50 protein-coding genes and 1 other RNA gene (2 of these 51 running past the window's edge) are annotated in these 57,671 nt (G+C 43.9%); 27 read left to right on the top strand and 24 right to left on the bottom strand.

All coding sequences use genetic code 11. The features are described 5' to 3' along the window. From V7O63_RS06545 to V7O63_RS06565, 5 genes are all read left to right on the top strand, one after another. Nucleotides 1-4,278, top strand: the 3' portion of a protein-coding gene (locus V7O63_RS06545; RefSeq protein ID WP_340820700.1) for an S-layer protein domain-containing protein. 1,884 nt of this gene lie to the left of the window's left edge; the window shows 4,278 of its 6,162 coding nt (coding positions 1,885-6,162); its start codon lies off the left edge, out of view; the stop codon is at nucleotides 4,276-4,278. A gap of 157 nt (nucleotides 4,279-4,435) precedes the next feature. Next, on the top strand, nucleotides 4,436-5,494 hold the full coding sequence (gene endA, locus V7O63_RS06550; RefSeq protein ID WP_340820701.1) for a tRNA-intron lyase: 1,059 nt from the start codon (nucleotides 4,436-4,438) through the stop codon (nucleotides 5,492-5,494). Between the two features lie 64 nt (nucleotides 5,495-5,558). Next, nucleotides 5,559-5,951, top strand: coding sequence for a DUF2209 domain-containing protein (locus V7O63_RS06555; protein ID WP_340820702.1), 393 nt, complete (start codon nucleotides 5,559-5,561; stop codon nucleotides 5,949-5,951). Between the two features lie 44 nt (nucleotides 5,952-5,995). Beyond that, nucleotides 5,996-7,246 carry a GTPase HflX gene (hflX, locus tag V7O63_RS06560; RefSeq protein WP_340820813.1) on the top strand — a complete coding sequence of 417 codons (1,251 nt, stop codon included), beginning with the start codon at nucleotides 5,996-5,998 and terminating at the stop codon, nucleotides 7,244-7,246. 215 nt (nucleotides 7,247-7,461) lie between these two features. Next, nucleotides 7,462-8,133: a PHP domain-containing protein gene (locus V7O63_RS06565; RefSeq protein ID WP_340820703.1), complete on the top strand. Its 672-nt coding sequence runs from the start codon at nucleotides 7,462-7,464 to the stop codon at nucleotides 8,131-8,133. 31 nt (nucleotides 8,134-8,164) lie between these two features. Here V7O63_RS06565 and V7O63_RS06570 read toward each other — a convergent pair whose 3' ends face one another. From V7O63_RS06570 to V7O63_RS06585, 4 genes are read right to left on the bottom strand one after another with little or no spacing between them, the layout of a single operon-like run. Next, nucleotides 8,165-8,872, bottom strand: coding sequence for a dihydromethanopterin reductase (acceptor) (locus V7O63_RS06570; RefSeq protein ID WP_340820704.1), 708 nt, complete (start codon nucleotides 8,870-8,872; stop codon nucleotides 8,165-8,167). A 47-nt stretch (nucleotides 8,873-8,919) separates the two neighbouring features. Then, the gene (locus tag V7O63_RS06575; protein WP_340820705.1) at nucleotides 8,920-9,507 is read right to left on the bottom strand and encodes a DUF447 domain-containing protein; all 588 of its coding nucleotides are present in this window, start codon (nucleotides 9,505-9,507) and stop codon (nucleotides 8,920-8,922) included. Further along, nucleotides 9,507-10,463, bottom strand: coding sequence for a triphosphoribosyl-dephospho-CoA synthase (locus tag V7O63_RS06580; protein WP_340820706.1), 957 nt, complete (start codon nucleotides 10,461-10,463; stop codon nucleotides 9,507-9,509). The genes V7O63_RS06575 and V7O63_RS06580 overlap by 1 nt, the downstream gene beginning before the upstream one ends. A 32-nt stretch (nucleotides 10,464-10,495) precedes the next feature. Next, nucleotides 10,496-11,638, bottom strand: a complete 1,143-nt coding sequence (locus tag V7O63_RS06585) for a methanogenesis marker 9 domain-containing protein (RefSeq protein ID WP_340820707.1) — start codon at nucleotides 11,636-11,638, stop codon at nucleotides 10,496-10,498. 193 nt (nucleotides 11,639-11,831) lie between these two features. Between V7O63_RS06585 and V7O63_RS06590 the strand changes: the two genes are divergently transcribed. Then, complete coding sequence (locus tag V7O63_RS06590; RefSeq protein WP_340820708.1) at nucleotides 11,832-12,512, top strand: MBL fold metallo-hydrolase; 681 nt, start codon at nucleotides 11,832-11,834, stop codon at nucleotides 12,510-12,512. A gap of 22 nt (nucleotides 12,513-12,534) precedes the next feature. Here V7O63_RS06590 and V7O63_RS06595 read toward each other — a convergent pair whose 3' ends face one another. Continuing rightward, nucleotides 12,535-13,812 carry a Glu/Leu/Phe/Val dehydrogenase gene (locus tag V7O63_RS06595; RefSeq protein WP_340820709.1) on the bottom strand — a complete coding sequence of 426 codons (1,278 nt, stop codon included), beginning with the start codon at nucleotides 13,810-13,812 and terminating at the stop codon, nucleotides 12,535-12,537. A 195-nt stretch (nucleotides 13,813-14,007) separates the two neighbouring features. Here V7O63_RS06595 and V7O63_RS06600 point away from each other — a divergent pair, with 195 nt between their 5' ends. Then, complete coding sequence (locus V7O63_RS06600; protein ID WP_340820710.1) at nucleotides 14,008-14,214, top strand: hypothetical protein; 207 nt, start codon at nucleotides 14,008-14,010, stop codon at nucleotides 14,212-14,214. Nucleotides 14,215-14,282: 68 nt separating this feature from the next. Here the strand turns inward: V7O63_RS06600 and V7O63_RS06605 are convergent, their stop codons facing one another. Together V7O63_RS06605 and V7O63_RS06610 are read right to left on the bottom strand one after the other, a co-directional pair. Further along, on the bottom strand, nucleotides 14,283-14,624 hold the full coding sequence (locus V7O63_RS06605) for a branched-chain amino acid transporter permease (RefSeq protein ID WP_340820711.1): 342 nt from the start codon (nucleotides 14,622-14,624) through the stop codon (nucleotides 14,283-14,285). Further along, the gene (locus V7O63_RS06610) at nucleotides 14,614-15,309 is read right to left on the bottom strand and encodes an AzlC family ABC transporter permease (RefSeq protein ID WP_340820712.1); all 696 of its coding nucleotides are present in this window, start codon (nucleotides 15,307-15,309) and stop codon (nucleotides 14,614-14,616) included. The genes V7O63_RS06605 and V7O63_RS06610 overlap by 11 nt, the downstream gene beginning before the upstream one ends. A 93-nt stretch (nucleotides 15,310-15,402) precedes the next feature. On the opposite strand from V7O63_RS06610, the gene V7O63_RS06615 reads away from it, so the two are divergent. Together V7O63_RS06615 and V7O63_RS06620 are read left to right on the top strand one after the other, a co-directional pair. Beyond that, the gene (locus V7O63_RS06615; RefSeq protein WP_340820713.1) at nucleotides 15,403-15,954 is read left to right on the top strand and encodes a TMEM165/GDT1 family protein; all 552 of its coding nucleotides are present in this window, start codon (nucleotides 15,403-15,405) and stop codon (nucleotides 15,952-15,954) included. A gap of 173 nt (nucleotides 15,955-16,127) precedes the next feature. Beyond that, the gene (locus V7O63_RS06620; protein WP_340820714.1) at nucleotides 16,128-16,259 is read left to right on the top strand and encodes a hypothetical protein; all 132 of its coding nucleotides are present in this window, start codon (nucleotides 16,128-16,130) and stop codon (nucleotides 16,257-16,259) included. Nucleotides 16,260-16,269: 10 nt separating this feature from the next. Here V7O63_RS06620 and V7O63_RS06625 read toward each other — a convergent pair whose 3' ends face one another. After that, entirely contained in the window at nucleotides 16,270-16,515 is a 246-nt protein-coding gene (locus V7O63_RS06625; protein WP_340820715.1) for a hypothetical protein, read from the bottom strand. A 151-nt stretch (nucleotides 16,516-16,666) separates the two neighbouring features. Here V7O63_RS06625 and rnpB point away from each other — a divergent pair. Then, nucleotides 16,667-17,048, top strand: an RNA gene (rnpB, locus tag V7O63_RS06630) — RNase P RNA component. 16 nt (nucleotides 17,049-17,064) lie between these two features. Here the strand turns inward: rnpB and V7O63_RS06635 are convergent. From V7O63_RS06635 to V7O63_RS06650, 4 genes are all read right to left on the bottom strand, one after another. Further along, nucleotides 17,065-17,688 carry a DUF116 domain-containing protein gene (locus tag V7O63_RS06635; protein WP_340820716.1) on the bottom strand — a complete coding sequence of 208 codons (624 nt, stop codon included), beginning with the start codon at nucleotides 17,686-17,688 and terminating at the stop codon, nucleotides 17,065-17,067. After that, nucleotides 17,681-18,319, bottom strand: coding sequence for a DUF116 domain-containing protein (locus V7O63_RS06640; protein WP_340820717.1), 639 nt, complete (start codon nucleotides 18,317-18,319; stop codon nucleotides 17,681-17,683). Before V7O63_RS06640 ends, V7O63_RS06635 begins: the two co-directional genes overlap by 8 nt. Nucleotides 18,320-18,389: 70 nt before the next feature. Then, the gene (locus V7O63_RS06645) at nucleotides 18,390-19,634 is read right to left on the bottom strand and encodes a (Fe-S)-binding protein (protein WP_340820718.1); all 1,245 of its coding nucleotides are present in this window, start codon (nucleotides 19,632-19,634) and stop codon (nucleotides 18,390-18,392) included. A gap of 1 nt (nucleotide 19,635) precedes the next feature. Next, on the bottom strand, nucleotides 19,636-20,430 hold the full coding sequence (locus V7O63_RS06650; protein WP_340820719.1) for a disulfide reductase: 795 nt from the start codon (nucleotides 20,428-20,430) through the stop codon (nucleotides 19,636-19,638). A 256-nt stretch (nucleotides 20,431-20,686) separates the two neighbouring features. Here V7O63_RS06650 and V7O63_RS06655 point away from each other — a divergent pair, with 256 nt between their 5' ends. The 5 genes from V7O63_RS06655 (at nucleotide 20,687) to V7O63_RS06675 (ending at nucleotide 25,515) form a co-directional block, all read left to right on the top strand. Continuing rightward, nucleotides 20,687-21,403: an RNA methyltransferase gene (locus V7O63_RS06655; protein ID WP_340820720.1), complete on the top strand. Its 717-nt coding sequence runs from the start codon at nucleotides 20,687-20,689 to the stop codon at nucleotides 21,401-21,403. A 103-nt stretch (nucleotides 21,404-21,506) separates the two neighbouring features. Further along, the gene (locus tag V7O63_RS06660) at nucleotides 21,507-23,597 is read left to right on the top strand and encodes a minichromosome maintenance protein MCM (RefSeq protein ID WP_340820721.1); all 2,091 of its coding nucleotides are present in this window, start codon (nucleotides 21,507-21,509) and stop codon (nucleotides 23,595-23,597) included. Between the two features lie 12 nt (nucleotides 23,598-23,609). After that, nucleotides 23,610-23,900, top strand: coding sequence for a DUF424 family protein (locus V7O63_RS06665; RefSeq protein WP_340820722.1), 291 nt, complete (start codon nucleotides 23,610-23,612; stop codon nucleotides 23,898-23,900). 17 nt (nucleotides 23,901-23,917) lie between these two features. Beyond that, a complete protein-coding gene (locus tag V7O63_RS06670) occupies nucleotides 23,918-24,595 on the top strand; it encodes a hypothetical protein (RefSeq protein WP_340820723.1) in 678 nt (225 codons plus the stop codon). Next, on the top strand, nucleotides 24,592-25,515 hold the full coding sequence (locus V7O63_RS06675) for a phosphoserine phosphatase (RefSeq protein ID WP_340820724.1): 924 nt from the start codon (nucleotides 24,592-24,594) through the stop codon (nucleotides 25,513-25,515). The genes V7O63_RS06670 and V7O63_RS06675 overlap by 4 nt, the downstream gene beginning before the upstream one ends. A 24-nt stretch (nucleotides 25,516-25,539) precedes the next feature. Here the strand turns inward: V7O63_RS06675 and V7O63_RS06680 are convergent, their stop codons facing one another. The 5 genes from V7O63_RS06680 to V7O63_RS06700 form a co-directional block, all read right to left on the bottom strand. Then, nucleotides 25,540-26,127 (bottom strand): S-layer protein domain-containing protein, encoded by a 588-nt coding sequence (locus V7O63_RS06680; protein ID WP_340820725.1) that lies wholly within the window; start codon nucleotides 26,125-26,127, stop codon nucleotides 25,540-25,542. Between the two features lie 19 nt (nucleotides 26,128-26,146). Beyond that, nucleotides 26,147-27,124 (bottom strand): biotin--[acetyl-CoA-carboxylase] ligase, encoded by a 978-nt coding sequence (locus tag V7O63_RS06685; RefSeq protein WP_340820726.1) that lies wholly within the window; start codon nucleotides 27,122-27,124, stop codon nucleotides 26,147-26,149. 55 nt (nucleotides 27,125-27,179) lie between these two features. Continuing rightward, entirely contained in the window at nucleotides 27,180-28,661 is a 1,482-nt protein-coding gene (locus V7O63_RS06690; protein ID WP_340820727.1) for an acetyl-CoA carboxylase biotin carboxylase subunit, read from the bottom strand. Nucleotides 28,662-28,671: 10 nt separating this feature from the next. Further along, nucleotides 28,672-30,399: a sodium-extruding oxaloacetate decarboxylase subunit alpha gene (oadA, locus tag V7O63_RS06695; RefSeq protein ID WP_340820728.1), complete on the bottom strand. Its 1,728-nt coding sequence runs from the start codon at nucleotides 30,397-30,399 to the stop codon at nucleotides 28,672-28,674. 236 nt (nucleotides 30,400-30,635) lie between these two features. Continuing rightward, nucleotides 30,636-32,072 carry a PAS domain S-box protein gene (locus V7O63_RS06700; RefSeq protein WP_340820729.1) on the bottom strand — a complete coding sequence of 479 codons (1,437 nt, stop codon included), beginning with the start codon at nucleotides 32,070-32,072 and terminating at the stop codon, nucleotides 30,636-30,638. Between the two features lie 278 nt (nucleotides 32,073-32,350). Here V7O63_RS06700 and V7O63_RS06705 point away from each other — a divergent pair, with 278 nt between their 5' ends. From V7O63_RS06705 to V7O63_RS06730, 6 genes are all read left to right on the top strand, one after another. Continuing rightward, the gene (locus V7O63_RS06705) at nucleotides 32,351-36,199 is read left to right on the top strand and encodes a methyl-accepting chemotaxis protein (RefSeq protein ID WP_340820730.1); all 3,849 of its coding nucleotides are present in this window, start codon (nucleotides 32,351-32,353) and stop codon (nucleotides 36,197-36,199) included. Nucleotides 36,200-36,490: 291 nt separating this feature from the next. Next, nucleotides 36,491-40,045, top strand: coding sequence for a methyl-accepting chemotaxis protein (locus tag V7O63_RS06710; protein ID WP_340820731.1), 3,555 nt, complete (start codon nucleotides 36,491-36,493; stop codon nucleotides 40,043-40,045). A gap of 14 nt (nucleotides 40,046-40,059) precedes the next feature. Beyond that, entirely contained in the window at nucleotides 40,060-40,551 is a 492-nt protein-coding gene (locus V7O63_RS06715; RefSeq protein WP_340820732.1) for a chemotaxis protein CheW, read from the top strand. Nucleotides 40,552-40,725: 174 nt separating this feature from the next. Further along, nucleotides 40,726-41,325: a CheR family methyltransferase gene (locus V7O63_RS06720; RefSeq protein WP_340820814.1), complete on the top strand. Its 600-nt coding sequence runs from the start codon at nucleotides 40,726-40,728 to the stop codon at nucleotides 41,323-41,325. Nucleotides 41,326-41,583: 258 nt separating this feature from the next. Further along, nucleotides 41,584-41,907 (top strand): hypothetical protein, encoded by a 324-nt coding sequence (locus V7O63_RS06725; RefSeq protein WP_340820733.1) that lies wholly within the window; start codon nucleotides 41,584-41,586, stop codon nucleotides 41,905-41,907. A 38-nt stretch (nucleotides 41,908-41,945) separates the two neighbouring features. After that, the gene (locus V7O63_RS06730; protein ID WP_340820734.1) at nucleotides 41,946-43,199 is read left to right on the top strand and encodes a CYTH domain-containing protein; all 1,254 of its coding nucleotides are present in this window, start codon (nucleotides 41,946-41,948) and stop codon (nucleotides 43,197-43,199) included. On the opposite strand, the gene pap is transcribed toward V7O63_RS06730, so the two are convergent. Both pap and V7O63_RS06740 read right to left on the bottom strand, forming a co-directional pair. Next, complete coding sequence (pap, locus tag V7O63_RS06735; protein WP_340820735.1) at nucleotides 43,193-44,695, bottom strand: polyphosphate:AMP phosphotransferase; 1,503 nt, start codon at nucleotides 44,693-44,695, stop codon at nucleotides 43,193-43,195. The two genes, V7O63_RS06730 and pap, sit on opposite strands and share 7 nt — an antisense overlap. Nucleotides 44,696-44,749: 54 nt before the next feature. Continuing rightward, nucleotides 44,750-46,015: an MgtC/SapB family protein gene (locus tag V7O63_RS06740; protein ID WP_340820736.1), complete on the bottom strand. Its 1,266-nt coding sequence runs from the start codon at nucleotides 46,013-46,015 to the stop codon at nucleotides 44,750-44,752. Nucleotides 46,016-46,175: 160 nt separating this feature from the next. On the opposite strand from V7O63_RS06740, the gene V7O63_RS06745 reads away from it, so the two are divergent. The 6 genes from V7O63_RS06745 to V7O63_RS06770 all read left to right on the top strand — a co-directional run bounded on the left by V7O63_RS06745 (nucleotide 46,176) and on the right by V7O63_RS06770 (nucleotide 53,702). After that, the gene (locus V7O63_RS06745) at nucleotides 46,176-46,520 is read left to right on the top strand and encodes a 4Fe-4S binding protein (RefSeq protein ID WP_340820737.1); all 345 of its coding nucleotides are present in this window, start codon (nucleotides 46,176-46,178) and stop codon (nucleotides 46,518-46,520) included. 36 nt (nucleotides 46,521-46,556) lie between these two features. After that, on the top strand, nucleotides 46,557-47,660 hold the full coding sequence (locus V7O63_RS06750; protein ID WP_340820738.1) for a CHAD domain-containing protein: 1,104 nt from the start codon (nucleotides 46,557-46,559) through the stop codon (nucleotides 47,658-47,660). Nucleotides 47,661-47,811: 151 nt separating this feature from the next. Then, on the top strand, nucleotides 47,812-49,896 hold the full coding sequence (ppk1, locus tag V7O63_RS06755) for a polyphosphate kinase 1 (protein ID WP_340820740.1): 2,085 nt from the start codon (nucleotides 47,812-47,814) through the stop codon (nucleotides 49,894-49,896). After that, complete coding sequence (locus V7O63_RS06760; RefSeq protein WP_340820741.1) at nucleotides 49,893-50,783, top strand: exopolyphosphatase; 891 nt, start codon at nucleotides 49,893-49,895, stop codon at nucleotides 50,781-50,783. Before ppk1 ends, V7O63_RS06760 begins: the two co-directional genes overlap by 4 nt. Nucleotides 50,784-50,988: 205 nt before the next feature. Beyond that, complete coding sequence (locus tag V7O63_RS06765) at nucleotides 50,989-52,059, top strand: rod shape-determining protein (RefSeq protein ID WP_340820742.1); 1,071 nt, start codon at nucleotides 50,989-50,991, stop codon at nucleotides 52,057-52,059. After that, nucleotides 52,056-53,702 carry a hypothetical protein gene (locus tag V7O63_RS06770; protein ID WP_340820743.1) on the top strand — a complete coding sequence of 549 codons (1,647 nt, stop codon included), beginning with the start codon at nucleotides 52,056-52,058 and terminating at the stop codon, nucleotides 53,700-53,702. The genes V7O63_RS06765 and V7O63_RS06770 overlap by 4 nt, the downstream gene beginning before the upstream one ends. A gap of 150 nt (nucleotides 53,703-53,852) precedes the next feature. On the opposite strand, the gene pyrF is transcribed toward V7O63_RS06770, so the two are convergent. The 5 genes from pyrF to V7O63_RS06795 all read right to left on the bottom strand — a co-directional run. Continuing rightward, nucleotides 53,853-54,506 (bottom strand): orotidine-5'-phosphate decarboxylase, encoded by a 654-nt coding sequence (pyrF, locus tag V7O63_RS06775; protein WP_340820744.1) that lies wholly within the window; start codon nucleotides 54,504-54,506, stop codon nucleotides 53,853-53,855. 40 nt (nucleotides 54,507-54,546) lie between these two features. Continuing rightward, nucleotides 54,547-55,500, bottom strand: coding sequence for a deoxyhypusine synthase (locus V7O63_RS06780; protein WP_340820745.1), 954 nt, complete (start codon nucleotides 55,498-55,500; stop codon nucleotides 54,547-54,549). Between the two features lie 181 nt (nucleotides 55,501-55,681). Then, complete coding sequence (locus V7O63_RS06785) at nucleotides 55,682-56,467, bottom strand: winged helix-turn-helix domain-containing protein (protein WP_340820746.1); 786 nt, start codon at nucleotides 56,465-56,467, stop codon at nucleotides 55,682-55,684. Nucleotides 56,468-56,731: 264 nt separating this feature from the next. After that, on the bottom strand, nucleotides 56,732-57,181 hold the full coding sequence (locus tag V7O63_RS06790) for a DUF6326 family protein (RefSeq protein WP_340820747.1): 450 nt from the start codon (nucleotides 57,179-57,181) through the stop codon (nucleotides 56,732-56,734). A gap of 23 nt (nucleotides 57,182-57,204) precedes the next feature. After that, on the bottom strand, nucleotides 57,205-57,671 hold the 3' portion of the coding sequence (locus V7O63_RS06795) for a DUF4386 domain-containing protein (protein ID WP_340820748.1). It continues 91 nt past the right edge of the window; the window shows 467 of its 558 coding nt (coding positions 92-558); the start codon falls outside the window, past its right edge; the stop codon is at nucleotides 57,205-57,207.

A 57,671-nucleotide genomic window follows, 5' to 3' on the forward strand; every position in this document is an offset into this window, starting at 1 on the left:
GGCTACGAGCTTACAGCAAAACAAATTGATGTTGAAGGAGATAAAGTATGGATGGAACTATCCCAAAATGGAGAGTTCATAGAAGATGAAGTTATTGATCTTTCCGGCGATCCTGTAACATGGGAGTATGATCTGGACATTGGGGATGAAGGGGATGTCATTGTTTTTAGATTACTTGTTACGGATCTATTCGTGGAACAGGTCGACGAATTTGTTGTTGTAGAAGGAATATGGTTAATTGATTTTGAAAATCCCATAGATGTAGAAGCTGGATCTACTTTCAATGAAATGGAAGTTCAACTGGTTGATAATAATTCAATCAGAATGAACAATTTGAATAACATAATTCTTGAAAAAGATAGTACTATAAATGTTGCCAATGACCTTAACTTTAAAGTTGCTGATTCAGATGCACTGCGTTTCTGTCTGATTAAAACATACGACCAATCAACTCAACATGACATCCCAGGTGCCGTTGCAACAGGCCCAGAATCATGGGATTATTTGGATTTTGCTGGTCTATTCTATGATATTGACAATGCCATATCTTCTGAAACACTTGAAGTAACACAACCTTTGACGAGTACTGAGCGAATAATCCACCCAGGAAACCTCACATATACAACAACTATTCAGAAAAGTAATTTCTCATGTGATGAATTAAATTCTGACGGAGAGCAATATGAAGTTGTAGGTATACTAGGAGAAAAATACATACCTTTAGAACAGGGAAATCCGGCAAAACTTGGAAAACTGCTTCTTGACACAAATAAAGAATATGTTGTGACTGGAAGTGGTGATATTGATTTTAAGGATGGTTATGGTGTTCATTATTCCTACGATGAAGAAAAAGATGATTTTTATGTTTATTTTATAAAAGGCAACTGCATATATGGCAGAACCTCCATTAATAACACTGTTACTTTTGACCCGGTATCCCAGGATGCTATATGGAAATGGGAAGATGACATTGCTGGTGTAGACGATGTCAGAGTTATGGAATTGCATATTAAAAAGAGAGAGGGGCCGTTTTCGAAACAATTTATAATTGATGGGATCTGGATTTTAGACTTTGATGATATATTGGATTTTGAGATTTCAGATGAAGATGATATGATGGAAGTAACTGATATTTCTGACAATTCTATCACTTTCTCAAATTGGAATTCTATCAATCTATTATCAGGAAAGAGATTTGATATTTACAATAGTTTGAAATTGGAAGTTGCAGATAATAGTACACTTCATTACTATCCAATAGTTGAAAAGACAATACTCGAAAATACAGCAGCAAATATTGATTCTTATGAAACCAGAATAAGAAGTTACCAAAATGAGAATCCTACAATTAATATAAGCCTGGATTATCCTTCTGATGTGGTATGGTATTTAGATGGGGATTATCAACAGATCAATTACTCAGTAACAGATGCATCCTATTATCCGAATGCTTATGCATCAGGTGATTATGACATTACTGCTTTTGTATCAAATGAAAATGGAACAGATGTTATAAACTGGGACTGGGGAATTATAAAACCAACAACTTCAGTTGATATTACCCATACAGGAAATATCGAAATTAGAAGCCCTGTATATGACAAAAATGATATAGTAGCACTTAATGACAACAATACTTTCATAGAAATCAATGCTTCCAACTTTGCAGGTTTTTATTGTGATATGGACAGAAACCTGTCAACTGAAATGATTTTTATAGAGAATATGACATCTGCAGAAAACGGAGACTTAAAGATTGGAAAATATGGACTAAAGTATTCCACTTCTGTCCAACAGGTCATGTACAAAGCAGATTATGGAAATAGCAAATATGGATTAAATGACACATATCAAGTAATAGGAATCCTGGGTGATCCTTATGTCCCAATTACTGAAATAGAAAATAGTAAAACATGCAAGTTTGCAAAATTACTGGTTGACACTGATAATAAATATACATTAAGAACAAATTCATCTCTTGAACTTGCAAATGGCTATGCGCTTACAGCAAAGCAAATTAAAGTTGAAGAAGATAAGGTCTGGTTGGAACTATCCCGAAACGGAGAGTTCGTTGAAGATGAAGTAATAGATGTAAGTGATGGATTAGCAATATGGGAATATTATTCTGACCTTGGAAACGAGTCTCATGTACTTATCTACAGACTACTTGTAAGTGACGTATTCCAGGGACAAGTCGATGCTCTTGCAGTTACACAAGGAATGTGGTTGATTGACAGTAATGAAGATAACCTGCTTGAAATTGATCAGGGAGACCGGTTCAGCGAACTGGATGTCGATCTCTTGGACAATAATATAATAACTATGTCCAATAACCATGATGACATCATTCTGAAAAAAGGAGAAGACACAACCATAGCACTGGATTTATCAATAAAACTTTCAAATTCAAGTGATTACAATTTCTATCTTAAAAAGGATATTTACCCTACTGAGGAATATGAACTTAGGGGTACGGTGGCTACCGGACCAATTATATGGAATGATGAATTGTCTTGGAATTTCAAGGACTTTGCCGGCTTTGTATATGACTTTGAAGAAAACGTCGGAACAGAGCAACTCAATATAAACTATATTTCAAATAGCTCTATCGAAGAAGAAGGAATCACTTATTACTCCACACTTGTTCAAAAAGGATATACTGCAAATTTCACTCCTGAAAACAACATCCATTATAATGAAACATATCCTATGATAGGCATTTTCGGGGAAGAATATGTGTCCCTTACAGACAGTAGACCGGATGAATTAGCAAAACTGATAATCGATTCTGATTCACAATATACTTTGAAAATAGGCTCACCGCTTGAACTTCCAGAAGGCTTTGAATTAATCGTAAATGATATTGAAGGCAATGATACTGCGGTTATTAGCATATTCAAGAACGGAGAACTACAGTATAGTGAAAAGATAGATGCTTTTGCTGGAGAGTTTACTCTTGAATATCAGGAAGATATAGTTTCTCAGAAAAATATCATTGTTTTCCGCACAAATATTAAAGAAATAATTTCCGAAAAAACGGACAGCTATATAATCCTGAATGGACTCTGGATGGTAGATTCTGAAAGTTATCTTGCAATAAATACAGGAGACCGATTTGGAGAATTTGTAGTCGATTTTATCGCAGAAGATAATATCCATATGTTTAATTTTAGAAGTATTTCTATAGGAAAAGGGTACGAGATAGAACTTGCTGAAGGTATCAAACTAAGAATTGCTGACAGTGATTCATTGCGCTTCTACCCTTATAGAGAATACCAGCCAACTGGAACCCTAAGCAATTATGTACCATCTGTCTCTTCATTGCTTCTTTCAACAAACAAAACAATGTTTGGCTCAGAAGTAAGCTTCTATGGAAACGGAACCGATCAAGATGGCTCCATAGTTGCCTACAACTGGCGCTCGAATATCGATGGCCAGTTAAGCACAGAGTTAAGTTTCACATCTTCTGATCTTTCAGTAGGCAATCACACAATTTACTTCAAGGTCAAGGATGACAATGGTGACTGGTCCGATGAGAACTCAGAAAATATCCTGGTAAATCCCGTTTCACCTACTACTTCAACATCCACAAGCTCTGGTGGTGGCGGAGGAGGCGGTGGTGGAGGTGCCACAGGCGAACTCTACGAGAACATCGCATTCAAGGACGTAAGGTCCGAGTTCGTTACAAAAGACTCTGTCACATCCTATGACTTTACGGATGAGGACAACGAATTGGAATACATCCGGTTCACAGCTTCCCGAAACTGGGGTAAGATCTCTACAACTGTGGAGTGTCTGCATGATACCTCTGCTCTTGTGGATAAGGAACCAGAGGGAACCGTATATCGCAATCTCAACATATGGGTCGGAAAATCAGGTTTCTCTGAGAACATAGAGGATTGTGTCATAGGTTTCAAGGTCAGTAAGGAATGGCTTGCAGAGAATGAGATTGATGAAGGTAGCGTAAGGCTTCTGCATTATTCTGATGGAGAATGGGAAGAGCTTGACACGGAACTGGTAGATGAGGATGATGGATATCTTCACTTTGAAGCAAGGACGCCGGGATTCTCTCCGTTTGCAATAGTGGGGGATTCTAAGAGGAAAGCTCTGGATTCGGGCGATGACTCGGTATCAACAGGTTCTGTCAATGAAGAGGCAGTGTCAGATGATTATCAAGAGGAGACAGCTTCAAAGAGCACTCCTGCATTCGAAGGTGTTGTCTCGATGCTTGCATTCCTGCTTGCAGGCTACTGTATGGTCCACAGGAAGAAGAGTTGATACTCATCTTCCTTTTATTTTCTAACTGGAACATTTATTCTGTTGTCTTTTTCCTTTACTGTTCCCTATCTTTCACTCCATCATGGTTAAATAGGTAGTCCCATATTTGAATCCATACACATTTGTATTACATTCTTATTCAATTCAGGTGAATTTTTTGATCGGAAAACTTGTCAAAGATAGGGTTAAGTCGGGTAAACAGGCTATCAATGAGCTGTACAATACCGGCTACTATGGTCGTCCAAAAGGCGATGTTCTTGAACTCACGCTTGTTGAGGCTGCATATCTGCTTTACAAGAACAGGCTTGAGATCACGCTGGATGACAGGACCCTGGGTTTTGAGGAGTTCTTCACAGAAGCATCCAGAAGACAGCAGTTCTTCGAGCTGAAATATATCGTTTACAAGGACCTTCGTGAAAGAGGTTACTACGTCCAGCCTAGTGTGACGGATTTCCGGGTGTATCCGAGGGGAGGTCATCCTGGTAAGAGTCAGGCAAAGATGTTCGTTTACGTGAGGTCCGAGCGTGTACCCATGCTCCTTAAGGACCTTATATCACAGTACAATGCTGCGCTGAACGTTCGCAAGCAGATGGTGCTGGCAATCGTTGACGAGGAAAGCGACCTCACATATTATGAGGTCAAAAAGGCTGATATAAAGGGTAAGATGGATACATCTCTTCCCGATGGTGGTACAATTCCTGCCACCATGCTTGAGGACCGTGTGCTTATCTGGGACGAGAAAACATCACATCTGCTCCATGAGAATGGTTTCTACGGTAAACCTCTTGATAATGAAAGACTGCAGTTGTCCCTTGTGGAATCAGCCTACCTGCTGGAGCAGGGGGTTATAGAGATAAAGGAAGGTTCAGAGAACGCAATTGTCGACCTGGCACAGTTCTCTGAGATGGCTTCATCCATCGAACCGGATTTCATGCTCAAGTACAGTGCATATGTGGACCTTCGCAGCAGGGGCTTCGTTCCAAAGACCGGTTTCAAGTTCGGTACTCATTTCAGGGTATACGATGAGGTCCGCTCCATCAAAAAACTTCCCCACTCTGCATATCTTATCCATGCAATACCACAGGATCATGAGTTCTTCCTTCCTGTGATGTCAAGGGCCGTGAGGCTTGCCAACAGCGTCAGGAAACAGATGCTCTATGCAGTGGGATATTCCAGCGGCGTCGAGTATGTCGATATTGGCAGGATAAAGATGTAGTTGCTATGTCATCAGGGAACGAACTGCTCAAACTTATATAATATCCATGTCTTTGCTTTAGCAGATGTTCGATATCATAGCAGTTGATATTTCTGGCCGGCACAGGGTAAATGATGAATACCTGATGGTATGCGCTGCTGTGGCTGCTTCTGTCACTGCGGACCATGTGGAGAAGGTCAACCAGATAGCTATAAGGTCATTCAAAAGCAGATCGGCTCCGGATGTCCAGGATGTTGTCAGGATGGTGGAGGATACTGTTTCCGAGCTGAAGTTCGATGGTACCATTGTCACGGAGGCAGGTGATTTCTACAATAAGCCCCAATGGTTAATTGATAGTATGTTCTCCCATGAACTCAAATATCAGGAATCACTGAGTGAGAGAAGATGTATCGAGATAGCTCATCATGTGTCGCTTAGCTCAAGGAAGCTACTTCTCAAAGAGCTGGGTATCCAGTGAGATCAGGGATAAAAGTAAAACCACATAATGATCAGGGGATATCTATAATGCGTGCGATTCTGGTAAAGAGGAATGACCCGAGGTCTGAGGACGCTAAGAACGAACTTCAGATGAAAGAGCTCAGAGAACTTGCCGGAGCTGCAGGTTATGGGATCATCGCCGAGCTGACACAGACCAGACATCCTGACAGGAAATACCATCTTGGCAGGGGTAAGGTTGAGGAACTGGCACAGATGGTGGCAGAACTCAGACCGGATAAGGTCATATTCCATAATCCTCTCACAACCATGCAGATCTATAACATCTCGGAGATCTGCCGTTGCGAGACCATAGACAAGTTCCAGTTGATCCTTGAGATATTCGCCACAAGGGCAACCACACACCGTTCAAAACTGCAGGTGGAACTTGCAAGGCTCGAGTATGAGCTTCCACGTGCAAGGGCTGTCATATCCCTGCTAAAGAAGGACGAAAGACCGGGTTTTATGGGACTTGGTGGATATGAGGACTCCTATGCGCAGGATGTCAAGAACCGGATGATCCGTATCAGGAAAGAACTTGAGACTATACAGAAGGACAATGAGTCCCTAAGGGCTCACAGGCATTCCCGGGGTTTCTCCCTTGTTGCACTTGCAGGATATACAAATGCGGGAAAAAGTACCCTTTTCAATTCACTTGTGGAAGAGACCGTGGAATCAAAGGATATGCTTTTCACGACATTGCTCCCGACCACCCGTTCACTGAATGTACAGGGACGTGATGTCCTCCTCACGGATACCGTAGGTTTCATAGAGGACCTTCCTCACTGGATGGTGGATGCTTTCAGGTCTACCCTTGATGAGATCTTCCTCGCAGATGTAGTCCTCCTTGTTGTGGATTCATCAGAGCCACTTGATCTGATACGCAAGAAACTTCTCGTATGTCATGAGACAATGTGGGACCAGTTGCAGGATGTCGGTATTGTGACCGTTTTCAATAAAAAGGATATGATATCCGAAGAGGAACTTCAGGAACGTATGTCAGGTCTTGGTTATCTGGCACCGAACCCTGTAGCCGTATCAGCGAGGTCACATCTGGGTTTCGATGAACTAAAGGCCGGTATTCATGACCTGCTTCCTGAGTGGGAACGCATCACCCTCTCATTCCCTATGTCAGAAGAGGGTATGTCCCTCGTGGCGTGGATATTTGATGAAGGTATCGTCCACAGTGTCAATTATGAAGAAGGCATATCAATAGACTTTGAAGCCAGGGATGAGATTATAAACAAAGCCCGGTCAGCTGTGAAAACATTATTCTGAGCCTACTTTTCCGGAGTGGCTAAATAATTTTATATCGCCCGATATATATATATGCTATAAAGTCGTTAGTATGTTTGCGAACGGGACTAACTTCTCTAATGTACCACCAATCCTATCCAACCACCCAACCACCAAAATTCTATTGCCCGTTCGCATACCACCTATTAAAGCTGTTCTAAAATATCTTTATTAACTCTCAGGACTATGGTATTTGCATGAAGTTCGATCTTCACGTCCACTCCTGTTATTCAAAGGATAGCAATGCCAGTCTTGATGACATCCTCGAACATGCTGCAAGGAACGGCCTGGACGGCTTTGCCATATGCGATCACGACAGGATAGAAGGCGGTTTCGCCTGCTCTGAAAGGGCTAAGGAGTTGAATTCAGATCTTATCGTCATTCCCGGTGTAGAGGTAAGTTCGTCAAAAGGTCATATCCTGGTCCTTGGTGTACGTGACGCAATAGAACCGGGCCTGAGCCCAGAGGAGACTATCAAAAGAGCACGCCAGCAGGGTGCTTTGGTGATCATCCCCCATCCTTTCAAGATCACATCACATGGGATAGGCTACATAGAAGGTCTGGATGCCGATGCAATAGAGGTTCTCAACTCCCGCTGCGTGACCAATGGTCCTAACAACAGGGCCAGAGAGGCAGCCGGAGAACTTGGTTTTCCCATGGTCGGTGGCAGCGATTCCCATGAGGCAGAAATGGTGGGCCGTTCATATACGGAGATAGATGCCGATGAAAGGACGGTTGAAGCAGTCCTTGATGCTATCAGAAAAGGAAAGACAGCTCCAGGGGGAGGAAAGACCCCTGTCTCATTTGTTGTCAAACAGATGTTCATAGGACACCTGAACAAACTTGGCAGACGTCTTGGAATGAGATAAAAAGATAAGATAAAAGAATAGGATTGTGAAGTTACAGGATGTCCTTCAGGATATCCGATATATCCTCAGGCTTTTCAAGTACTGTTATTCCTTCAAGCTCCTTGATGATATCAACATTCCTTGCATCGATATCCCTTACTTTCAGTTCCACAGGTCCGCCCTTGATGGCATTGAAATCGCAAAGTTCCTTGCATATCCCGCATCCGTTACATTTGAGCAGATCGATCTGGTCTGTGATCGCATCGTTGGGGCAATTGTCCCTCGGAGGACACGGGTCACATTTCTGACAGAGTTCCCTTGCGATACCAAATGGAAGTTCAGATATAACGACACCTGCTATGTCAACAGGTACGACATAGACCGGTACTCCTCCTTTCACTGCCTGTGCAACTGCATTGCTGACAAGTGAATCCGCAGTACCATGTGCGATCTTCGATACGGTGTTGGAAGTGGCAGGGGTCACGATAAGTGCGTCATATTTGTCAAGCAGGAAACGCCCTGTCTTTGGCCAGCTCTTTCCCTGTTGTGTCTCAAGGAAGACCTCTTCCAGATATTCACCACATGATATCTTTTCCAGTTCATCCTCCAGACCGTACATCCTGACAACCTCTTCGGCTGCACTGGAGAGGAAAGTGTTCACTCTGACATCATATTCATCTTTTATCTGTTTGAATATTCCAAAACTGGAAGTAAGGAAATGTCCTGCTCCGGTAATTCCCCATGCTATCGTTTTTGTCATAGGGAGAGAATAGTTCTTTTCTTATTAATATCCTTTTCATCAGGGTATCAGAGATAGTTGTAAAGCAGTTCCATAGCTTCTTTCTCTTCATCTCCGCCACACTTCTCCACGATATCCCCATATGCCTTTATCAGCCTGAGGTACTTCTCATCGCCTGTGAGTTTGTATCTGGTGGCATGTATGCATGCTTCGATGACCCCGAAAAGACCACGGTTGGGAGCCCTGAGTATGCATCCGTTCACACGGCTCATTACAGGTACCAGTTCTGCTATCAGTGCCTCTGAGGTGAGTTTCGTGTTGGTGCATTCAAAAGCCACCCAGCATTGTGCTTCTTTGAGTGCGGCAAAACTCATTCCGTTACAATGGACAGTCTCGAAGTCGGAGTCATCAAGGTCCCCAAAAGTAGAATCGACAAATATAATGGGGTCCCATGTGATATTTGCAACCACTCTCTTCTCGGATAGTACGTTGTTATAAGTGGTGGAATCCTTGAACAGGCGCAGGAAGAGCTTGTCCTTTTTCCTGATGATTCCCATGGGAGCGGCATTAGCTGTCCATCCATGGGTGGTTGTCACGATGGTCTCAGAGATGCCTTCATAGATACCAAGATCATCAAGGTCGATTTTATTGAGCATTAGAATCGTACTCCTGCAAGCAATGAGATGAACAGGCCGGCGATGACTATATCAGCCGTGGATCCCGGATTGATCCTCTTCTCAAGAAGCTCTTTGTCCAGTTCATCTATCATAGGTAATATAGTATTAAAGTTATCATTGCTACTATATATCTTTTCTACTATTGCCTTTGCCTTCCCGGATACATACAATGCGGTATCGTTATCGGTCTTTGTGCTGATGAACGTATCCTCATTCTCTGAAAGTATCTTGAGGAAAGCATAGACCGTGACTTTATTGATATCTGCTTCTACCTTCGGGGCAAGCACCCCGTTCATACCATCGATTATGATCTCCGCGCATTCTGCACATCTCTTGAAACCGGTGACCCACTCGTTGGCTATGATGTCGTATCCTCTGGCGATATCCATGAGTCTGTAAAGGGTCATATTCTTCTCGTTGAGCTCATTGATCGCTTCATTGTCCTGAAGGTCGAACTCGTCAACGGGATTGACCTTCACACCCGCTGCATCGAAGCAACTGTAAAAGTTCACTGAATCCTTTGTGTCAGTATCCCTGACCATCCTGTGTGCAGCCTCTATCAACTGCTGGATGGTGAAGCTCTCATCTTCCTCGAATATCTCTCCGCAGGCCATTGCAAGCGGGACTAGCAGGATGAATGCACCGAAATGTGTATTCCCACCCCTTTGCCAGCTCACACTTTCAGTGACAGCATTCCTGATGAGCCTGCCAACACCTTTTGTGCTGGATGATGCTTCCTCTATAACCGGATAGACTGCGGTGGCCGAGCTGAGAAAATGCTCGTAACGTGTGTCCTCGTAGTCATCATGCCTGTCGATATTCCCCGGTTTGGGATAGGCCGATACTTCCAGGCACATGGCAAGCTGGGCACAGCGTGCTACATAGGATGAAAGAGGATAGTGCCCTCTTTCTATTGTATAAAGTGCATCCTTCATCTTTGTCAGTCTTATTTGTGGTCAGTTACCGGCTATTTTTTAGCGTTGACCGGCTTTTTAGCATGGTCCAGAATGTAGTCTGCAAGTTCCTTCTTGAGGTTCATATACTCGGCATCTGATACTCCGAGTGTCTCCAGTACCCCGTCCCTGAGATAACATGGCTTTGATATCTTGCAGCACCATGCAAGGCTTCCGAAACATGTGCTATCGCCGTATTCAAGCATGGTTCCCTTTACAAATTCCATCTTGATGTCAGCAAATTCCTGAGCGCTGTATCCAAGCTTATCGATCACATTATGTACAGGACATGGTTTTACAGGCAGGCAGCAGAAAGCAAGTCCCCTGAGGTCACCTTCTCCTCTGCACACATGCTTTGGAGCATTATACCATCCAACATCCCTTTGCTGTGTTGATATCATATTCACAAGACTGGTGATAAGTCCTTCATTTTCAAGAACTCCTCTTGCAACGGAGACCATTTCAGCACCCCTTGAGAACATGTCCTTTGCAGTCTCAAAGTCAGTCACGGAGTTGTTGCAGATGAGGAACATCCTTGTGGAGTCACGAACATCCTTTATGAGCTTAAGGTCTGCACCTGCACCTTCCTTCATGGCGTCAAGGTGAAGTATGTCCGCACCAGCACTTTCAATTTGCTGCACCATCTCGATATCATCGACGACATTGGCACGTACTTTCACAGAGAGCGTGACTCCTGTTTCCTTTATCTGTTTTATCCAGTCACAGAGCTTTGTAAGGTCGGTTAGCAATGCCTGTCCTGTACCGATATCTGTCATTTCCTTCTGTCTGCAATGTGCATCTATCTCAAGGATAGCACCTGCTTCCCTGACGACCTTTGCAGCTTCGATGAGCGGTTCCACCGTTGTGCTCCTGACATTGACAGCTACGACAGGTCCGTCGTTGACAGCCTTTATCTCGCTTTCGATAAGTTTCAATGGTTCATCGGACTCGAACTCTTCCCTGCCCCTTGCAACTATCTCAGATGCGGCTTTCTGTGTTGCTTCGTCGAGGTTATATCCTCCGAGTATCACAAGTCCTGCATCCTTTGCTTTCTCGTTAGCAAAGCTACTATCGGTCACTCCGCCCATTGGAGCAAGTGCAATGGGATTCCTGAAAGAGACATCTCCTACCTTGATATTAAAAAGATCATCTGACACGTTTTTACCTCTGGTAAATGTGAATTGTGTTAACTATCATGTATGCCGCGAATAATGGTTGATTGTATTATTAACATTTCGTCTTGAACGTTGTTCAGGTACTATGTTATCTAATTAGCTCCATATCAATAAATATAGGACTCCACCAAAAATATAATAGATCCTATGCTATATTGTAATTGGGAGGTTTTTCATGGTCGGATCAACATCTGTCATTCCAGTACCGCTGAAAATGACTACTGCTTTCCTCGTGAAAGGGGAAGGGATCATTTTGGTAGATTCAGGTTTTCCGGAAAGCGAGGATACAATTATTGGAAAACTTGATGAGTTGGACATTGCGCCTGAAGAAGTTAGTCTCATTGTTCTGACACATGCTCATCCCGACCATGCAGGAAGTGCTTCTGCCTTGCGTGAAAGAACAGGTGCAAAGGTTCTGATACACCGTCTTGATGCAGATAAACTACGTAATGGAACACAGGGAGAATTGAATTCGATAAGGTTTGTTGGAAGAATAATGAAACCGTTCTTTGAACGAGAGAAAATGAATAAATTCCCCCCAGTTGAACCCGATATCATCATTGGCAGTACTTTTGATCTTAGTGATTATGGAATAAAAGGGGAAGTTATCCACACACCTGGCCATACACCCGGTTCGGTTTCCGTCATTCTCGAGAATGGTGATGCTATCGTAGGTGATCTGATAGTTCCGTCGTTACTTTCGAATAAACCGAATTTCCCATTCTGGGCCGATGACCGAAGTGCGCTAAAGAAGAGCATCCAGAAAGTTGTGAGCTATAGACCTGAAAGGGTCTATATTGCACATTTCGGGGGACCTTATAGTTCATCAGAACTAAAAGCAAAGTTCCGTGTATAGATCTTAATCGACATTCTATAACTTACAGATTCCCTCTCAACCTCTCAGCATGTAGTATGCTCCTGATGGCGAATTGCAGAGCAGCCTTTCTCATGCTGCATTTCTCATCCGTACAGATCCTATGGGTATTTGCAAAGGCAGTGGTCATTGTATATTTGAGCCTTTCCAGCACCTTTTCCTCTTTCCAGTAATCCTGGTTAAGGTTCTGGATCCATTCGAAATAACTCACCACAACTCCACCTGCATTTGCCAGGATGTCAGGTATGACCAGGACATCCATATCTGTCAGGAATCTGCTTGCCTCAAGGGTGGTAGGTGCGTTTGCAAGTTCCAATACTATCTTTGCCTTAATATCTGCTGAATTATCTTTATCTATCTGTTTTGAGAGTGCGGCAGGTATAAGGATGTCACAATCAGAGACCAGGAGTTCCTCGTTGGTTATTTGCGTCGTATCGGGGAAGTCAAGTACAGAACCGGTACGTCTTTTGTGCTCGATGAGCTTTGGAATGTCAATGCCGTTCACATTACTGATACCGCCACTGGAATCACTGATGGCGCATATGCGGTATCCTTTTTCATGAAGGATCTTTGCAGCATTCTTTCCAACATTTCCGAATCCCTGAATGGCCACACAGGGTGAATCTATATCATGTTCAATGGTCTGCAGGGCTTCTTCAAGCACATAGACCCCCCCAAGTGCCGTGGAGATGTTCCTTACCTGACTGCCACCCAGTTCGATCGGTTTACCGGTGACTATTGCGGGAACATGCCTGCCTTTTATCCTTTCGAACTCATCCAGTATCCAGACCATGACATTCTCATCGGTGTAGGCATCCGGCGCAGGTATATCCTTAAAAGGTCCCATGATGTCCGATATCTCACGGATATAGGCTCTTGTTATGCGTTCAAGTTCTCCCCTGCTTATCTTTTTCGTATCAACGATGATACCGCCCTTTGCTCCTCCAAAGGGTATGTTCACAAGGGCACATTTGATAGCCATCAGAAAAGCCAGGTTCTTAAGACCTTCCAGTTCAATTCTGGGATGATATCTGATCCCTCCTTTTGTAGGTCCACGGGCATCATTGTACTGGACCCGGTGACCAATGAACATCTTTGTTTCTCCCGAATCCATACGAACCGGGAAATGAACTGTGAATGAACGCTTCGGCATGTCGAGCAGATCGATCTCTTCCTGTGAAAGGACAAGTGTCTCGTAGACATTCTCCAATTCCATCATGCACAGGTTGCATGTATTCATGCTGTCAAAATGAATTCTCTCGATATTGTTCGTTATCACCATCATTACCCCTTTGGATTACCTATTTGATGTTCTCATGCTAATGTACTAAAAGATATCGTAAAGATGTCTTCTATTGGCAGGCTTTTGTGATACATGCCTGTGTCTTTCAAAACTCAAAGACTATATACTATCAACACAAACAGTTTAAATAACCATAGATTCAACCCTGTGGAAAACAAATGTGGAGGTAAATTCATGAACTGTCTTGTTTGTGGTATTGAAAGTGAAACGAAGTATTGTAATGAGTGCGGAAAAGTAATGGATGAGGTCATCAGGACCGTCGGGGAGAAACGCTGGAATTCAATGGATGATTGTTCTTTCATTTATCCTATGGTACTCAGGGTTGCCAGAGGTGAGCTTACCGTTCATGACATAATCCAGGCACTGGATGTTGAGGACTGACCAAAGTCCTCTTAAATTTGTTTTTTGTATTATCCCAATACTGTTCTCTATTAATGTTCTACATGATACTATGGGAAAATACCTGCAAGGATACCAGATTGTATAAGATACATGTAGGTGATCGTCCCGGTGAAAATGCTTAGCAGGGCGTTCCCTTTCCAGATATGTAGTATTGCGACTATCAGGATACAAAGGATCTCAGGCAGCCCGTAAGGTGCTATCTCCCATGTAATATCTTTCAGGCAATATATCACAAGCAACACCATTATCATAGGTGGGAAATCCCTTTCTATCACTTTCAGGAATTGAGGTTGCTTTCTTTCCCTGAAGAACAGAAAAGGCAATGCTCTTGTAAAGGCAGTGATGGTTGCAGCGATCAGGATAACCGGAAGTAGATTCTCAGATGTCATTCTTCTGCACCTCATCATATATCAATAAAAGGAAGGTTCCTGTAATTATCGAGATCAGCAGCATGTTCTGGCTTCCTGCAAATACCATGGAGAGCAGGCCGGCGGTCAGGGCCGCAATAAATGGGAACCTGGTCCCTGAATTGCGATACTGCTCAATGCTCAGTACGACAAAAAGGGCAGTAAGTGCAAACTCCAGCCCGGTCAGGTTCATCTCAATGAACTGGCCAAGCAAAGCGCCGATCACTGAACCTATGAGCCAGTATGCATGGTTAAGACCTGCTATGCAGGCATAGAATCTCGATGCAGATGTACCAGTGGGGACCTTTGCCCCGGTTATAAGTGCGTATGTTTCATCCGTAAGGGCAAATATCAGGTATGATCTTATCTTTCCTGCATTTGCAAACCTGTTGAGAAGCGACAGTCCGAAAAATGAGTGTCTCAGGTTCAGGAATAACAGTGTAAGCACGATCTCGGTCACACCTGATCCTGCAACTACCAGCGCGATCGTAATGAACTGCGTAGCAGCGGAGTATATGAGCAGTCCCATCATAAAGGAATAGGCCCAGTGAAAACCATACTGACCGGCAAACAGTCCAAAGGCTATACCTATCGGTATGTATCCGAACATAACCGGGATGGTCATCCTGAATCCTTCCATAGGTATGCTTTTCTGCAGGCCTTTCATCACAATACGAAGATCATTTCTCTACTTTAGTTCTATTATACAGGCAAGATCGGCGCAATATAGTTTAAATAGAAAGCAGGTGATCTATGTCCAATGATATCTGACATCCTTATTCCTTTCCTGCTTGTAGGACTGGCCGAGCTGGGTGATAAGACCCAGCTTGCGGTACTCGTCCTTTCCACGAAGACAAGAAAATATTCAGCACTTCTTGCCGGTGTGATGCTGGCATTCATAATTACCGATGGTCTTGCGATACTTCTGGGCAATCTTATAGCCAACAGGATCCCTATGGACTATGTCCGCATTGGAGCAGGCATATTGTTCATTATTTTCGGTCTGACAACTCTGCTGAACAGGGAAGAGGATGACGATGACGGTTCATATGAACTTAAAAGTCCGTTCATTTCAGGTTTTGGCCTTATTCTTGTGTCTGAGATGGGTGACAAGACCCAGCTTGCATCAGCGCTCTTTGCCACGCAGTATGAACCGATATTCGTATTCATAGGTGTGATATTGGCATTGTTCCTTCTCTCCTCCATGGCTGTATATGTTGGAAAGGCTCTCATGGAAAGGATGAACAAAAGGACCATCTCAACTGCTGCAGGTATACTGTTCATCGTTATCGGTGCTTCGTTCTTCATTTGAGGTACCGCTATAATACCCTTATTTTCAGCAGTTAAAACAAATATTAATAAATCAGTAGTTTCTACTTTAATCAGGGAGGTTTTATCATAGTACATATACTAAGATGCAGGGATCTTGGATTTAACGATGACTTCATTGTCATTGATGCTGATCCTAAAAAAGCAAAAGAAAGAATGATAGAACATGTGAAGACCGAACACAAGGATGAGTTCGATGAACTATCCGAGTTCCATCAGGATGAGATCATCTCAAAAGTAGACTACCTTCTCAACCGTGGCTGCGGCTGTGGAGTACTTAAACTTTAGGCCAACGATCTTATTTTTCATTCTTCATTGGTTCGCCTTTCCTGTTCCTGGCAAAGATGTATATCATTGTCAGTATGAGGGGCAAACCAATACCCAACAATATCGCGCCGTATCCACGTTCTGATGCATCTATGCCGTTAGCCCTGAGCATCTCACTTTCGGTTTCAGATACTACTCCGGCGAACAGGAACAAAAGCAATATTGTAAGTAAAGAGATACCAGTGATAAGGTATCGATTATATTTCATACCTGCCATTATAATGCTTTTATTCTATCATTGATAAATGTTATTATGTGCATCCAAGTATTTCTAACTGATATCTTCTCTTTAAGGGTTATGTAAATTCAACTGTCTTGCTGTTCGATCATCACAAGATATATATCAGTTGAATATCCTGTCAGTGGTTGAGAGAGGAAGGACGGCCGCCGGGTCTTTGACCTGAGGAAAGTCTCCCCACCTTCTAAACACACGAATACCTGTGAAGGGTATCGGGCGAGAGCCCGGGCAGTTGCTTTGCAACTCATGCAGTTCGCTGCATGCTGGCACAGAAACGATACCGTACCATGTTAATGCAATGATGCTGAAAGGCTGAGGTCGCATGGATCGCGGATGGAACGGCGAATCCTCGTGGGTGCAAGTCAGTAGTAGGGGTCGATGGTTGTTTAGACCATTCCTGAAGTTTATGTACGCGTAGCCGAATGCCGTCAATGCAGCTCTTCGGAGCGCATCATCCTGCCAGGCGGGATGAATGTATTGCATCAACAGAAGGGAGCTTACTCTCCTCACTCAACACACTCTTATTTTTTACTTACTGGAAAGCATGTCCAGTGTTTCAATTACCTTCTCATACTCGACTTCTGTATTGAAACATCCGTCATTGAGCATTGGAATCCCATATGTGATCAGGTTCTTACCCTTTAGTCCCATCATGACCTTGTTCAGTTCATAGTCACAGGCGATCAAAAGAGCTGCATCATAGTCCTTTTCCTTTATGACATGTTTTACGAATGAGGATCCTGTCACAATGTAAAGGTCGTATCCGTATTTTGGTGCATCCCTTTTAAGTTCGGTGAAGATGCATTTTCCACAGGCTACACACTGTATCCCTGTCTTTTTGGAAGATGCCGGACAATCCATGGAACGCATACAATGAGGAGCTATTATCATGCGTTTTGTGGTCTTTCTGAAGTCGTTCCTATTGGAGATGTTCTTCAGGGACACCATCCATTTATCGAGAATGCGTGGGTCTGAGAACTTATAGAAGAAGTACTTCAGGGGCATGTAGAAAAAGTCAAGAATGGCTGCAAAGAACCCTGCAAGCCATACATGCCTGCTAAGGCTGATGCGACTGACAGTGAGTGCAATGAGTGCCAGAAGTATGGAGAAAAGGATCACTAAAGTAACGATAATTCCAATGGTCCTATACATCACATTCCTCCATCTTCCTTATGACCTCGTCGACATCTACCCTTGTATTGTAACATCCATCCTGCAAAAGGGATACTCCCTGTACTATCATGAAAGGTGATGCGCCCTGCATGGATTCTGCTAGCTCCGGGTAACATGCCACTCCTATACAGCTCTCCGGGCGGTGAGCTTTGATTATCTTCTTGACGAAACTTCCTCCGGGTATTACATATACCTGGAAATCCCTTTTGCTGGCAGCTTCACATATCTTTCCGATGTCACAGAGTCCGCAGAGTTTGCATTCGTACCCAATGACCGGGTCACAGCGTGCTTTGCAATTTGGATGCCTGAGACACTGTGGGAGAAATATCACTCTTCCGTTCTTTATCTTCTTGAATCCCTCAAGCATCACCGCATTACGCACCTCTACAAGTATCTCATCAACAAGTGTGTCCTTGATGCCAAACACCCTGCATATCCATTTAGCGGGGCCGTAGAACAGATAGAGTATGAAAAGGACGAAATTAGGGAACAATATCCTGTGCTTTCTGAAACTGTATGCACCAAGTAACAATGCTGCTCCAAGTACTATCAGTGCAGCCAGTGCAAGCACTATGAAGACCTTGCCAAATAATTCGTAAGGAATTTGCATGGGAGAAGTAGATTGTATCAATTAGTATATTAAATTGCTCTAAAAAAGGAAAAAAGAAGAGTGATATGGATCACTCTGGTGCGTCGCTGAGGTCAATTCCCATTGCTTCAGCGGTAAGGACAACGACGTCCTCAACTTCAAGTTCCTTTGCGCCAATGGCGTCCCTTCCGTCACTGAGGTTCCTCTTACAGAATGGGCAGGCACTTGAAAGGAGTTCTGCGTTGGTTGCAAGTGCATCTTCAACACGGGTTGAAGCAACACCGAGAGCAAGGTCAGGGATACCTGCCTTCACACCACCGCCAGCTCCACAGCAACGCTGGTTCTCTTCGATCCTTTCCATCTCAACGAACTCGATTCCTGGAATTGCTTCAAGAACGGCTCTTGGTGGCTCAAAGTAACCTACGTGACGTCCAAGGTGGCATGGGTCGTGGTATGTGACCTTCTTGTCAATGGATTTCTCCCATTTGATCTCGTCTTTCTCGATGAGACCCTGAAGGAACTCTGTGATGTGCATTACCTTGAATGGAAGTTCCTTTCCTGTGAGTCTTGGCCAGTCAACAAGTGATGCTCTGAAACATCCTGCACAAGCGTAAAGTACCAGCTTTGCACCCTTTGCCTTGATGTTATCGATGTTTGCCTGAGCGTTGATCTTTGCAGTGTCGTTGATGAAATACTGACCTGTCCTGATAAGTGCTGATCCACAGCATATCTCATCTTCGCCGAGCATTGTGAACTTGATGCCGAGCTTGTTAAGTACACGTGTGGTAGCAAGTGCGAGTTTCCTCTGCTTGAGTTCTGCGGTACATCCTCCGAAGTAAAGGATCTCTGCCTTGTCCTCGACCTTGATGTCCTCAGGGAACCAGTTGACCCTGTTAGCATTGTCTTCCATGTATGGGTTCTTGTACTCGCCGATGAGCTTGAGGAAAGCACCCTGCTTACCGAAAGGACCGTTTCCACGCTTTACAAGGTTTGCACGCATGGATTCCCAGAGTTCGACGGTGTTGATAGCTGATTCACAGACTGTTGCACACATACCACAGGTGGTACATCCGTATACGTCATCCTTGAACTGCTCGATCTCTTCTTCTGGGATCTCCTTTGGACCGAAGAGCTTTGCACGAAGTCCGTAGGACTTGTTCATGTATTCTCTCCATCTGAGGATCTTATCCCTTGGTGCAAGTCCCGGGTCACGGCCGGATGCATCATAGGTTGGGCACCATTCCACACATTCGCCACAGCGACTGCATGAGTCAAGCTCCATAAGCTGAACTGCTGTAAAGTTCTCTGTATTAATAGAAGGTTCACGTTTTGCCATTTTATTCTCCTCCCTTGTTTGCAAGGAGTGCGAGTGGTATTGCGATCATGTGGATATATTTACTGAATGGGATGTATGCGATACAGAACAGCAGTGAGATCACAACGTGGAAAAGTGCTGCTGGTGGTGCATATTCGTAATGCATTCCAAGTCCCCAGAAGTTACCGTTCCTGATACCGTCTGCAACGAATCCTGAGATGGTGATAATGGTAAGTCCGATGAGAAGTATTGAGTCATAAGCAATGGTTGCTTCTCTTGCTTTGACAACGAACAATCTCCTGTATATTGCAATGATGATACCAACAAGAAGGACGTAACTGAATATGTCGTTTGGTAGTGAGAGCATCTCTCTGAATATAACAGGTGTCAAGAAGGCCGGGAACTCGTGAATGCCCATAGCTTCTCCTGTCATGTGTATCATCTCTACTGCGAACATTGCGATCGACATTATACAAAGGGATGACCAGCCAACGAAAATAGTGAAGTGCATGAACCATCTGACCGGGCTCCTTCTAAGGATCCTTCTCTGGAGCACTATGTCCATAACGAAGGTTTCCAGAACTGATTGGTTGTGAACATGGGCATGTTCGCTCATCTGGTACATAAGCATTTTAGGGAAGGCAAGGATGCTTTTTGAAGGTGCATCTCCATACCCAGTGGAGCCCATACCCCACTTCTTTAAGTTTATATACATTCCTATAATGAAAATACCAATTGACAGGTTAGCCATTATCATAACCTGCACAAATGTAAGTCTTAAGGCGTCAGACACACCTGCAAAATACTCCATAGCCATTTACTTTTCTCCTGATGTTAATATGAATATATAAATATTACAAGGGCTTAAATTATTTTACTTATAAGTAACCGGTTTGGTTTGCATGATTGTGGTCTCGATATTATTTAAACATTTTCATTAATAAAATCTATATCAGGAGGCTTATTGTTATGCCAAAATCCCACTGATACCATCATGAGGTCTGATTAAACTTATATTCCGTCACATACTTTAGGAGACAAAAAACAAAATGAGCGATCGGTAGTATCATCAAATGGACATCAGAATAGTACTCGTTGAACCTCTTTATCAGGGGAATGTAGGCTCTGTTACAAGAGCTATGAAGAATTTCGGTTTTCAGGACCTTGTACTTGTGAATCCCTGTAAGCTTGAGGGCGAGGCAAGGGCCATGTCCTCTCATGCAAGGGACCTGCTGGAAAGTGCCAGGAAGGTCTCATCCCTTGAGGAAGCCATAGATGATTGCAGTATTATCATAGGTACTACCGGAATAGCAGGATCAAGGTTCGATCTTCACCTGAGGGTTCCGGGTTATTCTCCTTCTGAGATGAAGGAACGCCTGCAGGGAATGGATGGCAGGGTTGCTATCCTCTTCGGAAGGGAGGATAATGGTTTCACAAAGGAAGAGCTCAAGAGATGTGATATGATCATGACGATACCAACATCAGAGGTATATCCGGTCATGAACCTGTCCCATGCGGTCGCTGTTGTCCTGTATGAACTGAGCGATATCCAGAGTGGTGATACTCCGCTGGCAGATCCGTTCGACATGAGGTTGTTGTACGAGCATCTGTCTGAACTTCTTGTTGATATCGATTATCCTGAGCACAAAAGGGAAAAGACCGATCTCATGCTCAGGAGGATATTCGGAAGGGCATGCCTTCTTCCCCGTGAGGTCCAGACGCTTCGCGGTATCATCCGTAAGGTGCAAAGGATCAATAAAAACGAAGATGAGCAGGCCGATGATAGTTAATAGGTGCGTTTCGAAATGTTCATATCATTTGAAATCCATGTTGCATTCCCTTAACGTTACTTAATAATTCTAAACTAAATTCTAAACTAATTATTGTGTGAATATGACTGAAGGTAAGTGGGACGAAAAGTTCGTAGTGTTCCTTAAAAAATATTACTGGGATAGTATCCTGCAGCTTGCTAATAATTATCCTGACCAGCGCAGTCTGGAAGTCGATTTCTATGACCTTGAGGTATTCGACAGGGAGATCGCCAATGAATTGCTTTTCAATCCTGATGAGGTACTGCCCAGTGCGGACAATGCACTCCAGCAGATCGACCTTCCTGTTGAGAAGACCCTTATCGATGCAAAGGTACGTTTCATAAAGATCCCTAACAAGATTCCTAACAGGGACCTTCGAAGTAAGCATCTTCTTCAGTTCATTGGCATCGAAGGTATGATCCGTAAGGCAACAGAGGTCCGTCCCAAGGTCATCAATGCCGCATTCCAGTGTATGCGTTGTGAGCATGTGACGATGATCCCTCAGAACGAGATCAAGTTCGTTGAGCCGGTGGAATGTGAGAATGAGACCTGTGGCAGGAAAGGTCCTTTCAAGATAGTTGTCAACCAGTCTGTTTTCGTTGATGCTCAGAAGCTCCAGATACAGGAATCCCCGGAGAACCTCAAAGGCGGTTCACAACCACAGAGTCTTGATGTGGATATCGAGGATGATCTTGCAGGTCTCGTAAAACCTGGTGACCGTGTGATCATCAATGGGGTTCTGCGCTCGCATCAGAGGACCACAAGAGAAGGAAAATCCCCGTTCTATGATCTTGTCCTTCATGCAAATTCTATCGAGTATACGGACCTTGAGTTCGATGAACTTGAGATCACTCCCGAGGAGGAGGAGCAGATCCTTGCCCTGAGCCGTGACCCTGAGGTGTACAATAAGGTCATTGGTTCCATAGCTCCTTCTATTTATGGTTATGATGAGGTGAAAGAGGCACTTTCACTTCAATTGTTCTCAGGTGTTGCCAAGCACCTGCCTGACGGTTCCAGGGTACGTGGTGACATTCATATGCTCTTTATGGGAGATCCGGGTGTTGCAAAGAGTCAGTTGCTCAGGTATATGGTAAAACTCTCACCACGTGGTGTATTCGCATCGGGTAAGAGTGCATCATCAAGTGGTCTTACCGCTGCTGCGGTCCGTGATGATCTTGGTGATGGTCGCTGGACACTGGAAGCCGGTGCACTTGTAATGGCGGATATGGGTATCGCTGCAGTTGACGAGATGGATAAGATGAGCACTGAGGATAAGAGTGCACTCCACGAAGCCATGGAACAGCAGACCATCAGTGTTGCAAAGGCAGGTATCCTTGCTACCCTGAAATCACGATGTGCCCTTCTTGGTGCAGCTAACCCGAAGTATGGACGTTTTGACAGGTATGAGGGTATAGCACAACAGATCAATATGCCTCCTGCATTGATATCCAGATTCGATATGATCTTTGTTCTCCTGGATACTCCTAATGAGGATATGGACTCTAAGATCGCGAAGCACATTCTGAAGTCCCATTATGCAGGTGAACTTTCCGAACAGCGTAAGAACCTTCCTTCAAGTACGATCACCCAGGAACAGGTGGACGGTCATATGGAAGTCATAAAACCTGTTATTGATCCAGATTTCCTCCGGAAATATGTTGCTTATTCAAGAAGGAACATATTCCCTGTGATGGAAGATGATGCACGTGATCATCTGGTCAAGTTCTATATGGACCTGCGAAAGATGGGTGAGGGTAAGGATGCTCCTGTGCCGGTAACTGCACGTCAGCTCGAAGCCCTTGTAAGACTTGCAGAAGCAAGTGCACGTCTGAGACTCAGCAACGTTGCAAACATGGATGATGCAAAAAGGACAACACGTATCGTCTATTCCTGCCTCAAGCAGGTCGGTGTGGATCCCAATACCGGTGCCTTCGATGTGGATGTCATAGCTTCCGGTACGAGTAAGAGCCAGAGGGACAGGATAAAGACAATAAAAGAGATCATCAAGATGGTCGGCGAGAAACATCCCGGAGGAAAGGCTCCGCTGGAAGAGGTCTATGAGGAAGCCATAAAGCAGGATATAGACCGTCAGCATGCAGAGGACCTGATATCAAGGATGAGAAGGTCCGGTGATCTTATTAAGCCTGATAAAGAACATGTAAAGGTAGTTTAAAGGAGTGTTCACATGTATCTGAAGATCCATAAGTCCGGCGACAATGTCATCATTGCCCTGTGTGACAGGGAGCTGATAGGCCGGACCCTCAAAGAAGGTAATATCACGGTTACAATATCAGAGGATTTCTATAAAGGGGAGATCGTCTCTGAGGAAGATGCCATTGATATCATATCAAAGGCATCGAATGTCAACATATTTGGCGAAAAGGCAGTCTCGTGCGCCATAAAGTGCGGAGCTGTCAATAAGGATAATGTTAAATTGATCAATGAAGTAGCACATGCCCAGGTGTTCAGGATATAATGCTACGAGGTTTAGTCATGAATGAGGAAACAGCGGTTACAGGAGCAGAGACAACAGCTCCGGATACCTTTGGAAGGAAAGAGCTTATTGAAGGTGTCGTGAAGAAGCATAAAAAACTTCTGGACGAATACAACAGTGAGTTCGGTGAACTTGGAAACAAGATGAAGGAACTTCAGGATAGCATGGATTCTTCTAAGAGGAATAGAGAGGATATCCTGGAAAAGGAAGAGATACTGACTGAGAAAAGACAGTTGTTCTATCATCAGGCAGAGAAACTGCTTGATGATCTCGAAGGCAAGTTTTCCAGTAACCTGGAACTGTCCAGGCAGATATCCCTTGTAAAGGAGAGGATCCTGAAGGTAAAGGGTTCACTTACCGTTGATGAGGAAAAGCAGCAGGTCATATCTATCCAGCAGGCCCTGGATTCCCTTGCTTCAAAGGAAGCAGGCACAGTTAGCGACCTTGATGCTGTGAAGGAAAGGGTTAATGAGGCTTTAGCCTCAAAAATAGAATTGAGTTCAATTGATAGTTCAGAGGAGAACTACAATAATACCCTTGCATCACTCGATAAGGAAATGGGAGAGATAGCTCCAAGGCACAAATGGCTGGAGAACAGGATACAGAGCCACCAGGATGCATTGAAGTACTGGGAAGGCCAGCCACTGGTCGAGGATGCGGAAGAGGTTAAAGCATGACCGATATTGACGTTTCTTCCATGACCGAGAAGGACCTTAAGAACAAGGTGAATGACCTGAGGACCGAGATAGGTCACCATGAGCGTGAGCTTAAGGGTCTGTTCCGTGAACTGAAGCTCCACCGTAGCAATTCCGATGAGCTTAAGGAGAAAAGGAATTCCTTCAATGCCCAGGTAAAGGAAATTGTTGCCAGGGCAAGGGATGCAAAGTCCAAAAGGGATTCTATCAATTCAAAGATCGCTTCTTTGAAGTCCACAAGGAATGCTGTCAATGAGAAGACCCGTAAGTTCTCAGATGATATCAGCGACCTCAAGTCAAAGAGGGATGATCTGAACAAGATGTCAAAGGGCAGCGTTGAGACACTCTCCAAAGCTTATGCTGCAGACCTTGATATGTTCTTGAATGCTGATATTCCCCTGAAACATGAGATCGACCTTTTCGGCAGGTTGCTGGAACTGAAAACCCGTCTTGGTGCTGCTTTCGATGCAAATTCTATCCATAAGCAGTTGATGGAGACCTATGAGGCCTCAAAAGAGGTTTTTGATTCAAGGGAAGATGTTGGTGACGATATTCGCAAACTCGCAGAGGAGTCCCAGAAACATCATCTTGAAATGATCGATCTCTATAATCAGGCGGATGAACTGAGAAAAGCAGCAGATGCCGCACACGCCCAGATATCCGAGAAGTACGCTGTAACCGCACCTATCAGGGAAAAGATAGATCCTCTCAAGAAGAAGATCGCTCTGCTCAGGGATGAGCTTGGTGTATATCTTGAGAAGCTTAACGATATCCAGGTTAAGAAGGATGACAAGAAGCAGGAAGAGCATCTTGTCGTTGCCAAGGAGAAACTGGAGAAGAGCGGCCGTCTGAGTCTTGAGGACCTTAAGGTCCTGATGGAGAAAGGGGATCTGAAGTTCTGATCTCTCTTTATCCCTTCTTTTTTCTTATTTTGCAAAGACACGTCTGTACAGTAATAATATAGACATGCCGGCAAATGTATGCAGTATTGTAAAACCGCTGCTCTGTCTGATGGTATCGTTTTCTGTTGATGTGCTGCTGTTTTCCTGAATGTTGCTCTCTTCCTCTTCCTCGATGACAGGCTCAGGAAGGTCCCTGTCCTGATACTGGTAGGCTGGTTTGAATGTGACAAGCTCTCCTTCAGGACTAATGTATATGGTATCAAGGGTGATGTTAATGATCTCATCTTCCCCTTTAGAATATACGAAAGTGTCTCCTTCTGAGAGGAATCCTTCCTTTAGTAACTCATCATTTAACAAGAGCTCCAACCATGCCTGTTTATTCTCAAGGTTCACACTTTTGATGCTCAGGATATATCCCTGGTAAAGGTCCCATGAATCCCCTGTTGTAAGAAATATCCCCGTTCCGTTGATAAGTACTGTCTTTTCCTCTCTTACGACAAGGTGCTCATTGTAAGTTCCAATTATCGAAGGTTCGGCAAGTGCAGGAGTTATAATTGAAAATAGAATTAGGGATGCAATTATGATCTTGCATATACCCTCTGGTTCTGGCATTCGTTGATCACTTCACCACTCAGTTGCTGTAACGACAGTTGCCTGCAAATATCTCCTGTCGTTTGTTATTCCTGTCAAGGATCACCAGTGCTCCCTTTTCAGTGATACCTACAGCTTTGCCCTCGATGATCCGGTTAGGTGTTGTGATCTTCACCTCTTTTCCGATAGTGTCTGAGAGGCTGATCCATTCTTCCACAATATCGGTGAATTGTTTGGTTTTGAACTTTATGTATTGCTGTTCCAGTTCGTAGAGCAATGATGCAACAAAAGCTGTCCTGTCAATGTTCTTTCCCATCTCCCGGGATATGCTGGTGGAATCCTTTCTGATCTCATCGCTGAGGTCGGAGAGACTGACATTTGCATTGATGCCAATACCAGGTATGACATAGTCCACTTTATCTACTTCTGCACTTACTTCTGTGAGTATCCCGCATATCTTCTTTCCTTTGACGAGTACGTCATTGGGCCATTTGATATGTGCATCGACACCAATATCGCGCAAGACATTTGTTACGGCAATGCCGGCAATAAGTGTTATCTTCGAAACATTTTCAAGTGCTATGGATGGTTTTAGAATAACTGACAGCCACACTCCTCCGGGAGATGATTGCCATTCTTTTCCCATGCGTCCACGACCTTTACTTTGTTTCTCAGCGATCACAACAGTGCCTTCTGCAGATTTTAGGGCGATATCTCTGGCAGCGTTGTTGGTAGAATCCAGTATGGAATAGTAGCTGATCACCTTTCCGATGAGATCGGTGCTTAGGATCGTTTTCAACTCTTCGGGATCGATCCTGTCTGGGGCAGCATCAAGTATGTATCCTGTTTTAGGAGAGGAACGGATATCATATCCTTCTTTTCTAAGGGTTCGGATGTATTTCCAGACCATCGCCCTTGTTATTCCCAGCTTCTCTCCTATTTCCTGCCCGGATACAGGTTTTCCTTCAGACTCCCTGAGTAACCTTATGATCTCTTTCTTGTTGTCATTCACAGGCATTTCACCCCACAAAGGTCTCGTACATACCTATGTAATATATTGTTGCCAAAGGTTATTACTCTGTCTCTTTTTTGGCTGCATTCACGAAGGATGTGACCGCAGCAGTGGCAGCAGCTATCTTGCGATCCTTGTTATCAAGTACGCTTGCCAGTGTAGCTCCCTTTTCTGAATCCTCCTCTACGACCTTCTTAACCTCTTCAATGATGTTGTAGTCATCGATGAAGTGTGTTGTGAGCTTTCCTTCCCTGAATGCAGGGTGTCTGAGGACTGCCTTATGGAATGGGATATTGGTTGTGACACCTGTGACAACATACTCGTAAAGTGCACGCTGCATCCTGTCGATAGCCTCGTCCCTGTCACTTCCCCATGCACAGAGCTTTGAGATCATGGAGTCGTAATATGGTGATATCGTGTATCCCATGTGAACTCCACTGTCAACCCTGATCCCAGGTCCTCCGGCAGAGCGGTACCTTCTGATCTTGCCAGGTGATGGTGCAAAGTCATTGAGTGGGTCCTCAGCATTGATACGGCATTCAATTGCCCATCCTCTGATACTGATATCTTCCTGCTTGAATGGCAACCTTTCTCCACATGCGATGTGAAGCTGCTGTTTTGCCAGGTCGATACCTGTGATCATCTCACTGATGGTGTGCTCTACCTGAAGCCTGGTGTTCACTTCAAGGAAATAGAAATCTCCTTTTGAGTAAAGGAACTCGACGGTTCCAGCATTCTCATATCCTATTGCCTTTGCAGCCTTGACAGCGGTCTCGCCCATCTTCTTACGAAGTTCAGGTGTCATGACCGGGGATGGTGCCTCTTCTATGAGCTTCTGGTGTCTGCGCTGTATGGAACATTCCCTTTCCATGACATAGACCGCATCACCGTACTTATCAGCAAGTATCTGGAACTCGATGTGTCTTGGTTCTTCAACGTATCTCTCTATGAATACGGTAGGATCACCAAAAGCAGATTCTGCCACAGACTGGATCGAACTCAGTGAGGTCTTGAAATCAGCTCTGGAATGAACGATCTTCATTCCTATTCCGCCGCCGCCGGCAGAAGCTTTGATTATGACTGGATAGCCGATCTCATCGGCAATGTCTGCTGCTTCATCAGGGTCGGATATTGCTTCATTTATTCCCGGAACGACCGGAACGCCTGCCTCTATCATTGTGTTCCTTGCAGCGATCTTGCTTCCCATCTGGTCGATGGCATTGCTTGAAGGACCTATGAATGTGATGCCTTCTTCTTCACATCTGCGGGCAAATTTGCTGTTCTCTGACAGGAATCCGTATCCTGGATGGATACCTTCTGCACCTGATTCAAGTGCTACTTCTATTATCCTGTCGATATTCAGGTAACTCTGGCTTGAAGGGGCAGGACCGATGTGGTATGCTTCATCTGCATATTTTGCAAAAAGGGCATTCTTATCTGCCTCTGAGTACACTGCCACAGTCTGGACGCCAAGTTCACGGCATGCACGCATTGCGCGTATGGCTATCTCACCCCTGTTGGCTACAAGTACTTTCTTGAACATGCAGGATCACCTACTCTATACTCATCATTACATCGCCGGACTTTACCGCATCGCCTTCTGCGACAAGTATGGCCTTAACGGTTCCGCCATGAGGTGCATGGATCGCATTCTCCATCTTCATGGCTTCGATAACACAGACGGTGTCTCCTTCCTCTATGGTATCACCGATCTTAGCCTTGATCGAGAGTACCATTCCCTGCATGTGACTTGTAACAGCTCCGGGAACTGACTCTGCAGTTTGTTTCCCATCGGCTGATACCACCTGTACTGAACCGCCTACAGGATTGACCTTTACAGCGAAGACCTCTCCGTCGATCTCAACTTCATAGTCAGTTGGTATGCCTGATATGTCTGCTGCAGCACATGGGTTCTTGTTCTCCATGATAGGTGTAAGTTTCTCTTCCTCCAGTTCTCCCTTGAGGAATGCAGGTGCTACTGCAGGATAGAGTGCATATGTAAGGATGTCCTCTTCCTTCTTCACAAGGCCCATTTCCTCTGCTTCCTTCTTTGCCTTCTCGTATTCCGGCTGGATGAGGTCTGCAGGTCTGCATGTGATAGGTTCTTCGTCTCCGATTATCTTTGCGATTATCTCGGCACTGATCTTCTGTGGTGGTCTGCCGTAAAGTCCGCGTACGTAGTCCTTGACTTCCTTTGGGATAACCTTGTATCTCTCACCCATCAGCACATTGAGGACTGCCTGGGTACCTACTATCTGGCTGGTAGGTGTGACAAGTGGCGGATATCCAAGTTCTTTACGTACCTGTGGCATTTCCCTGAGCACGTCATCGAACTTGTCCAGTGCATCCTGTTCCTTGAGTTGTGATACAAGGTTTGAGAGCATGCCTCCCGGGATCTGGTAAAGTAATACATTGGTATCGATCTGCTCTGAGATCGGGTCAAGTATACAGCGGTACTGTTCCTTTATGTCCTTGAAGTACTGTGAGATCTCAGATATCAGTTCAAGGTCAAGTCCTGTAGCACGCTTTGTCTCTGCAAGTGCAGCTACGATCGATTCTGTTGGTGGCTGTGATGTTCCCCATGCGAATGGAGAGAGTGCAGTGTCGAGTATGTCAACACCTGCTCTGCATGCTGCTGTGTAGCTCATTGGTGCCATACCTGAAGTACAGTGTGCATGCAGGTCCACAGGAAGATTGACCTCTGCCTTGAGTGCCTTTACAAGATCATATGCCTGTTGAGGGGAAATGAGGCCTGCCATATCCTTGATACAGAGTGAATCACATTCAAGTTCAGCAAGACTTGTTGCGAGCTCGACATATTTGTCGATGGTGTGAACAGGGCTGATGGTATATGCAATGGTACCCTGTACATGTGCTCCTTCCTTCTTAGCAACGGTGATGGCCTTTTCCATGTTACGTACATCGTTCACAGCATCGAAAACCCTGAAGATATCGATACCGTTCTCATGGGCCTTCTTCACGAACTTCTCGACCACATCATCGGAATAGTGCCTGTATCCTACCAGGTTCTGTCCCCTGAGAAGCATCTGTGCAGGGGTTTCCTTCATGTGTTTCTTGAGCTCTCTCAGCCTTTCCCATGGATCCTCGTTGAGGTATCTGATGGAACTGTCAAATGTTGCGCCGCCCCACATCTCTAAAGAATAGTATCCAACTTCATCAAGCTTGTCAACAATTGGGAGCATGTTGCGTGTGCGCATCCTTGTGGCAATGAGGGATTGATGCGCATCTCGAAGAATAGTTTCAGTTATTTTTACTTTCATGGAAATCCTCCGGGAATCTATAGAATTATGAGTGATTATTATAATAGAGAATCATCTAACTCCGTGTCAGATAGAATTGTACTCTATATATCATGTTCTTTTATGTAGTTTCTGGTGATCACTTATATATGCACTCTACGTAAACAGTAGCCTGATCAAAAAAAGCAATTAAGCGGCAAAATATAATTCAAAGGTATTATCTCATAAACGGATAATTGAAGTTGGATATGACATGTTCAATCATTTGTCTTATCAGCAGATCGTCTTGTTGTTCCCTGTAGTCCCCGGAATGTTCCGGTCTCGTCCACAACCATCCTGGCATATATCTCTATAGGTACCAGATTCCTTTCCCTGTCATACATGACCGTTTCCATTCTTTTGAATTCGTTGCCAGAACTACTTTTCATGTGCCCGGTCATTATTTTAATCATCCTGTTCACTTCTGGTTCGGGGAAATGGTCCTGTAACCGCGTTCCAACTATTCCTTCCGGTCCAAAGTCTATTATATCTATGGTAGCATGGTTTGCATAGGTGAACACAAGGTTCTCATCCATCTCCCATATACTATCAAGGGTATTCTCTGCAAGAAGTCGGTATTTCTTCTCACTTTCCCTTAGTTTCTCTTCAATTGTCCTCTGCTCAGTGATGTCCTGAGCAGACCCGATCGCACCTATGATGCTCTCATTTTTATCCTTCAGGGATACATTTGTCCATTTTGTCAGTTTTACCTTTCCCGAAGGTGTAACTATATTATGTTCACAGTAGATCTCTTCACTACCTTTCATCAGTTTCCTGCATATTTCATATGCCTCTTCTCTTTCCGGTTCGATAATGAAGGTGTCAATGAAGTTCTTTCCGATCACATCTTCTTTTTTGCATTCAAGAATTTCAAGTCCTTTTTTGTTGATCAGGGTTATCCGTGCATTATTGTCAATTACTATAATAAGTACACCAGCAACATTCAGGTAGTTCTGTGTCTTTGAATACTCTTCCTGAAGTTTCTCTTCAGCTATTTTTCGTTCAATGATCTCATTTTTGAGCATCTCATTAGATCTTTCAAGTTCATATGTTCTTTCAGAAACGAGTTTTTCGAGCTTCTCTTGTTCTTCTTTCAGGGAATTACGGTGATTGATGTCTTCGGTGATATTCTCCATTATAAGTGTCACACCAGAATCTCCATCCTCAAAGGTAGAAGGAATTATCTTTGTTTTCAGGAAGCAGAGTTCATTGTTAATTATGATGTCAAGCATCTCTACCAGTTCATCTCCCTTCATGGCAAGATTTATCTTTTCCAGTAGTGTCCTGTTAGATATCATTGGGGGAAGGATCTCATCGATGGATGCGCCAATGATCTCTTTTTTTGGGATGCCGGCAATGTCAGCGAACTTATCATTCGTCTGCACCACTCTGCATTTGTTATCCAGTACTATAATATAGTCTGAAGAAAAATCAAGTAATGTGGAAACAGGTATCCTCTGAGAAAGGAAATATACCTTTGCTGTCCCAATGGAATCCATCTCAACGTGTCCGCTTATCCTGAGGATCTCAAGGTATTTTGCTACAGTATTCCTGTTAATTCCGATATTTTTGGATATGTCAGTAACACTAAGTCCTCTGGGATTGGCTTTTAGGAGTTCTTTTATCTTGCCTGTCTCTTCGCGATACTGTTGCATTTATACAACTGTGTGTTTGATGCACATATATACTTGACGGACTGTGATGCTAGTGGTATGCAGTATTTCCTGTAAGTTTCAATACTAGTATTGGCATCACCTCACAGATCTGGGCGAAACGATTATTATTTTTATATTGTAGATAAATTTATATATTTAAACATTATAATATCCTTTTGCAATGCAAAGCCGCCATTCAATAAGGAGATCTGCTCAACAATATCTCAATATTGGCATGAGATCAGTTAGCTTTGTATTTTATTCAAGAGGGTGAAAATGTGCTAGGAACAAACGCCAAGCTAAGATCAGAAATTATCAATGTCATCGATGCTATAGGAAATGGTGACCTGGATGTCAGGCTATCAGCAAAGGATGGTACTTTAGATGGAAAAGTAGCTGACAGTTTGAACAGCTTACTTGATGATTACATGTCACTAAAGGAAGAAGTAGCTCAGAAAGATGCGATACTCGTTCAGAAAGCAGATGAGGAAGCTCAGAACCAGCAACTTGCAAATGAGGTGTTGAAACTTATAGATGCGGTGGTCGAGGGTAAACTTGACATCCGCGGGGATGTGTCCGGGTACACCGGTCACTGTAACAGGGTCCTCAGTGGTATAAACCAGCTTCTGGATGCTGTGATGGGTCCCTTGAACATTTCTGCCGAATATATCGATCGTATCTCCAAAGGTGATATTCCTGAGAAGATCACGGATGATTATAAAGGTGATTTCAATGAGATCAAGAACAATCTGAACATGTGTATCGATGCCATCAATACACTGGTCGATGATGCCGTGATGCTCGCACAGGCAGGTGTTGAGGGACGCCTTGACACGCGTGCAGATCCCGGCAGGCACAATGGTGATTTCCGTAAGGTAGTTGAAGGAGTGAACGGTTGCCTTGATGCTTTCATAGGTCCGTTGAATGTTGCTGCGGAATATATCGACCGTATCTCCAAGGGTGATATCCCACAAAAGATCACAGATTCATACAGTGGTGACTTCAATGAGATCAAGAACAATCTAAACCTCTGTATCGATTCCATTAACTCATTACTGGAGGAGGCTGAGTTCCTTACTGATGCTGCGATTGAAGGCAAGCTCACTACAAGGGCCGATCCTTCTAAGTTCAGCGGTGAATATGCCAATCTTGTTGAAGGAATGAACGATGTGGTTGCTACACTTGTAGGGCATATTGATAATATTCCTGTTCCTTTCATGGTAATTGACAGGGAATACAATGTCAATTATGTTAACAGCAAGGCAGCAGAGGCTGCAAAACTCTCACCTAATTTCATGGTGGGGACCAAATGTTATGACCATTACAAGACAAATGTCTGTAAGACCGATGGTTGTGTGTGTACAAGGTCAATGATCACACAGAATGTTGAACACGGGGAAGCAGTTGCAGATCTCGGACAGGATGTATCTATTAAATGTAGTGGTGTTCCGTTGAAGGACAGGGAAGGCAAGATCATAGGTTCCCTTGAGATCTTCATGGACCAGACCGAGGTCAAGAATGCCCTTGAGGAATCCGGGTCGAAGGTCGAGCTTCTTAACAGGATCCCTGCCCCGGTTGTGGCTGTGGATAAAGAGTTCAATGTATCTTTCATCAATCCTGCCGGTGCGAATGCGGTTGGGAAGTCCACTGCCGAGTGTCAGGGTATGAAATGTTACGATCTGTTCAATACCCCACATTGTAACACGGATGAATGTAGGGTTGCCAGGGCTATGAGCAATGGCACTGTCTACTCTGCTGACACTGTTGCCCATCTTCCTTCCGGAGAGTTGCCTATCCGTTATACTGCAACACCTTTGAGGAACAGCCAGGGTGAGATAATTGGCGGTCTTGAATATGTAATGGACATGACATCAGAGGTCAATGTGACCAAAGAGGTACTTCAGCTCTCTGACGCAGCCGTTAACGGTAAACTTGATGCTCGTGCCGATGTAAGCAAGTTCGAAGGTAATCCACGGGATGTAGTCGCAGCTGTCAATGCAACACTTGATGCTTTCATTGGTCCTCTGAATGTTGCCGCAGAATATGTTGACCGCATCTCCAAGGGTGAGATACCTGAGAAGATCACGGATGAATACAGAGGTGACTTCAATGAGATCAAGAACAACCTCAATCAGTGTATTGACGGTCTGGGTGCGCTTGTTGAATGTAACAATGTGCTTCATAACACGGCAATCAATGATCTCACTGTAAAAGTAGAGGGTGAATACCAGGGAATATTCGGAGAACTCGCAGATGGGACCAATGATGCTTTTGATCACATAGTCCGCATTTTCAATACTACCAAACAGATCGCTGCAGGTGATCTCCAGATGCTCGATGTTTACAGGGGCATTGGGAAAAGGAGCGAGAACGATGAGTTCCTGCCTGCGTATATCAAGATGATGGGAAGTATCCAGGGTCTTGTGGACCAGTTCGTTTTGCTTGGTGCAGCGGTAGAGGAGGGTAAGCTCGATCAGAGAGCCGATCCTTCAGGATTCGAAGGAAAGTACAAAGAAGCTATCATGGATGTGAATGCAGCCTTCGATTCTGTCATATCTCCCCTGAATGTAGCTGCTGAGTACATTGACAGGATATCAAAGGGAGATATTCCTGCTCATATCACTGATACTTACTATGGTGATTTCAACGAGATCAAGAACAACATCAATGTATGTATAGATGCTATCAATGCCCTGGTGGATGACTCACAGATGCTTGCAGAGGCAGGTGTCAATGGACAGTTATCAGTGAGGGCTGATGCTTCAAAGCACGGTGGCGATTTCTATAGGATAGTCGATGGTGTGAACAGGACACTGGATGCAATTGTCGATCCATTTGAAATGGCCTGTACTGTAATAGACGCCTATTCGGAAGGTGACCTTAATTCCAGGATAACCTCGGAGATGCACGGCGACTTCATTAATGTTGCAAATAAGTTGAATTCTTTCGGAGATGATCTGCAGGCCCTTATCAGGGATGGCAGTGAGGTTCTCGGGGAGATGGCAAATGACAATCTAACACGTTCAGTATCCGTGCAGGGTGTCGGTGAGTTCAGAGAACTTACTGATGGTATTGAAAGTGCCAGGTTATCCCTTAATGATATAGTGTGCCATGTGAAGGATGTAGCAGATATGGTCGTTGACACCGCTAAAGATATGTCTGCTTCCAGTGCGCATTTAACAATGTCTGCATCAGAGGTCGCCGGTACTGTGGATGAGATATCAAGAGGTTCTCAGGATCAGTCTATGAAGACCGAAGAAGTGTCACGTACCATGCAGCATATGACCCAGAGTATACAGAATGTAGCAGCAAACTCACAGAATGCTGCAAAATATTCCAGTGAGTCTAACAAGAAAATGGCTGATCTTGGTGACCTGACGAGTGACCTGCTCAACAAGATGAATGGAATAAGCCAGGCGGTTTCCAGGTCGGCGGATGTTATCAATAACCTTGAAGATAAATCCAGAAGGATCGATGAGATCGTCAACCTTATCACCAATATCGCTGACCAGACGAACCTGCTTGCATTGAATGCCGCTATCGAGGCTGCAAGGGCAGGTGAGCATGGTCGTGGATTTGCTGTTGTTGCAGATGAGGTCCGAAAACTTGCCGAGGATTCAGGTAATGCTGCCAAGCAGATCGCAGGTCTGATCCAGGAGATCCAGTCCGGTACAGGTGAGGCTGTAACAGCTATGGAAATGGGTACTGAGGAAGTATCTCTGGGTGCTGAGTCCCTGAACAAGGCTGTCAGTGAGATACAAGATATTATCGTTTCAGTTGATAGTGTCACTAAGATGGTTGTCGATGTTGCAGCAGCTTCAGAAGAACAATCCGCTGCCATGGAAGAGATATCTTCTTCTGTGGAAGAAGTGGCAGCAATATCCGAAGAGACCGCTGCAGGTACAGAAGAGACATCTGCGGCAGTTCAGGAACAGACATCTTCGTTACACGAGCTTGCAAACTCTGCCGATGATCTGGCGAATATCGCAAAAGAGATGAAATCGCTTGTTGATAAGTTCAAGATCGAATCAAATTCGGGAAATCAGTCGGGTAACACAAAAGCAGACTCAGATGGCGATGTACGTCTTTCTGCAAGGATGGATGATACAAATTCTGCATTCATCTGATGGATGATTGGGGATTTTCTGGCAGGGTTTGATATTTTCTATAACTGAATGACCTTGCCAGTAATCTGCGCATAATCATCTCACTTGATATTACTTTTATTAGTCTTTAAAAAATTTTGATAACAAGAGCGAGTTATTTTTTAAGGATATATTTTTATATAATTGGGTATAACATTAAATCTGCCTAATTATAATTATACTGAATAGTGTATCGGGTGTAATTTTTTAGCGCAAAAGTTCAAATGTTGTACATATATGCAGATTTCCGTTTTGATGTTATAGGGTGAAAACATGTTAGGCAAAAACAATAAAAATAATAAATTGTATCAGGGAATAATTGAAGTTCTGGATTCTATTGAGAACGGCAATTCTGGCACAAGGCTGGATATGCAAGCCAGCGGGATAGAAAAAGAGATGGCAGATGCATTGAATGCTTTTCTGGATAAGGCCACCGGATGGAAGAATGAGGTCGATGAGCAGAAAAGGTCTGTAGAACAAGCTTCTCTTAAGACTGACAGGCTATGCAATGATGTGACCGCTGTCTTGGATGCCATTGCCAGCGGTAGTTCTGATACAAGGATGAACTCACAGGCTTCCGGAACTGAAAGAAAGATGGCAGAATCAATGAATGCTTTTCTGGATAAGGCTGCCGGATGGAAGGAACAGGTCGATGAGCAGAGTAGACTTTCAGAGCAGATCAACCAGCTTGTAGCTTCTACTATCGAAGGTAAGCTCGATGTTCGCGCTGATCCTGAACTGTTCAGTGGTGAGTTCAAAGAACTTGTCCAGGGGATAAATGAGATGCTTGACTCCATTGTCAGACCATTCAATGCAGCATCCAAATACGTTGACCGTCTTTCTAAGGGAGATATCCCTCCAAAGATCACAAAGGAATTCAAGGGCGAATATGACGATTTCAAGAATAACCTGAACATCTGTGTAGATGCGATCAACGCACTCATCGAGGATTCAGAGAGCCTTGCAATGGCAGGTGCTGAAGGCAGGGTTGATGAACGTGCCGACGCAACACGCCATGGTGGCGAGTTCAGGACGATCATAGAGAACCTTAATAACACTCTTGACTCCATTGCAAAACCTCTCAATGAGAGCAATGATGTACTTCTCAAACTGGCAGTGAATGACTTTGAGACTGCTGTTGAAGGTGAATATAACGGGGTTTTCAATGAAACCGCCACTGCTGTGAATGAAGTACGTAACAGGCTTCTTAACATCCAGCGTACTTTCGAGTTCATGGCCAGGGGTGACTTCAGTGACCTTGAAAGATATAAACAGGCAGGTAAGCGCTCTGAGAATGATAAGCTCTTGCCATACACTATCGGACTTATGGAAACTGTCAAGGGCATGTCCGATGAGTTCATTGAACTTGGTCATGCTACAGAAGACGGTAACCTTGAACACAGGGTCGACCCTTCAAAGTTCTCCGGTCTTTTCCAGGAAGCTGTCAGTGCTGTAAATGACGCATTCGATGCTGTTGTCGATCCACTTAATGTAGCTGCTGAACATGTTGACCAGATATCAAAAGGTATGATCCCTGAAAAGATCACTGATGAATATAAGGGTGACTTCAATACTATCAAGAACAACATCAATGCATGTATCGATGGTCTTGGTGGTATGGTCGAGGCCAACAATGTACTGCAAAAGATGGCAGTTAATGACTTTACTGTAAGCGTTGACGGGGATTTCGAGGGAATCTATGCTGAGGTGGCTCATGCTACAAATGAAGTACGTAACAGGCTTCTTAACATCCAGCGTACCTTCGAGTTCATGGCCAAGGGTGACTTCAATGACCTTGAAAGATATAAGCAGGCAGGCAAGCGCTCTGAGAATGACAAACTTCTTCCTTACACTATCAGACTTATGGAAACTGTCAAGGGCATGTCTGACGAGTTCATAGGACTGGGTCATGCCGCAGAAGCAGGCGATCTGTCATACAGGGTTGATTCTTCACAATTTGCCGGTCTTTTCCAGGAGGCTGTCAGTACTGTAAATGATGCCTTTGATGCTCTTATCGATCCACTCAATGTAGCAGCAGATTATGTAGAGATGATCTCTCGTGGAGAGGTTCCTGAGAAGATCACCGATGAATACAATGGAGACTTCAACCATCTCAAGAACAATATCAATCACTGTATCGATGGTCTTGGTGGTCTTGTAGAGTCCAATGAGATCCTGCAGCTAATGTCCGAGAACGACCACACGAGATCAGTGGAAGGGGATTACCAGGGAATCTATGCAGAGGTTGCATCTGCTACCAACGGTATCCGTCAGAGACTTCTTACTGTTATGAGTGTCAACAAGAAGATCGCAGTTGGTGACCTGAGCGACCTTGAGGGACTTAAGAAGGTCGGAAAGCGTTCAGAGAACGACGAGCTGATTCCATGTTATATCTCAATGATGAGCAACATCGAAGGTATCGTTGATGAGTTCATAAAGCTCGGTAATGCAGCAGAAGCTGGAAACCTTGACTACAGGGCAGATGGTTCTATCTATCAAGGAAGTTTCAATGATGCGATCAATACTGTCAATGTAGCCATAGATGCACTTGTTAATCCACTTAATGAGGCAATGAGAATTGTCAATAAGTATTCTGAAGGTGACCTCAATGCAAGGTTCGGCTTTGAAACAAAGGGTGACTTCAAGGTATTCTCCGGTACCCTCGATGATTTCGGTGCAAACCTGCAGGAGATCATAGCTGATTCATCCACTGTACTGGAAGCTATATCCAACAATGATCTCAGTCAGGCAGTTTCTGTTCACGGTGTAGGTGACTTCAAGGTGCTTACAGATGGTATCGAGGATACCAGAAGATCATTGAACAATGTCGTATCAATGGTCCATGACAGCTCAAGGAATGTCGCGTCAACGGCTGAAGAGATGTCGGCTTCTGTTGAGGAGATGACATCCTCATCATATCAGGTTGCAGACACTGTATCTGAGATATCAAGAGGTGCACAGAGTCAGGCAGCAAAGTCCGAAGAGGTCTCACGTGCAATGGTCGATATGACCATGACCGTGCAGGAAGTTGCCACAAATTCACAGAAGGCAGCGGAGAATGCAAAGGAGTCCAATGAACTGATCAACAGTCTCGGTGCAAATGCTAATGATCTTCTTCTGAAGATGGATTCGATCAAAGAAGCTACCGGTGCATCATCAAATGTCATTATGGAACTTGATGGTAAATCCAAGCAGATCGGTGAGATAGTCAATCTGATCACTAATATTGCAGACCAGACCAACCTGCTTGCACTCAATGCAGCAATTGAGGCAGCACGTGCAGGTGAGCATGGTCGTGGATTTGCAGTGGTTGCGGATGAAGTAAGAAAACTTGCTGAGGACTCAGGTAATGCAGCTAAGGAGATATCCGGTCTCATTGGTGAGATCCAGGAAGGAACACATAATGCGGTTACCTCCATGCAGCAGGGTTCAGAAGAGGTAGAGGCAGGAGCAACTGCACTTCAGGAAGCTGTTTCTATCATTGAGAGCGTAGTAGAATCAGGAAACACTATAGCAAATATGGTTCAGGACATTGCAGCTGCTGCACAGGAACAGTCTGCTTCAATTGAAGAAGTTACATCCTCCATTGAAGAGGTCAGTGCCATTTCCGAGGAATCTGCAGCAGGAACTGAACAAGCCTCCGCAGCAGTACAGGAACAGAGTGCTACAATGCAGGAACTTTCAAGATCCGCTGAGGACCTTTCCAGCCTTGCAGGTGATATGAAGCTGGTTGTTGACAAATTCATCCTGGATTCTAACGCATCATCTGGCGGCACCGATGAAATTGAAGCAAAAGATTTTGAAAAGATGGAACATGCTCTTGTCTGATGAGATGATATGATATGAACGACGTTTCGGAATCAGGAACAGGTCCTTCGGATGAATTACTGCAGATGGTCGTCTTCCAGCTTGGAGACGAGGAATTCGGCGTAGAGATCATGAAGGTACAGGAGATCATAAGGATGCCTGAGATCACTCAGATCCCCCAATCTCCTGATTTTGTAGAAGGTGTCATCAATTTGCGTGGCAGGATCATTGTTGTGATCAACCTCGATAAGAGATTCAACCTTTCCTCAAAGGAAGTTGATGAACATTCACGTATCATTGTCGTTGAGATCGGTGACAATGTGGTGGGTATGATCGTTGATTCTGTCAATGAGGTATTAAGGATACCTGCTTCAAGTGTTGATCCGGCACCTGAACTTGTTATGTCCAGTGTCAGCAAGGAGTACATCACAGGCGTAGGCAAAATGGATAATCGCCTTTTGATCTTCCTTGACCTTGCCAGGATCCTTGACAAAAAGGAAGTTGAAGATATCGCAAAACTCGCCTGATATTCAGGTGACCGATATTTTCTTCCTCTTTTCTTTCTCTCTTTCTTTTTTAATTTTAGTTCTATTCTATTTGAATCCCAAGTTCTGTGCATCCTATAATCTTTATAGATTTATTTAAATATAATTAAAACAATATATGTTTGGCCGACCGACCCGGTCACAGGAGAGGATAATATAGCTTTCACTTACTTTTTCAGAGATCTGCAAACACTTGAGATGATAAGGGACTATGTGATACCGGAGCTTAGAAGTCGCAGGTATATACATATATGGGATGCTGGTTGTGCCATGGGTCCTGAACCTTACACACTGGCAATGGTTCTCAGGGAGAACATGGGTATGACCTTCAGGAATGTACGTATCCATGCAACTGATATAGATAACAGTGACCTTTTTGGCGATATCATCAAAAAGGGAGTGTATCCAAGGGAAATGGTCCAGAGGATACCAAAACCCATATTCGAGAAGTATTTCTCACCGGCAGATGAACCTGACCACTATGTCATTGCTGAGGAGATAAGGAAGTGCGTCGAGTTCACAAGACAGAACCTCCTTGACCTGAAACCTGTAAGGACAGGGCTTAATCTCGTCCTTTGTAAGAATGTCCTTCTTCACTTCAAGGAACAGGAAAGGGTAGATGTCCTTAAGATGTTCCATGATGCTCTTGATGGTGGATACCTTGCTACTGAACAGACGCAGAAGCTCCCGCCGGAACTGGAAGGTTATTTTGAACCGGTTGTAGCGAATGCACAACTCTATCGCAAGGTTGCATGAGATTACAAGGACCATGCAAAGTTAAGGCTCTGTAGAAATCCTAATTGTTGATGAGCTACACTAATAACCGCAGATAAACACAGATACACTCACCTCCTGCGGAGTTGAGTGCCTGCTGAACAATAGTTCAGCAGGTTACACAGATATCGATAATTTGAATCTGCGTTTATCTGTGTTCATCTGTGGTTTGTATTAATATAGAGGATTTCTACAGAGCCAAAGTTAACATAATATAACATAACATAACAGGTGTTTCAGATGCCGGACGAACTATCATTCAATCTTCTTCCTCCTGTACAGGGTTCGGAGTACAGGTGGCTGAACATCGACCGGCACGATGTAAGGGTTGGAAAGGTAAGGGGTAAGGTAGAGAACGATATTCTTTTCATCTATTCAATAACCATCTTTCCTGAATTCGAAGGCAGGAGCTATGGCAGAAAGACCATTGATCTCTTCAAAGGGCGGTACTCTACCATCGTTGCGGACAGGGTACGTCCGACTGCAGTAGGGTTCTGGGAGAAGATGGGCTTTTCAAATAATGGCGATGGTTCTTTTGTATTCAGCGATAAAGGCAGTTCCTGAATAGAAGATTTTTAACTCAGAACAAAGTATCTCTCTTTATGGAAATTGAAGCCAAGTTCATTGTATCGGAACGTGACCTTTTTGACAGCCTTATGAACATCGACCAGATAGAGGGGTTCGATGTTCAGGATGCAGTTGTCAAAGAATTCAGGGATACCTATCTTGATACTGTGGACATGGCCATATATGGTTCCGGTTTTTCGTTCCGTTGCAGGGAGAAGCCGGGTAAGGTCGTCTACACTATCAAGTCCCTGAAAAGTTCCGGTTCCCTTATCCACATGAGGGAAGAGGTGGAGTTCAGTATGCCAGAGAAGCTTCCTGTCAGGCAGTGGGACAACTGTGTACTCAGGAAAAGGGTGCTGGAGATGATAGGTTCAGGTGAACTGTATCCACTTTTTACAGTGGAACACAAAAGGACCGATCTCAAAGTAATGGGTCCCACCGGGCAGATCGCTGAGTTGAGCTTCGATGATGTGACCATCGCCTGTGACGATAATGAGAAGAGCTATCTTGAACTTGAAGTTGAGCTTATGGGTGAAGGCAAAGAGGAGGTCCTTCACAGAATAGCTGAATTCTTCAGGGATGAGATCGGCCTTACTGTGGGAAGCAGTTCCAAGTTCGACAATGGTTTTGAACTCTATATGGAAAATATCCGCAGGGATGCAGAAAGATATGACTGTGGTGAAATCCCCGAAACAAAGGATATCACTTTCCTTCCTTTGAGAGAGATGTTCGATGAGTATAATGTAGAACAGGACCATGCACGCAAGGTTACTGAGAATTCTCTCATCCTTTTTGATGCCTTGAAGCCGATCCATGGTCTGGATGACGGACTTCGTCAGACAATGAGATTTGCAGCACTGGTGCATGATATCGGTGTCATGACAGATGCGAAGACCCATCATAAGGTGGGAAGGGACATCCTCCTGAGCTCATGCCCGGAGGAACTTCCATGTCCTCTCTGTCTGTTCCTCCCATGGACAACATTCCTTCATAAGAAAAGGATCGACAGGAACAAATTGTTGAAACTGGCTCAGAAGAACAAGTTTGCCAGCCTGCCTTTAAAGATGCAGGATGACATCCTTAAAATGGCATCCATATTGCGGATGGCAGACGGTATGGATATCAGCAGGATGAACACCAGGATAGTTGAAATCGACCTTGATAAAGAGGACATCGTGGTCAGGTTACATGGAAGAGCTGCCGGAGTGGATGCCGACAGGGCTGATACCAAAGCAGACCTCTGGCGACTGCTTTTTGAAAAGGATATCTATTTCAGGGAAGACTACTGAAGCCCACGTTGCTCCAGTTCGCTTTCTATGCGTTCGATGATCGTCTCAAGTATCTTGATCCTCGCATAGTACTTGTCATTGGCTTCTACGATTGTCCAGGGTGCCCGGGTAGTGCTTGTCTTCTGTAGCATCTCGTCTGCAGCATTGAGATAGAGGTCCCATTTCTCGCGGTTACGCCAGTCGTCAGGTGTGATCTTCCACTGTTTATGGGCTGTGTTCTCACGTTGCTTGAACCTGTTAAGCTGTTCTCCCTTGTCGATATGGGTCCAGAACTTGATGATTATGGCACCGTAGTTCGTAAGGGTTTCCTCGAACTCGTTGATCTCCCTGTAAGCACGCTTCCATTCATGGGTATTGCACAGTTTCTCAACCCTTTCCACAAGCACCCTGCCATACCAGCTCCTGTCATATATGCCAATATGGCCTGCTTCAGGTATCTCGTTGTAGAACCTCCAAAGGTAATGATGTGCCAGGTCGTATTCTGAAGGCACTCCCACAGGTGTCACACGGTATAAGCGTGGGTTCAGTTTCTGTGCAAACCGTTTAATACCACCTCCCTTCCCGGAAGCATCCCAGCCTTCGAACACTACGATAAGTGGTATCTGATTCCTGAACAGTTCATATTGCAGCTTCGCTATCTTTTTCTGGCAGGCCTTTTTTTGCTTTTTGTATTCCTTGAAAGTAAGGCTCTTGTCCATGTCAACCTTTTCAAGTATCGATGAATCTATGTTGGGGATGATGCAGTTCTCAGGATGGTGACCTTGAGTTGCTTTTACAGTGTTCTCAACCTCGACGATCTTACTTTCTATCGATTCGATGGTCTTTGCCAGCACCTTTACAGTGGCGAAGTTCCTGTCCTCTGCTTCAATGATGGTCCAGGGTGCATGTGCTCTGTCAGTCCTTTCAAGGATCCCTTCTATCATCGGAAGATGTCTGTCATACTCATTGAGATACTCCAGCTCTTCTTCCTCTACAATAAAAAGTGGAACTCCATCCCTTTTCAGTTCCTGGTATCTTCTTTCCTGTTCCTCTTTGCTGACATGAAGGAAGAATTTGATAAGAAGGTATCCTTCGTCAGTGAGCTGTCTTTCGAAATAAGTTATACCGTCAAGGCATTTTGGCATACGACTGTCTGCTTTTCCTTTGCCGTCGTGTTCTATTATTGCCCTGCGGTACCAGCTCCTGTCAAAGATAGCGATACTCCCTTTCTTTGGTATCTTTATCCAGAAACGCCATAGAAGTGGTTTTTGTTCTTCCTGGTGGCAGGGCTTACCGGTGGTATAGAGGTCGAATCCCATTGGGTTGAGTGCCAGAAGGAACCGGTTGATTATCTCTGTCATACCGGATGCATGCCATCCTTCAAAGACTATGATGACAGGTATGTCCATCTTCCATGCTTTTCTCTGCAGCTCTCCAATGTGTATCTGTAGTTCATCGATCACATTATCGTAATCTTTTTTGCTGAGTTTCTTTGAGAGATCCACATTTTCAAGCATTTTTCATCACTAGTAATATCTATCTAAAATTTGTATATGTGTCGATGCATAAAATCATTGAAGAATGTATGAGCGTATGTAAAAGCTCCATACTACCAGTGTAATTGAACCGGCTATCACAATTGCGAGGAAAGACAACAGTGATCTCCTGGAAAGTTCAGGTGAGCCTGTGATCCTTATATAGAATATTTTGCTGAGGGTGCTGATGAGTCCGGCAAGGATGGCCGTTTCTGCAGCCGTCTGTGTAGAGAGGTTTCCCGAGAATGCCAGCGCAGCAACTGATGCCGTAACGGCAGAACTACTGACGATGCCTCCAAGGGCTGTAACATATGCTCCTCCAGCTCCCCCGTATTCATTAGCAAAATTAGCTACTACCAGAAGTATTGTGAACACAGCCCCAAATTTGAATGCAGGACCAAGTGCGAAGGGTGAACCTATCTCAATACTCTCTTCTGTCGTCACGTTCTTCTTCCATTTCAGTGCAACAACAACCATGGCAATAAATCCCATTACAATGAATGGTGGAGCCATCATCAGGGCAGTATCTGCGCCGGGGTCTGCTATGAGTGCTATCAGGGTATTACTTATGATCATTGACACAACAGAGAGCATGGCTCCTACATGGATGGAATCCGTGAGTATCGGTCTTTTCTTTGACAATCCGGAAAGTGCAGCTACTGTCGCTTCACTGCTTATGAACCCACCAAAAAGTCCCGAATATGGGATGCCTGCTTCCGGTCCCATCCTTTTCAGGGATAGGTAGCTCACAAAGCTGATGAATGAGACGAGAACTACAATGAGGATCGCTGACTTTAGCCTGAGAATGCCAAAGAGTGGTTCTTCCGGCATGATGGGATAGAGCACAAATGCAACTGCCAGGAACTTCAGGGCACTGTTGATATCTTCCTCAGATAGATGTTCTGCGAATGAATGTAGAGGTTTCTTCTCTATTAGGAGGAAGGTCAGTATCAGTGCTGAGACTATGGCTATCAGGTATAGCTCATAGGCAACGATGATACCTAACAGATATGTACAGAAGAGTGCGATGGCAGTCGTCAGTCCTGATTTGCCTTTGAGGACGTTGAGTGAATATATGATAGCTGCTGAGGCAAATGCCACAAGCAGAGTGGTAAGAATAAGCATCCACATGCCTGTATGTTCTGTAAGTATGGTGGCAATGGTTCCTGTCATACATGTTATAGAAAAGGTCCTCACACCAGCGAATATCTTCTTATCAGCACGCCAGTGTTCTCTCTCAAGTCCTACAAGTATGCCTATCATCAGAGAAAGCAATATCTTTTCCAGAAGTATGAAGTGCAAAGGGTCAATACCCCATTGTATTTCAGGTATAATAGTAATATCTCCTTGAACAGGTAGTTCTAAGGTCAGCAACCATTCATATAATAAGCAGTCGCAGTTGTTATATAAAATCTATACACTATATAAATTTATATATGTAACTGATGATGGGGGAACGATCGTGCCATTGGTAATTAAAACGAAATGTGTATCCTGCAAGAAGTGTGTCAGGAAGTGTCCGGTAGATGCCATCGATATGGTAAAAGGGAAAGCACTTATCGTTGAAGATAAATGTATCAACTGTGGAAAGTGCATTAAGATATGTCCGGTAAAAGCTATACTCAGGGACAGGGATATTGTAAAGTATCAGATAAGTGCCGATCTTGATGATGTAAAGGATTCACTTTCAAAGTACAAGAGCAAGAAAGCTAAGAAGAGACTGGTGAAAAGTCAGCTCCGGCAGATAAGGTTGCAACAGAAGGTCCTTCGTGGAAAGATGAAGGCACTGAAACATCTCAAGCTCTGATAACCGACCCTAAGGCTATCACAAAGAAGAGGTAGAATGTCATCAAATGAGGTAAATGTTCCTGCTACTGCACCAGTTCCTTCCTCAGAGGTGAAGGAAGATTCTCCGGTGAGCACTATCCTGGTACCATTCTCTGAATTTCGGTCCATGAAAAGGACCGACATCAAGGCAGCAGACACGATGCGTGAGGCTGCACGTAAGATACTGATGTTCCATTTCGGAGTGATGATCGAGCATGAAAGAGGTACCAGGGTAGGGAAGGACATCGAGGAACTTCATGATATGAGGGTTGCAGCAATGCGTATGCGTTCTATCATCGAGGTCCTTGAGGACTATCTTGACATGAAGAAGATGTATCCTCATTACAGGAATATCAAGAGGACAAGAAAGGTGCTTGGTTCAGTACGTGACCTGGACGTCTTCCTTGAGGTTATCGATCATTATCTTGAGGACAAGCCACCCGAGGCAAGGGAGGGAATGGACCCGCTAACTGATTCGATCCTTATCGAGAGGGCAAAACAGCGTGGTAATATGCTTATCTATCTGGACGATGTGAAGTACAATAAGTTCAAGGAAGAGTTTGCCGGCTACCTGCTTCAAAGGAAGTTCTGGAAGATGAAGACTTCAAAGAAGAACGATGAGCCTGTTCCATGCAGGGTCGTGGACGTTCTTCCTGTACTCATATATACACAGCTCGCAACTGTAAGATCATATGCCGACCTTCTTGAAAAAGAGACAATGGATCCATATCTTGAGAAATATCATCAATTGAGGATCGATGTTAAGATATTGCGCTATACACTGGAGTTCTTCAAAGAGGTCCTTGGTGATGAGTCTAAGGATGTGATAAAGGATCTGAAAGCCCTTCAGGATAATCTGGGGGACATGCATGATACGGTGGTTGCACTTGAGCTTCTTGAGAATTTCGAGAAATATGGCAGATGGGGTGCAGCAGATAAGAAGCAGATAGCTGCTTCCAACGGACTTCGTGATTACCCGGGTGTAGATGCCTATATCGAGTACAGGAAGCAGGAACTCCAGAACCTCGTGGATGGATTCCCTGAAGTCTGGGCGAGGGTTATCGAGCCTGATCTCAGTGTAAGGCTATCACAGGCAATAGCAGGTATCTATAATTCCTGAATACTATCTATTCAGGGACCTGAATTAACTATACGATGCTATATTGTGATATATAGGACTATATATGAATCTGTATGAAGTGTTAACTAATAGAATGGCTGTAGTTTTTCCAAAATATGACGGTTTTCTATCGTTCTTAAAGTTGAGTAAAATGAGTTTTATATCAAGTGAAGTGGATGAATACGTTAACAGGGAGATAAGCTGGCTCTCATTCAATGAGAGGGTCCTTCAGGAAGCGAAGGATCCGCAGGTACCATTACTTGAACGTCTGAAATTCCTTGGTATCTTCTCTTCAAACCTCGATGAGTTCTTTAGTGTGAGGGTTGGTACCCTGCAACGTATGATCGATGCCGGGGTCAGGTCCAAAGCAATGGTCGGTGCCTCACCAAAAAAGGTCATGAAAGATGTGCACAGCAAAGTACTGTCGTTACGTGATGATTTTGACAGCACTTTCAGAGAGATCACACAGGAGCTTGAAAAACATAACATATTCATTGTTGATGAGACACATCTTGATGAGCAGCAGAAGTCATTCCTGAAGACCTACTTCCAGGAAAAGGTGCGTCCACGTCTTATTCCGGTCATGCTCAAGGACATCCCTGATTTCCCCTACCTTAAGAACCAGGTTATCTATCTGCTTATCGATGTACGGAAGAAATGGAATCCTCAGGCATCCAAGTTCGCTCTTATCGAGGTTCCTGCAGATGTCCTTCCGCGTTTTATCATGCTTCCGGGGTCCGATGACAGGAAATGTGTCATCATGCTGGATGATGTGATCCGTTTTGGTCTTGATGATATATTCTCTACCTTTGATTATGATTCCATAGGTGCATATACGATAAAACTGACAAGGGATGCTGAGCTTGATATCGATGATGATGTCACCAAGAGTTTCTTCGAGAAGGTATCAGATAGTCTTGAGGAAAGGAAGAAGGGTCAGCCCGTGCGTTTCGTGTATGACAGGGAGATGCCTTATTATCTTCTTGACTTTGCTTTGAACAGGCTTGGTATACAGAAGTTCGAGAACCTTGTACCGGGTGGTAAATATCACAATGCTAAGGATTTCATGGGCTTCCCACATGTGGGTCCTGATTCTTTCTATTATGAAAAGAAGCATCCTTTAGCTCATAAGGACCTTGTCACCCACAAAAGCATCTTCAATGCCATAAGGGAACGTGACATTCTGCTCCATTACCCATATCAGTCCTTCGATTCATTCATAGATCTGTTGAGAGAGGCAGCTATCGACCCGGCTGTATCCAGTATAAAGGTCACTCTTTACAGAGTTGCTAAGAACTCAAATGTCATCAATGCGCTTATCAATGCTATAAAGAACGGTAAGGATGTCACTGTAGTCATTGAACTTCAGGCAAGGTTCGATGAGAGGTCCAATATATACTGGACCCAGAAACTTGAAGAAGCAGGAGCAAGGATCATCGATGGTGTGCCGGGTCTTAAGGTGCACTCCAAACTCTGCCATATCACCAGGACAGAAGGCGACAAAAAGGTTCACTACTCATGTATTGGTACTGGTAACTTCAACGAATCCACTGCAAAGCTCTATTGTGACCATATGCTCATGACCGCTAACAAAGAGCTGACTGATGAAGTAGAGAAGGTCTTTGAATTCTTCGCTCATAACTACAAGGTCTATGACTATAAGCATCTCATAGTAGCTCCCCTTCAGATGCGTAAGGCATTTGAGAAATGCATCGACAATGAGATCGAGAATGCAAAGGCAGGAAAGCCTGCATATATACATGTGAAGGTCAACAGTCTCGTTGACAGCAAGATGATCAATAAGCTCTATGAGGCTGGTAAAGCAGGTGTCAGTATAAAGATGGTCGTCAGAGGTATATGTTCTCTTGTGCCGGGGGTCAAAGGTCTCAGTGAGAACATAGAGGTCATCAGCATCGTTGACAAATACCTTGAACACTCACGTATATTCATCTTCTGTAACGATGGTGAGGAAAAGTACTACATCTCATCTGCTGACTGGATGGTAAGGAACCTTGACAGGCGTGTGGAAGTTGCCACCCCCATATATGATAAGGCTCTTCAGGAAGAGCTGCGGATGTACATGGACCTTCAGTTCATGGACAACACAAAGGCCAGGATCATCAATGAACAACAGGATAACAAGTACAAGAAGGGTGGTGACAGGTCATGCCGTGCACAGGAAGACACTTACACCTTCCTTAAAGAAAAACTTGAGAATAAGGATAAGATACAATGAAATTTGCAGCGATAGATGTTGGTTCCAATGCAGTCAGATTGCTTCTGTCGAGAGTTGATACCGAAGGGATCGAACCTATCTATGAAAAGGTTTCAGTCATAAGAATGCCGATCCGTCTCGGAGAGGATGCTTTTGTTCATAACAACATTTCTCAGGACAAGATATCCCGTCTTGTCAGTACGATGATGGCTTTCAGGCATTTGATGGATGCTTATGAACCTATCGATTACATGGCATGTGCGACCTCAGCTATGAGAGAGGCTGATAACAGTGATGAGATAATTTCACTGATCAAAGAGAAGAGTGGCATTGACCTTAATGTTATAAGTGGAAGGAAAGAGGCTAAGATCATCTATTCCAACCGGATCGAGAAGGTGATAGGACATGGTAATTCCACATATCTCCACATTGATGTGGGTGGAGGAAGTACTGAACTGATCCTTTTCAAAGGCAAGGAAGTTTTTGCTTACAGGTCCTTCAATATAGGTACGATCAGGATCCTTGAAGGTATCGTGACAAAGAAGGACTGGAATGAGATGAAGAAGTGGGTCAAGGACGTTACTGCTGAACATAACCCTGACCATGCCATTGGCAGCGGAGGAAATATCAACAAGATCTTTCGTATGTCAGGCAGGAAGGATGGCACTCTTATCAAGCGTGGTGATATTAAATATCTCAACAGGTATCTGAAAGGATTCACGCTGGAACAACGTATTACCAAACTGGGCCTGCGTCCTGACAGGGCTGATGTGATCGTGCCCGCCTCTAAGATATATGCCTCTGTTATGGAATGGGGTGACATCAACGCAATGCATGTTCCTCAACTGGGCCTTGCAGATGGTATAATACACGTTCTGTACAAGAAACATAAGGATAATTATGTATAAGTGTCTATAATATTCCATTTTTTGTCCATGGGTATATGGGGCATAACCATGTCTATAGATGCCTTTTTTACGCCTTATTATAATTTATTTATACTTATTTATCGCCATAGGGCAGAATCCTATGTTCATAATATATAAATACTGATTTAATAGAACATTCCATAATCAAGAAAAAACGGATCCCATGTATGTTTGTTGTAATTCCATGTGGGTCTTAATAAACACGGCAGTTGATAACGTGGATTACCTGGACAATAATAACGGATATCTGTATATTGGAATAGATGCAGGTATGTTCAAAACATCGGTTTGTACAAGTGATGGGAAAAGATTCTCTGAGCGAAGTGTTGTAGCTTTTTCAAAGGCAGAAGATGATAGCTCTGAAGCAATGGCTATCCTAGGCAGAGAGGCTCTTGAAATGGAGGATGCAGACATAAAGGAGCCTTTAGCTGACGGACTTAAAAAAGAAGATGATGTCATTGCTTTCAAAAAGTATCTGAAGGCTCTTGTTACTGAGAATGGCATTGATACTGACGGGAATATATATGCCATAGTCGGTGTTCCTTCTGATGCTGATAAGGAATACAAAAAGAAGCTTCTGGAACTTTGCAGGGATCTATTCTCAGGTGCAATGCTTGTGGATGAGGTTTTCTGTGCAGCTTACAAGAAGGGTCTTCTTGACGGGTCGATCATTGTGGACATAGGTCTGAACAGGACGGAGATCTGTATCATGAACGGTGAGGTACCGCAGGATACTGAATACCTGAGTATTCCATGTGCGGGTAAGGATATTGACCATGAGATCGTCAAGCTCATAAAGGAGAGATGGCCGGACTCACAGGTGACAGAGGATGTTACCAGGGAATGGAAGGAGGAGCATGGTTATCTTTGCTCGGATCCGGACAATTGTGTTGTCAACATTCCTCTTGAAGACGGTGAGGTCGAAGAATCCATTGCTGATGAATTGCAGATCGCATGTGAATTCGTGGTCACTGATATTGTTTCCGGGATAACACGGATCCTTTCGGAGATTGCCCCTGAACTTCGTGGGTCACTAAGGAATAACATCCACATCTTTGGAGGCACCAGCGATCTTGGCAATATTGATACTTTTATTGAGAATGAACTGAAAGAGCTGGGAGGAGGTAAAGTGTATCGTGACCTTGACCCGGTCTATGGTATCTCCGAAGGGGCACTTGAACTTTCAAAGAATATGCCGGTAGAATTCTGGGAGCAACTGGATACCGGAAAACAGAATGAGGAGATGATCGTATGAGTTCACGAACCCTATCGGATGGAAATAAAAAGGCTGACAGGTCACCGAAGGTTTTCACCCCTAACATTTATCGAAAACCAATTGTGAAAGAAGAGAATGAAGCAGCAAGTGTGGCTTCTTCTGTCACTCCACAGAGCTATGTTCCCAGAAAAGATCAGGAGCAGGGTAACTGGCCAGCCGCAGATAGTTCCGGCAGATCCGACAATGATCCTAATATCAATTCAAACAACATTCCGGCCTTTGACATTGATGGTTTTGTCCGAAAAGAGGCAGAACTCCTTAAGATCAGGCAGCGTTATGAGCTGGAGATCGGTCAATATGAGGAGAAGCAAAAAGAGCTTGATAAGCTCAGGAGCGAATTCTCAGAACAGGAAAAGGCCCTCAACAAGAAATGTGCTATCCTGAAGTCTGCAATGGAAAGAACGGAGAAGTCCATATCAAAGGAACAGAAAGAGGGTCTTGATAAAGAGATAGCTGAGTTCGAGCAAAAGCGCTCGGAGTTCGAGAAGTCCCTTCAGGATCATGAGAAGGAATATGCTGAATATGATTCCGGAAGGAAGGAACTCTCATCCCTCAAGTCCGCATATGAGGCTGAACTGGAAGAGTATACCCAGAAGAAGGCCGAACTTGATAAGCAGTGCAGGTCACTGGAAGAGAAATTTGCATCTGAAGATGAACTATCGATCGATCTTGCAGAGGATATCTGTCCGGCAGCCATCGATGCACTCAGGGAAGGCTATTACGCTGAACTGAAGGAGCTCAATAGGAAAAGGTCAGACATCGAGATCGTCAAAACACAATTAGAGGATGCTGAATCACTTCTTGCTGAAAAACGCTCTGCTGTTGAAAGGACGAAAGGTCATCTTCAGGTCGAATTGACCGAGATCGGTAACAGGGCAAAGGAACTTGAGAATTCCGTAGCTACATACGAAGAGAACCTTAAGGTCCATGAGGAAAAGGAACTTTCTTTCCAGGACAAGGTAAAGGCTTTTGAGGAGAAGAGATCCGAGTTCAAGGCTGAGCGTGAAAAGATCAGGCTTGAACACGAGGAGAACCTCAAAGCCTGCGAGAAGACCTTTGAAGAGAGGAAGGCTGAGTTCAAGGCTGAACGTGAAAAACTCAAGCTGGAACACGAGGAGAGCATCAGGACCTTCGAGGAGACCTTTGAGGCGAAGAAGGCTGAGATGAAAGCTGAGCGTGAGAGGCTTGAACTGGAGCATGAAAAGCACATCAAAGAGTATGAGGAGAAGGAAAATGTCTTCCAGCAGGACATGAGATCCCTTGAAGCAAGGAATACCGAGCTTGAAGCTGAGAATAAGAGACTTGACCAGAAGCGTGAGGATAATTCAAAGTTCGAGTCTGAGATGGAAAAGGTCCTTGCTGAGATGGAAGCAAAGAGAAAGGAGCTTGATGAGATGGTAGAGAAGACTGCCAGGGAAATAGGTACTCAGGTCACTATCCATCGTCAGAACCTTGACATCAAGAAGCTCAATACTAAACTTGAGCAGCAATCCATCTATATCCACAGTCTTGAATCATCGATCGCAGAACTTAAGAGGGATCTTGAGGGAGCAATGTCAGATGCCAAAAAGAATGAGGTATTCTCTCAGATACTCAAGACAAATATTGAATTGATACATTAAACGAGATAGTTTGGTAAAAAAGTTAAAGACTGGTGTGCCTCAGAACTCATAGGGTTCATCACGGATCAGATGTGTTCTATCATCATTGGCACACATGTCATCTTTTTACTAGATCATAAGTCAAGTTCAGATAAATATCTAACTGTAATCTCAGATAACTTCTTTAATCTCGTCAACCAACTTTTTTGCAGCCATGTCAGGTTCGTCAGACTGGTAGATACTCCTGCCGACAATTACCCAATCAGCTCCGGCTTTGATAACATCCGAGGCAGTGCCACCCTGTGCACCAACGCCAGGTGATATGATAGAGAGCTCGTTACCGATGATCTTCCTGATCTCAGTGACCCTTTCAGGACGTGTTGCAGGTGCAACCACACCGGATGCTTTTGCATCGGCTGCCATCTTTGCGATACCTTCGCCTACTTCCTGCATGAAATCAAGAGCACCGGGGTGGCTCATCTCAGTGACCACGTAGATGTCCTTGTCCTGTTCCTTTGCAAGTTTCACGGCAGCTTCAAGACTGTCATGTCCGGTGAAACCCTGAACTATCACAGCATCTGCACCTGCCTTGAAGACCTGTTCACAGATAAGGCGATTTGTATTAGGGATGTCAGCTACCTTGAAATCTGCAATGATAGGTGCATATTCCGCGAGCTTACTTATCATATCCATTCCTGTTGAAAGTACTAATGGATAGCCTATCTTGATGGCATCCACGTATCCTGCAACCTTTTCGGATATTTTCACAGCTTTTTCTCTGTCTGTAACATCAAGTGCAAGTATGAGTCCTGTCTTCCTTTCCATGTGAATTCTCCTTGTTTATGTTTGGGATCTCAAAACCCTTTTACTTGTTGGCAAGTCTGCTCCTTGCTGCTGCGACCATTATCGGAAGTGTGATGGTTGCATCTGAGTGAACGGTAACAGAACGTGCTGTTTCGCTGACCTTGCCCCATGAACGTGCTTCGTCAAGTGTTGCACCGCTTAAGCCACCTGTTTCCGGGGTGTCCATTGTGAGCTGGATAGCATATTCGAATTCCTGGTGTGTGATAAGCATGGACTGGAATATGTAGTTCTTGGGGACGCCGCCGCCTATAAGCACTGCTCCGGGGTCCTTTGCCTCGTAGCAGATATCGATTATCTCTTTCATATCTGAGAATGCATCGACGTTCAGTTTGTTGGTCTGCTTGTAGAGCCATGCCTGAAGTCCTATCATGGAGTCCTGTATTGCAGGACAGTAGACCGGCACGTTCATGTCCGCTGCAGCCCTGAGGATAGAATCCTTATCATCGATGTTGTTCCCCAGGTGTGTCATGAATTCCCTGATGGATATGGTCTCTGTACCTACATCTGAGAGTATGCTCTTGAGCTTCTCCTCGAAGTCAACGAAATAAGGTTCAGGAAGATAGACATCGTATATCCTGTTTATCTCATCGTGTTTCAGTTCGATGTCATCACAATCTGCACATCCCTTGTAGTGATGCAGCCCCATTGATTCCACTATCTCATGTACCATGTTGGCACCTGTTGTGACAAGCACATCGATGTGACCGTCATAGATAAGGTCGGTGACTATCTGTCGCATTCCTGCCGGTACCATTGCACCTGCAAGCCCAAAAAAGCTGGTGGAGTCGTTTGCAAGCATCTCGGTGTAGATGTCAACTGCATCTGCCAGTTTACCTGCACCAAATGCACAACCATCGATGGCACACACGAGTTCGTCAACGCTCATATTCTCTGTGATCTTCGCCTGTTTGATAGGATTCTGGAGTTTCTCTCCATGTGAATGACAATGTTCCATTTGAAAGCCTCTGTATTATAGCAGGGTTTATGCTAAGGTTGTTCTTTAAGGTTATTATGGGAGAGGAGTCCAGGTTAGATCTGTCTCGGAATATGTATGTGTATATGTAAGCTAAAAAACCGAACTTATGCTGTTAATTAATTATGTGTTGTCTATTGATCAAGAAAAAAATGTATTGTGATCAAAGTTCTGTTACTGGCACAGAGTTCTCCAGGTAGTAGTCAAAAAGCTCTTCTGCCCATTTTAGTGCATTTTCGTTACCTGATCGAATAAATTTGGAATCCAACTCTTCATTCTTTCTTAATAGGTATAAAGTGACGAAAAAATCATCATACGTAAAGAACAGGAAACCCATTTTTTTCTTATAAACATAGATATTGACTACGTCAGTTTTTATGTAACTTTCAAAGTTTACACGGTAATCGCTACATATTTTTTCAAGTAGACTTTCAGAGACAATTACATTTGTTTTTATATCATTTTCGATCAGATAAGTGAATATATCATGATAATTGGGATAGAGTAGTGTAGTAACTGAACAGTTAAAACTGGATTCTTTAGATTTTTCATGATATAGTTTTTTGGTATCGTATTGCTCTACAGGAGGAATAGATATCACAGTAGTTTTTCCTATCTCACTGATCCTTGATAATAAGTGCTGTGGAATAAAATCCAGATAATGGGTTCCCCAGTAATCGATATCAGTGTCAAAGGTTTCAACAGTGTTTACTAATGTAACCATCTTTTCAACAATTAACTTCCCAATTGTTGTTAATTTGTAAATATCGTTTTTGTGATCAACAAGATGATGCTCTTCTAAGATCTTGATCTGGGGGAGTAATGCCTGTCTGGTTGTTTCCAGTGATTTAAGAAGGTGATCCATTTCTTGTGGTCCATTCTGCAACGATAACAGCACATTCTTTCGTTTTTCAGATGCAAACAACACATCGTTCAACTCTTTCTTCATTTATCCTGTGCCTCTCATAAATAATTCTGGTTTAACCAGAAAAAAGAATCTCATGTCATTTCATATGAATTATTGCATAATATGCTACTGATGATTGAATAAGAATTTTATGGTATAATAAAATATTGACTGAGTATACACTAAAATTTTAATAACACTCCACAATTCTACTTTTCTATAACGTGAGCACTTATAGTAAACGGATTATCTGCTTCAGCATTCTTTTCATGTTATGGAATGTATACTTAGAGTATTCCATTTACATCATAATGAAGACATTTCTCCGGGTTCTGTCCATTTTAATGCGACCGCAAAAATGACTAGAGTAGTAGCAATTTCTATGATGCTGAAAAATGTATAATAGGATGTGGATGGAGAAATAAGCGTAGCTGCCTGTACAACGGTCATGATAAAACCTGAGATCATATTAGCCCACCTATTTACCCTGTATTTCAATACTCTGGACAAAAGAACCATGGCAATTGGGATCTCCATCAATACGGATCCAGCTAATAAGAGATCCTGTGTTATCTGCATACCTTCGACAGTTCCTGTTAAGAACTGATTGAGCACACTGGCATCCATCAATGTTAAGATGTCACAATAAAGGTAATTCAATAATGCAAATATCCATAGCGTTGAGAGCAAAACTTTCCGGTCTATCTTCCAGTCTACCAGTCCATTGAATCCTTTGCTTCTATCGTTCATCTCCATAAAAACCCTTCTTAAAGCCAATTTCAAGTTGTAGTAGTAATTGCAGATGGATCGAATCCTTTAATTATCAGCCATATTGCCAGAACGACCTCATTTGAGATGATCGGAAGGTAAAATAGCATCGAAATCGGAATAAGGCCGGTTACTTCCAATAAGTTCACCAGTATCAGTAATATTGCTGCAATGAAGCCCCATACTGATAACCATCGGGGAATAAGTCCTGATAGATATAGTAGATAGTAAAAAAACAAAGCAGCTACACCAAAAATATATGCATGAACCACGTAAATCCCATCATATACTTCCATTAACACAGTGTTGGAAGATAAAAATAAAACTCCGGCAATTATCATAAGTCCGCCTTCAATACCTCTAAAAATGATGTACCAAAGAGATAATTTCTCGTTGTATGGTTTAAAGAGCGGAAACATTATAGCTGCAATAGCAATAACTGCAACACCACTAAGTGCTTCAGAGAACATTACTATTA

It is taken from the genome of Methanolobus sp. WCC4 (assembly GCF_038022665.1).
Taxonomy (GTDB): domain Archaea; phylum Halobacteriota; class Methanosarcinia; order Methanosarcinales; family Methanosarcinaceae; genus Methanolobus.

Coding starts and splice junctions, on each gene's coding strand:
- V7O63_RS06785 (WP_340820746.1), bottom strand. CDS start 56,467: ATGAAGAAAGAGTTGAACGATGTGTTGTTTGCATCTGAAAAACGAAAG.
- V7O63_RS06765 (WP_340820742.1), top strand. CDS start 50,989: ATGTGGGTCTTAATAAACACGGCAGTTGATAACGTGGATTACCTGGAC.
- V7O63_RS06680 (WP_340820725.1), bottom strand. CDS start 26,127: ATGCCAGAACCAGAGGGTATATGCAAGATCATAATTGCATCCCTAATT.
- V7O63_RS06600 (WP_340820710.1), top strand. CDS start 14,008: ATGAACTGTCTTGTTTGTGGTATTGAAAGTGAAACGAAGTATTGTAAT.
- V7O63_RS06725 (WP_340820733.1), top strand. CDS start 41,584: ATGCCGGACGAACTATCATTCAATCTTCTTCCTCCTGTACAGGGTTCG.
- V7O63_RS06730 (WP_340820734.1), top strand. CDS start 41,946: ATGGAAATTGAAGCCAAGTTCATTGTATCGGAACGTGACCTTTTTGAC.
- V7O63_RS06640 (WP_340820717.1), bottom strand. CDS start 18,319: ATGCAAATTCCTTACGAATTATTTGGCAAGGTCTTCATAGTGCTTGCA.
- V7O63_RS06715 (WP_340820732.1), top strand. CDS start 40,060: ATGAACGACGTTTCGGAATCAGGAACAGGTCCTTCGGATGAATTACTG.
- V7O63_RS06605 (WP_340820711.1), bottom strand. CDS start 14,624: ATGACATCTGAGAATCTACTTCCGGTTATCCTGATCGCTGCAACCATC.
- V7O63_RS06700 (WP_340820729.1), bottom strand. CDS start 32,072: ATGCAACAGTATCGCGAAGAGACAGGCAAGATAAAAGAACTCCTAAAA.
- V7O63_RS06650 (WP_340820719.1), bottom strand. CDS start 20,430: ATGGCTATGGAGTATTTTGCAGGTGTGTCTGACGCCTTAAGACTTACA.
- V7O63_RS06615 (WP_340820713.1), top strand. CDS start 15,403: ATGATATCTGACATCCTTATTCCTTTCCTGCTTGTAGGACTGGCCGAG.
- V7O63_RS06555 (WP_340820702.1), top strand. CDS start 5,559: ATGTTCGATATCATAGCAGTTGATATTTCTGGCCGGCACAGGGTAAAT.
- V7O63_RS06565 (WP_340820703.1), top strand. CDS start 7,462: ATGAAGTTCGATCTTCACGTCCACTCCTGTTATTCAAAGGATAGCAAT.
- V7O63_RS06635 (WP_340820716.1), bottom strand. CDS start 17,688: ATGTATAGGACCATTGGAATTATCGTTACTTTAGTGATCCTTTTCTCC.
- V7O63_RS06655 (WP_340820720.1), top strand. CDS start 20,687: ATGGACATCAGAATAGTACTCGTTGAACCTCTTTATCAGGGGAATGTA.
- V7O63_RS06790 (WP_340820747.1), bottom strand. CDS start 57,181: ATGGAGATGAACGATAGAAGCAAAGGATTCAATGGACTGGTAGACTGG.
- V7O63_RS06580 (WP_340820706.1), bottom strand. CDS start 10,463: ATGAAGGATGCACTTTATACAATAGAAAGAGGGCACTATCCTCTTTCA.
- V7O63_RS06570 (WP_340820704.1), bottom strand. CDS start 8,872: ATGACAAAAACGATAGCATGGGGAATTACCGGAGCAGGACATTTCCTT.
- V7O63_RS06575 (WP_340820705.1), bottom strand. CDS start 9,507: ATGCTCAATAAAATCGACCTTGATGATCTTGGTATCTATGAAGGCATC.
- pyrF (WP_340820744.1), bottom strand. CDS start 54,506: ATGGAAAGGAAGACAGGACTCATACTTGCACTTGATGTTACAGACAGA.
- V7O63_RS06665 (WP_340820722.1), top strand. CDS start 23,610: ATGTATCTGAAGATCCATAAGTCCGGCGACAATGTCATCATTGCCCTG.
- V7O63_RS06780 (WP_340820745.1), bottom strand. CDS start 55,500: ATGGAACATTGTCATTCACATGGAGAGAAACTCCAGAATCCTATCAAA.
- V7O63_RS06670 (WP_340820723.1), top strand. CDS start 23,918: ATGAATGAGGAAACAGCGGTTACAGGAGCAGAGACAACAGCTCCGGAT.
- V7O63_RS06750 (WP_340820738.1), top strand. CDS start 46,557: ATGTCATCAAATGAGGTAAATGTTCCTGCTACTGCACCAGTTCCTTCC.
- V7O63_RS06625 (WP_340820715.1), bottom strand. CDS start 16,515: ATGGCAGGTATGAAATATAATCGATACCTTATCACTGGTATCTCTTTA.
- V7O63_RS06645 (WP_340820718.1), bottom strand. CDS start 19,634: ATGGCAAAACGTGAACCTTCTATTAATACAGAGAACTTTACAGCAGTT.
- V7O63_RS06710 (WP_340820731.1), top strand. CDS start 36,491: ATGTTAGGCAAAAACAATAAAAATAATAAATTGTATCAGGGAATAATT.
- V7O63_RS06595 (WP_340820709.1), bottom strand. CDS start 13,812: ATGGTGATAACGAACAATATCGAGAGAATTCATTTTGACAGCATGAAT.
- V7O63_RS06610 (WP_340820712.1), bottom strand. CDS start 15,309: ATGAAAGGCCTGCAGAAAAGCATACCTATGGAAGGATTCAGGATGACC.
- V7O63_RS06760 (WP_340820741.1), top strand. CDS start 49,893: ATGAAATTTGCAGCGATAGATGTTGGTTCCAATGCAGTCAGATTGCTT.
- V7O63_RS06660 (WP_340820721.1), top strand. CDS start 21,507: ATGACTGAAGGTAAGTGGGACGAAAAGTTCGTAGTGTTCCTTAAAAAA.
- V7O63_RS06770 (WP_340820743.1), top strand. CDS start 52,056: ATGAGTTCACGAACCCTATCGGATGGAAATAAAAAGGCTGACAGGTCA.
- pap (WP_340820735.1), bottom strand. CDS start 44,695: ATGCTTGAAAATGTGGATCTCTCAAAGAAACTCAGCAAAAAAGATTAC.
- V7O63_RS06675 (WP_340820724.1), top strand. CDS start 24,592: ATGACCGATATTGACGTTTCTTCCATGACCGAGAAGGACCTTAAGAAC.
- ppk1 (WP_340820740.1), top strand. CDS start 47,812: ATGAGTTTTATATCAAGTGAAGTGGATGAATACGTTAACAGGGAGATA.
- V7O63_RS06690 (WP_340820727.1), bottom strand. CDS start 28,661: ATGTTCAAGAAAGTACTTGTAGCCAACAGGGGTGAGATAGCCATACGC.
- oadA (WP_340820728.1), bottom strand. CDS start 30,399: ATGAAAGTAAAAATAACTGAAACTATTCTTCGAGATGCGCATCAATCC.
- V7O63_RS06590 (WP_340820708.1), top strand. CDS start 11,832: ATGGTCGGATCAACATCTGTCATTCCAGTACCGCTGAAAATGACTACT.
- V7O63_RS06620 (WP_340820714.1), top strand. CDS start 16,128: ATGATAGAACATGTGAAGACCGAACACAAGGATGAGTTCGATGAACTA.
- V7O63_RS06685 (WP_340820726.1), bottom strand. CDS start 27,124: ATGCCTGTGAATGACAACAAGAAAGAGATCATAAGGTTACTCAGGGAG.